This window comes from Aminobacter sp. BE322, from assembly GCF_050433525.1.
Classification (GTDB): domain Bacteria; phylum Pseudomonadota; class Alphaproteobacteria; order Rhizobiales; family Rhizobiaceae; genus Aminobacter.
Genome location: NZ_JBNPXB010000010.1, coordinates 113437 through 171107 on the forward strand (window position 1 = coordinate 113437; position 57671 = coordinate 171107).

Sequence of the window (57671 nt, forward strand, 5' to 3'; positions counted from 1 at the left end):
CCCACCACGACGCGGCCGAAGCCGTTGGCCACCGCCATGGCGATCACCTTCTGGATCACCTCGCGATTGTAGAAGCGGCCGTCGCCGCCAACGACCAGCGTCTTGCCGGCAAAGCCCTCGAGCGCGTCGAACACCGACTGCACGAAGTTCTCGACGTAGTTCGGCTGCTGGAAGACGGGCACCTTCTTGCGTAGGCCCGACGTGCCGGGCTTCTGGTCGCTGAAGGGCGTGGTGGCAACGGTACGAATCATTCAGGCATCCCTTTTTGAGAGAAGCTTGCCATAAAGTGCGGCGTATTTCCGGGCACTGCGGTCCCATGAAACATCCGCCTTCATCCCCTGCTTCTGGATCGCGGCCCATGTGCTCGGGTCGGCATGGAGCGCATTGGCCCTGAGGATGGCATGGTGGAAGGCGCCGGCATTCTCCGGCGCGAAGTGGAACCCCGTCGCAACCCCTGCCGCGACCGCTGCCTCGTTGGCGTCGATGACGGTGTCGGCCAGCCCGCCGGTGCGCGCAACCAGCGGCACGCAGCCATAGCGCAGGCCGTAGAGCTGGGTCAGGCCGCAAGGCTCGAAGCGCGACGGGATCAGGATGCCGTCGGCGCCGCCCTGCAGCAGATGCGACAGCGCCTCGTCATAGCCGATGACGACGCCGACGCGCCCGCGATGGCGGGCGGCGGCGGCCAGCAGCGCGCCTTCGAGGCCCGCATCGCCCGAACCGAGGATCGCAAGCCGGGCTCCGGAGGCCACGACCGCATCGACGATCGCGGCAAGGATGTCGATGCCCTTCTGCCAGGTCAGGCGGCTGACCACGCAATAGATCGGCCCCTCCTCGCGGTCGAGCTGCATGCGCTCCTCGATCGCCCGCTTGTTGGCCTTGCGCCCCTTCAGGCTCTTGGCCGAATAGGTCGCAGCCAGATGCGTGTCGGTCTCGGGGTTCCAGATGTCGTCATCGATGCCGTTGACGATGCCGAGCAGGTCGGCCGAGCGCAGGTTGATGAGCCCGTCCAGCCCCATGCCAAAAGCGGGCGAGCGGATTTCCTGCGCATAGGTCGGGCTGACCGTCGTGATCGCCCAGGCCGCCTGCAGGCCGGCCTTCAGAAACCCGACGCCGCCGTAATATTCGACGCCATCCAGCGCCATCGCCTGCGGCGGCAGGCCGAGGCCGGAAAAGACGTTGGCGCCGAACTGACCCTGGAAGGCGAGATTATGCACCGTCATCACCGACGGCACGTTCGCCGCCTCGCCGTAGCGCATGTAGGCCAGCGTCATCGCCGATTGCCAGTCATGGGCGTGCACGACATCGGGCTTGTAGCCGGCCACCACCCCGGCAGAGATGTCGGCGCCGACGCGGCCGAGGGCGGCAAAGCGCTTCCAGTTGTCCTGCCAGTCGGCACCGGTGGCGTCGCCATAAGGCCCGCCCGGCCTGTCGAACAGATGCGGCGCGTCCAGCACCAAAAGGTCGAGCCCCGCCACCTGCGCCGCATGGACCGTCGCCTTGCCGCCTTGCAACGCCGTGTACTGGTACACCGCCTTCTTCTTTTTGAGCACCGCCATCACCGCCGGGTAGCCCGGCACGAGGCTGCGCATTTCGACGCCCAGCCCGGCCAAGGCAGGCGGCAGCGCGCCCGTCACGTCGGCCAGCCCGCCCGTCTTGATCAGCGGAAATATCTCGGGCGTGACCGAAAGTACCTGCACCAGCTACAGCTCCAGCCTGTTGATCATGTCCTGGGTGATCAGGCAGATGCCCTTCTCCGAGACGCGGAAGCGCTTGGCGTCCAGTTCGGGATCCTCGCCGACGACCAGCCCTTCGGGGATGTGTACGCCATGATCGATGACAACTCTTTTAAGCTGGGCCTTGCGGCCGACGTGGCAGGCCGGCAGCATCACCACGTCCTCGAGCGTGGCATAGGAGTTGATGCGCGCCCCGGTGAAGATCAGGCTGCGCTTCAGCGATGCGCCCGAGATGATGCAGTCGCCGGAGACCAGCGACGAGATCGCCTGGCCGCGCCTGCCGTCCTCGTCGTGGACGAACTTGGCCGGCGGTGTCAGTTCCGAATAGGTCCAGATCGGCCAGTCGCGGTCGTAGAGGTCGAGTTCCGGCGTCACGTCGGTCAGGTCGATATTCGCCTCCCAATAGGCATCGACCGTTCCCACGTCGCGCCAGTAGGGTTCGGCCTCGGCCGTCGAGCGCACGCAGGACTTGGTGAAGCGGTGCGCCACGGCCTTACCGTGCTGGACGATGTAGGGGATGATGTCCTTGCCGAAGTCGCGGCTCGAATCCGGTTCGGCGGCGTCGCGGCGCAACTGCTCCATCAGGAACTTGGTCTTGAAGACATAGATGCCCATCGAGGCCAGCGCGAAATCCGGGTTGTCGGGGATGCCGGGCGGATCGGCCGGCTTTTCGATGAAGGAGATGATGTTGTCCTTCTTGTCGACATGCATCACGCCGAAGCCGGTCGCCTCCATGCGCGGCACCTCGAGACAGCCCACGGTGACGTCGGCGCCAGCATCGACGTGCTGGCGCAGCATCAGTTCGTAGTCCATCTTGTAGATGTGGTCGCCGGCGAGGATGACCATGTATTCGGGGCCATAGGCCTCGATGATGTCGATGTTCTGGTAAACCGCGTCGGCGGTGCCTTCGTACCACTGCGTTTCCGACACGCGCTGGCTGGCGGGCAGGATGTCGAAGCTCTCGTTTCGCTCCGGCCGAAGGAAGTTCCAGCCGCGCTGCAGGTGCCGGATCAGCGAATGTGCCTTGTACTGCGTGGCGACGCCGAGGCGGCGGATGCCCGAGTTCAGCGCATTGGACAGCGCGAAATCGATGATGCGCGTCTTGCCGCCGAAATAGACCGCCGGCTTGGCGCGCCGGTCGGTCAGTTCCTTGAGCCGGCTGCCGCGGCCACCGGCCAGCACATAGGCCATGGCATCGCGGGCCAGTGGCTGGTTTCTCTTCGGTTCCATGGCATCCTCCCTGCTCAGTCCGCCACAAATTCGAGCATGACCGTCGCCAGCGGCGGCAGAAGCAGCGTCACTGCCGCCCCTCCTCCGTCCGCCTGCCGCGCGGTGACCATGCCGCCGTTACCCTTGCCGGACCCGCCATAATCGAGCGCGTCCGAGTTGAAGACTTCCCGCCACGTGCCCGCCTGGGGCAGCGGCACGCGATAGTTTTCGCGCGGCACCGGGGTGAAATTCGAGATCACGGCGATCGGTGCTGCACCCGGCGCCTTGCGCAGCCAGGCAAAGACCGAGTTCCTGGCGTCGTCGACGATCAGCCACTCGAAGCCTTCCAGTTCGCAGTCGCGCGCGTGCAGCGCCGATCGCGAGCGGTAGAGTTGGTTGAGATCGCGCACGAGCTGCCTGACCCCACGATGCGGGGCGAAGTCGAGCAGGTTCCAGTCGAGCGCCTTGGCCTCGTTCCATTCGGCGCGCTGGGCGAACTCCTGCCCCATGAACAGCAGCTTCTTGCCGGGATAGCCCCACATGAAGGCGTAGTAGGCGCGGAGCGTCGCGAATTTCTGCCAATCGTCGCCGGCCATCTTGCCGAGCAGCGTGCCCTTGCCGTGCACCACCTCGTCATGGGACAGCGGCAGCACGAAGTTCTCGCTGAAGGCGTATAGAAGCCCGAAGGTGATCTCGTTGTGATGGTGCCTGCGATGGATCGGCTCCTTCGACAGGTACTCCAGCGTGTCGTGCATGAAGCCCATGTTCCACTTGAAGCCGAAACCCAGCCCGCCCTCGTGCACCGGCTGCGACACCTTCGGCCACGAGGTCGATTCCTCGGCGATGGTCATCACGCCGGGATGCGCACCATAGACGGCGGCATTCATCTTCTGCAGGAAGTGCACTGCCTCGAGGTTCTCGCGGCCGCCGAACTCGTTGGGGATCCACTCGCCTTCCTTGCGCGAGTAGTCGAGGTAGAGCATCGAGGCCACCGCATCCACGCGCAGGCCATCGACATGGTACTTCTCGGCCCAGTAGAGGGCGTTGTTGACGAGGAACGAAACCACTTCGCGCCGGCCGAAATTGTAGATCGCGGTGTTCCAGTCGGGGTGGAAGCCCTGGCGCGGGTCGGCATGCTCGTAGAGTGCGGTGCCGTCGAAATGCGCCAGGCCGTGTTCGTCGGTCGGGAAGTGCGCCGGTACCCAGTCAAGGATGACGCCGAGGCCGGCGCGATGGGCGCCGTCGACGAAGCGGGCAAAGCCGTCAGGATCGCCGAAGCGCGCCGTCGGCGCATAGAGGCCGGTGGTCTGGTAGCCCCATGACGGGTCGTAGGGGTGCTCGGAGATCGGCAGGAACTCGATATGGGTGAAGCCGGTCTCGACGACATAGGGGATCAGCCGGTCGGCCAGTTCGTCCCAGGGCAGGAAAGTACCGTCGTCGCGGCGCTGCCACGAGCCGGCATGCACCTCGTAGATGCTGATCGGCTCGCGGCGCTGGTCGGCGCTCTTCCAATAGGCGCGGTGCTCGTCGTCGCCCCATTGGTGCCCCGAAGGTGCTGCCGTCACGGAGGCGGTCGCAGGCCTGAGTTCGGAGTGGAAGGCGAACGGGTCGGCCTTGAGCGGCAGGCGCACGCCGCGTGAGCCGATGATCTCGAACTTGTAGGGCCTGCCGGGACCGATGTCGGGAACGAAGATTTCCCAGATGCCGGTATCCTGCCGGTTGCGCATCGGGTGGCGGCGGCCGTCCCAGTCGTTGAAATCGCCGACCACCGAGACGCGATGCGCGTTCGGCGCCCAGACGGCGAAATGCACGCCGCTTGCCCCCTCGTGCGAGATCAGGTGCGCGCCGAGCTTGTCGAACAGCCGGCGGTGCGAGCCCTCGGAGATGAAATAGTCGTCCATCGGCCCGAGCACGGGACCGAAGCTGTAGGCGTCGCTGACCCACCATTCGCCGCCGGCATTGCGGGCATGATACCTGAGCGGCTGGCGCTTGCGGATCGAGAGCTTGCCTTCGAAGAAGCCCGTGTCGTTCACGCGGGCAAGCTCCCCGCAGGCCTTGCCCTGCAGCGTATGCGCAGTCACCGACTCCGCGTGCGGGACGAAGCAGCGGGCGATGAACCCTTTGTCCGTCTCCTGAAGGCCGAGCACCGCGAACGGATCGCCATGGGTGCCGTTGACGATCGCCTCGATATCGCCGTCCGAAGCTCTTGCGAACTCCGGCTTGGTCTCGGCGGCCGCGCGCGGCTTCTTCATGTTGAGGCGTCCCCTCCCAAGGATCGTCGCGAGGTTAGTTCATGCAATCACATCAGGCCGGAACGTTCCAGATTTCTTTCGCATATTGCCGGATGGTGCGATCGGAGGAGAACCAGCCGACGCGCGCGACGTTGCGGATGGCGCGGGCGTACCAGTCGGGACTGTCGCGCCAGACCGCGTCGACCTGCCTTTGGGCTGCCGCGTAGGCGTCGAAGTCGGCCGCGACCATGAACCAGTCATGCTGGTGGAGCCCGTCCATCAGGTCGCGATAGCGGTTCGGGTCGTCGGGCGAGAACACGCCCGACGCAATCGCCGCGACGGCCTGCTTGAGTTCGGCCGAGCCGTCGATCACCGCTTCCGGCCGATAGCCGTTGTTGCGCCGTTCGGCCACTTCCTCGGCGGTCAGGCCGAAGATGAAGATGTTGTCGTCGCCGACGCACTCCTTGATCTCGACATTGGCACCGTCCAGCGTGCCGATGGTCAGCGCGCCGTTGAGCGCGAACTTCATGTTGCCGGTGCCCGACGCCTCCATGCCGGCCGTCGATATCTGCTCGGAGAGATCGGCCGCGGGCATCAGGATTTCGGCCGCGCTGACATTGTAGTTCGGCACAAACACGACCTTCAGCAGGCCACGGACCGAGGGGTCGCGGTTGACGACCTTGGCGACGTCGTTGGCCAGTTTGATGATCAGCTTGGCGTTGTGGTAGCTGGGTGCCGCCTTGCCGCCGAAGAATTTCACCCTCGGCATCCAGTCGCGCTCGGGGTGCGAGCGGATCTGGTCGTACAGCGCCACCGCCTCGATGATGTTGAGCAGCTGGCGCTTGTATTCGTGGATGCGCTTAATCTGGATGTCGAACAGCGCGGAAGGATCGACCCTGATGCCCAGCCGCTCGGCCACCAGGTTCGACAGCCGCTCCTTGTTCGCCCGCTTCACGGCGGCGAACTTCTCCCTGAAGCCGGCGTCGCCGGCCAGCGGATCGAGTTCCCGGATCGCCTCGATATCGTCGAGGAAGCGGTCGCCGATCGCCTCGCGCGCAAGGCCGGTCAGGCCGGGATTGCACTGGATCAGCCAGCGCCGCGGCGTGATCCCGTTGGTCTTGTTGTTGATGCGGTCCGGATAGAGCCGGTGCAGGTCGGCGAACACCGTCTCCTTCATCAGGTCGGTGTGCAGCGCCGAGACGCCGTTGATGCTGTGCGAGCCTACGAAGGCGAGGTTGCCCATGCGCACGCGCCGGCCGCCATCCTCCTGGATCAGCGAGATGCGGCTGATCTGCTCGCCGTCGAAGCGGCCGGTCGCCCGCGCCTCCAGGAGGATCTCGGCATTGATCGCATAGACGATCTGCATGTGGCGCGGCAAAAGCCGCTCGAACAGCGGCACCGGCCAGCTTTCCAGCGCTTCGGGCAGCAGCGTGTGGTTGGTGTAGGCGAAGGTGCGCTTGGTCAGGCCCCAGGCCGTGTCGAAGTCGAGGCCGTGGACGTCCATCAGCAGCCGCATCAGCTCGGGCACGGCGACGGCCGGGTGGGTGTCGTTCAGGTGGATCGCCGCCTTCTCGGGCAGCGACAGCAGGTCGCCATACTGGCTGAGATGGCGCTGGAGGATGTCCTGCAGCGAAGCAGTCGAGAAGAAATACTCCTGCCTGAGCCGGAGCTCCTGCCCCGCCGGCGTCGCATCCGCCGGATAGAGCACGCGCGACAGCGCATCCGCCTTGTTGCTCTCGCGCAGCGCGCCGATGTGGTCGCCGGCGTTGAAGGCGTCGAGCAGGATCGGGTCGATCGGGATCGCCGACCAGAGGCGCAGCGTGTTGACCCGCGATCCGCGCCAGCCGACGACGGGGGTGTCGTAGGCCACCGCGATCATGTGCTCGGTCGGCTTCCAGACATGGCGTTCGAGGCGGCCGTCCTTGGTGGTGACGGATTCCACCGAGCCGCCGAAGCCCACGTCGAAGGCGCGCTCGCGGCGTTCGAATTCCCAGGGGTTGCCGTGCTCCAGCCAGGTCTCGGGCAGTTCGACCTGCCAGCCGTCGTGGATCTCCTGCCGGAACATGCCATTGGCATAGCGGATGCCGTAGCCGTGGGCGGGAATGTCGACGGTTGCCATGCTCTCCATGAAGCAGGCGGCGAGCCGGCCAAGACCGCCATTGCCGAGCGCGGCGTCGGGCTCGAGCTTGGCGATGACGTCGAATTCGACGCCGAGCGAGGCCAGCGCGTCGCGCATCGCCTCCATCAGCCCGAGATTGGAGAAGGCATCCCGCATCAGACGGCCGATCAGGAATTCGAGCGACAGGTAATAAACCCGCTTGGCGCTCTTCTCGTAGGATTCCTTGGTCGACGAGATCCACTCGTCGACGATGCGGTCGCGCACGACCTTGATCGAGGCCGTGAGCCAGTCGTAGTCGGTGGCGACCGTGGCGTCCTTGCCGAGCCGGTACTTCAGCACCTGGAGGATTTCGGCGGCGAGCGCCTCGGGGCTGGTGTTGCCCAGCGACGGCTGGGAGACTTTCGGGGTCTCTGCGCGGGTCATCTTGCCTCTCGCGTAGTTGGCCAGTTCGGCAACCTTGTTACTATCCTCCCGAGCCGACACCTATCCTCCCGCCCCCATGTTAGACGATCCGAAGGCAATTCCAATCGATTTAAATCCCCGCGTCAATATGCATCGAGGCGGAGATTAATGAGGATCAGGCAGCCGCCAGCGCCGCTTCCGGCGGCTTCTTCGCGCCGGTCATGAAGGCCACCGCGTCCGACATCGTGTATTCCTTCGGGTCGATCACCGTGAGGCGACGGCCGAGCCGGTGGATGTGGATGCGGTCCGCCACCTCGAACACATGCGGCATGTTGTGCGAGATGAGCACGATCGGCAGGCCGCGCCGCTTGACGTCGAGGATGAGTTCCAGGACGCGCCGGCTTTCCTTGACGCCAAGTGCTGCGGTCGGCTCGTCCATGATGACCACCTTGGAGCCGAAGGCCGCGGCACGCGCCACCGCCACGCCCTGGCGCTGGCCGCCCGAAAGCGTCTCGACCGCCTGGCCGATGTTCTGGATGGTCATCAGGCCGAGCTCGGTGAGCTTTTCGCGGGCCCGCTTTTCCATCGCCGTGCGATCGAGCATGCGGAACCACTTGCCGAGCACGCCCGGCTTCCTGATCTCGCGGCCGAGGAACATGTTGTCGGCGATCGAAAGCGCCGGCGACAATGCGAGGTTCTGGTAGACGGTCTCGATGCCGGCATCGCGCGCCTCCATCGGCGACTTGAAATGCACCGGCTTGCCGTCGAGCAGTATCTCGCCCTCGTCGGGCGAGACGGCGCCCGAGATCGCCTTGATGAGCGACGACTTGCCGGCGCCGTTGTCGCCGATCACGGCAAGGATTTCGCCCGGATAGAGGTCGAAATCGGCGTGATCGAGGGCGGTGACGCGGCCGTAGCGCTTTACCAGGCCGCGGGCGGTGAGAAGAGGTTCGGTAGACATCAGCCTGCAACCTTTCTGATCCACTGGTCGATGGCGACGGCGATGATGATGAGCAGGCCGATCAAGAGATAGGTCCACTGCGGGTCGGTGCCGATCAGGCGCAGTCCCAGTTGGAAGACGCCGACGATCAGCGCACCGAAGAGCATGCCCAGGATCGAGCCGCGCCCGCCGAAGAGCGAGATGCCGCCGATCACCACCGCGGTGATGGATTCGATGTTGGCGAACTGGCCGGCGGTCGGCGAAACCGAGCCGATGCGGCCGATCAGCAGCCAGCCGCCGAGCGCGCAGATGAGGCCGGAAAGCACGTAGACCGAGATCAGCATCTTGTTGACGCGCACGCCCGAAAGTTCGGCCGCGTCGGGATCGTCGCCGATGGCATAGACATGCCGGCCCCAGGCGGTGTGGTTGAGCACATACCAGAGCACTGCCACCAGCAGCACCATGGCGACGACGCCATAGGTGAAGACGGCGTTGCCCATCCTGAAATTGTTGCCGAAGAACTGCAGGATCGGAGCCTGCGCCTCGATGTCCTGCGAGCGGATGGTCTCGTTGGCCGAATAGAGGAAGTTCGAGGCCAGCACGATCTGCCACATGCCGAGGGTCACGATGAACGGCGGCAGCTTCATGTAGGCGACCAGCGCGCCGTTGATCCAGCCGCAGAATGCTCCGACCGCGAAACCGCAAAGGATGGCGAGCGACGGCGGCAGGCCGTAGCGGAAGGTGAATTGCCCCATCACCACCGACGACAGCACCATGATTGCGCCTACCGACAGGTCGATGCCGGCGGTCAGGATGACCAGCGTCTGAGCTGCACCGATGATGCCGGTGACGGCGACCTGCTGGAGGATCAGGGTCATCGAGAAGGCCGAAAAGAACTTGCCGCCGATGATGACGCCGAAGGCTGCAAGCGACGCCACGAGAACGATCAGCGGCACCGCCGCCGGGTTCTTGTGCAGGAAATGCTGGATCTTCTCGATCGGCGATCGGGTATGGGTATCGAAGCTCGCCACCGACGTGTCGCTGCCCGAGAGCGCCTTCTCGAACTCCTGCGGCCGCCTGGCATCTGCCGAAGCGTCAGACATATCGAATTCCTCCCAATGAGGGACTTTCCATCCCTCTTGCCAGAAGGGCGACCAGGGACTGGCCGCCCTCCGTCTTCAAGAGTGTCACGCCGTAAGGCGGTCAGATCAACCCCAGCACTTGGCTAGGCCGGTCTTGACGTCGATCGATTCGACGCCCTGGGCGGGCTTGTCGGTCACCAGCGAAACGCCGGTGTCAAAGAAGTCCTTGCCCTCGGTCGGCTTGGGCTTCTCGCCGCTGTCGGCGAACTTCTTGATCGCCTCGATGCCGAGCGATGCCATAAGCAGCGGATACTGCTGCGAAGTGGCGCCGATGACGCCGGCCTCGACGTTCTTGACGCCCGGGCAGCCGCCGTCGACGGAGACGATGAGCACGTTCTTCTCCATGCCGACAGCCTTCAGCGCTTCGTAGGCGCCGGCGGCGGCCGGCTCGTTGATGGTGTGGACGACGTTGATGCCCGGGTCCTTCTGGAGAAGGTTCTCCATGGCCTTGCGGCCGCCCTCTTCGTTGCCGTTGGTGACGTCGTGGCCAACGATGCGCGCATCGTCCTCGTCGCCGATCTTGTTGGCGTCCTTCACGTCGATGCCGAAGCCCATCATGAAGCCCTGGTCGCGCAGCACGTCGACCGTCGGCTGCGACGGGGTCAGGTCGAGGAAGGCAACCTTGGCGTCCTTGGCCTTGTCGCCGAGCGTGGCCGCGGCCCACTGGCCGATCAGCTTGCCGGCCAGCAGATTGTCGGTGGCGAAGGTGGCGTCGGCCGAGTCTGCCGGCTCGAGCGGAGTGTCGAGCGCGATCACCAGGATGCCGGCGTCGCGGGCCTTCTTGACCGCGGGCACGATGCCCTTGGTGTCGGAAGCAGTGATCAGGATGCCCTTGGCGCCGTCGGCGATGCAGGATTCGATGGCCGCAACCTGGCTCTCGCTGTCGCCGTCGATCTTGCCGGCATAGCTCTTCAGGTTGACGCCGAGTTCCTTGGCCTTGGCGGTCGCACCTTCCTTCATCTTGACGAAAAACGGGTTGGTGTCGGTCTTGGTGATAAGGCACGCGCCCACTTCGTCTGCCGAAGCGGGAGCGGAAAGTGCGGCAAGGCCGGCAACCGCGGCGCCGAACACGGTCGTCTTCAGAACGGAAAATTTCATCGGGTACTCCTCCCAGATCCAAACAATGGCCCCATCGGTCGGTGGCCGGGGACGCTCGTTTACTCTTCCCAGTCGAGCATCCGGCAACGACGAAACACCAAACGTGTCGACGAGTCAATAAATAAATCACTCTTATTTATTATTGACAGGATTGCAGGCCAGCCGCATTCTGGACCAAAACGAAAGAACGAAAATGACGGGAGGAGTCCGGTGGAGGCCGGGAGCGTGAGACACGGTTCGCCGGAAGCTGAAAGCCAGCGCCTGCGGGGAACGAACCAGAGCGGCATGCGCGACCACAACGAGCGGCTGGTGCTGTCGCTGGTGCGGCAGAGCGGCGCCCTCGCCAAGTCCGACATCGCGCGCATGACCGGCCTTTCGGCCCAGACGGTTTCCGTGATCATGCGCGAGCTCGAGTACGAGGGCCTGCTGCTCAGGCAGGAACCCATCCGCGGCAAGATCGGCCAGCCGTCCATCCCCATGGCGCTGAATCCCGAGGGCGCCTTCTTCATCGGCCTCAAGATCGGCCGCCGCAGCGCCGAGCTCGTGCTCATCGACTTCCTCGGCAACACGCGCGCCATGCTGCAGAATTCCTACCGCTACCCTGCCCCGCGCGACACTGTCGACTTCGTGAAATCAGGCATCGCGCAGATGCGTGCGGGCCTGACGCGCGACCAGGACAAGCGGATCGCCGGCCTCGGCGTCGCCATGCCGTTCGAACTGTGGAACTGGGTCGACACGGCAGGCGCACCGCGCGAGGTGATGGAGGAGTGGCGCAACCGCGACATGCGCTCCGACCTGCAGGCGCTGTTCCCCTTTCCCGTCTACCTGCAGAACGACGCCACGTCGGCCTGCGGCGCCGAGCTCGTCTTCGGCGACATCGGCACCTTGCGCGACTTCGTCTATTTCTACATCGGCGCCTTCGCCGGCGGCGGAGTGGTGCTCAACGGCCGGCTCTACAGCGGACCGACCGGCAATGCCGGCGCGCTCGGCTCGATGCCGGTACCCGGCCCGGCAGGCAAGCCGACGCAGCTCATCGACGTCGCCTCGATCGCCATGCTGGAGAAAGCGCTCAACGCACGCGGTATGGATGCCGCCCATCTGTGGACGTCGCCGGAAGACTGGGGCGACCTCGGTCAGGATCTCGACGACTGGCTTTCCAAGGCGGGCGATGCCCTGGCATACGCCATCGTTGCCTCCGCCTCCGTCATCGACTTCGAGAGTGCCGTCATCGACGGCTGGATGCCCGGGAAGATCCGCGCCCGGCTCGTCGAGGCCGTCCAGGCTTCGATCGGCAAGATCGACGTCGAGGGCTTGCGCCTGCCCTCGGTGCGCGAGGGAACCGTAGGCATCCACGCACGCGCTTTGGGCGGGGCGAGCCTGCCCCTGTCGGAGCGCTTCCTCGTCGGCGCGACCGCACTTTCGCGAGGTCCATGAACGTGTTGATCGGAATTCCCCCAGTGCTCGGACCGGAGCTGCTGTTCACTCTGCGCTCCATGGGCCACGGCGACGAGATCGCCATCGTCGACGGCAATTATCCGGCGCAGGAGCATGGCCGCCGCGTGGTCCGCGCCGACGGCCTCGACCTGATCCCCATGCTCGACGCCGTGCTGCAGGTCCTGCCGGTCGACGATTTCGTGCCCCAGGCGATCTTCCGCTCGTCGGTGAAGGGCGATCCGGCCCGGTCCGATCCGGTGCACGGCGAGATCGAGGCCGTGTGCGCCCGGCGAGCGCCTGGATTCGCCGTCGTGCCGCTGCCGGGTGGGGCATTCTATGATCGCGTGAAAGCGGCCCACACCATCATTGCGACCACCGAGCCCAGGCTCTACGCCAACGTCATCATCCGCAAGGGTGTCATCTATCCAAAGGGGACGGACAAGCCATGATCCTGTGCTGCGGCGAAGCGCTGATCGACATGCTGCCGCGGCAGAGCACTCAGGGCGAACCGTCCTTCGCGCCCTATGCCGGCGGCGCGATCTTCAACTCGGCAATCGCGCTCGGCAGGCTCGGCGTGCCGACCGAATTCTTCTCCGGCCTCTCCTCCGACCTGTTCGGCCAACAGATTCGCGATGTGCTGGCGGCCAGCGACGTCGGTTCGCGCTATGCCAACCTCTCTGGCCGTCCGACGACGCTGGCCTTCGTCCGCCTCACGGACGGCCACGCGACCTATACCTTCTACGACGAGAATACCGCCGGCCGAATGCTCACCGATGCCGACCTGCCCGCGCTCGGCGACGACATCGACGCCATACTGTTCGGCGCCATCAGCCTGATCCCCGAGCCTTGCGGCGCGGCCTACGAAGCGCTGATGCGGCGCGAGTACGCCAAGCGCGTCACCATGCTCGATCCGAACATCCGCCCCGGCTTCATCCAGGACAAGAAGCATCATCTTGCGCGCATGGAGCGGATGATCGCCATGGCCGACATCGTCAAGCTGTCGGACGAGGACCTCGGCTGGTTCGGCGAGGTCGGCAGCCAGGAGGACGTGGCCGCACGCTGGCTCGGCAAGGGGCCCAGGCTCGTCATCGTCACCGCCGGCAGCAAGGGAGCGACCGCCTACAGCGCCAACCACAAGGTATCCGTGACTCCGGAAAAAGTGACGGTCGTCGACACCGTCGGCGCCGGCGACACCTTCAACGCCGGGGTGCTCGCGTCTCTGCATGAGCAAAAGGCGCTCTCCAAGCAGGCGATCTCCGAGCTATCCGAAACAGCTATCCGTGAGGCCCTCAGCCTTGGTGCGCGAGCCGCCGCGATCACCGTCTCGCGCGCCGGCGCAAACCCGCCCTGGCGACGCGAACTGGCCTGAATCGGACGCAAGAAGCCGTTATTGCCGATCACTTTATGTTTCGGTTCGCCGAGCCCGGGCAGCAGCCGGCTCGTGCAAAACCCAGCTTTTCCGCCATTTTCGGGCCGCTGGCATCGCAAGCGAAAGTAACAAGAACCCAATCCGCGCACGGGATGCCGCAGGCAGCTCTGCTTTTTCGACTTCGGCAACTCTGCTATCAGCAGCCGAACAAAATCAAAGGGTTTGGGGCAATGCAGTTCATCGATCTCGGCGCGCAGCGCGAAAGAATCCGCGACCGCCTGAAGGCGGCCATCGACAAGGTCGTCGACGACGGCCGCTACATCCTGGGGCCCGAAGTCACCGAATTCGAGAACCAGTTGGCCAAGTATGTCGGCGTCAAGCATGTCGTTGCCTGCGCCAACGGCACCGATGCGCTGCTGCTGCCGCTGCTCGCCTCCGGCATCGGCCCGGGCGATGCGGTGTTCGTGCCGAGCTTCACCTTCGCCGCCACGGCCGAAGTCGTTGCGCTCGCCAAGGCCGAGCCGGTCTTCGTCGACATCGAGCCCGACACCTACAACATCTCCATCGAAAGCCTCGAAGCCGCAATCGCCATGATCAAGGCCGAAGGCCGCCTCAAGCCCAAGGCGATCATTCCGGTCGACCTGTTCGGCATCGCCGCCGACTATGCGGCGATCGACGCCATCGCCAAGCGTGAGAACCTGCTGGTCATCGAGGACGCCGCCCAGTCCATCGGCGGCAAGCTGGACGGCAAGATGTGCGGTTCGTTCGGCCATGTCGGCGCCACCAGCTTCTATCCGGCCAAGCCGCTCGGCTGCTATGGCGACGGCGGCGCGATGTTCACCAACGACGACGCCTTCGCCGCCAAGCTCCGCTCGTTCGCCTTCCACGGCAAGGGCGAGACCCAGTACGACAACATCCATGTCGGCCTGAACTCGCGCCTCGACACGCTCCAGGCCGCGATCCTGATCGAGAAGCTCGCCATCCTCGAAGACGAGATGGAAGCGCGCGCGCGCGTCGCCCAGCGCTATGCCGACGGCCTCGGCGACGTGGTCAAGGCTTCGCGGGCTCCCGCTGCCGGTCGCTCGGCCTGGGCGCAATACGCCATCGAGACCGCCGACCGCGACGGGCTCAAGAAGCACCTGCAGGAGCAGGGAATTCCGTCGGTCATCTACTACGTGAAGCCGCTGCACAGCCAGGTCGCCTACAGCCACTATCCGCGCACGCCGGGCGGACTGCCGGTTTCGGAGGCCGTGCCTGGCACCATCCTCTGCCTGCCGATGCACCCCTATCTCAGCGAAGCCGACCAGGACCGGATCATCTCCACGATCCGCAACTATGTCGGCTCGAACTCGGCCAAGATCGCGGCCGAGTAAGCGCGGTGTAAAATCAGAACATGAAGGCCGGGTCGACGATCCGGCCGCTCGAGACGAAGTGCGGATTGGCGAAATCCGCGTCGTCCTTCTGGTTGCGCTTGCCGTAGACCAGCGGCGCGCCATCCAGCGTATGCGTGGTGCCGCCGGCGGCGCGCAGCACCGCATCTCCGGCGGCCGTGTCCCACTCCATCGTCCGGCCGAAGCGCGGATAGATGTCGGCCTCCCCCGCGGCGACAAGGCAGAATTTCAGCGACGAGCCGACCGAGACGATCTCGGCGGCCGAAACCTTCCTGATGAAGGCTTCGGTTTCCGGCGTGCGGTGCGAACGGCTGGCGACGATGGTCAGCGGCTCGCGCCCCTCGCGCACATGGATGCGACGGCGCTGCGAAACGGCCTTGCCGTCCCGTGCCTCGAAGGCCTCGGCCCTGCCCGGCCTGCCGGCAAAGAACCTGCCGGTGCAAGGCGCGTAGACCACGCCGATCTCGGGCGCGCCGTCCCTGACCAGCGCGATGTTGACGGTGAAATCGGTATGGCGCCTGACGAATTCCTTTGTGCCGTCGAGCGGATCGACCAAGAAGAAGGCCCGGCCGAGCGAGGGTGGCACCACGCCCGCGGCGATCTCTTCCTCGGCAACGCACGGCACGTCGGGAAACGCCGCGCGCAAACCCTCGAGGATCACGCGTTCGGCGGCGCGATCGGCCTGGGTGACGGGCGAGGCATCCGGCTTGTCCGTCACCGCGATGTCGGAATGGAAAACTTCCATGACGGACCGCCCGGCTTCCAGCGCCAGGCGCTCGAACAGTTCGAGGATGGCCTCGTCAGATGCCGCCGCCGTCGTCGTATTGATGCTCTGCGATGTCACGCTCATTCAGCCAGTTCTCGACAATTTCGACCATCTCCTCAGGCGTCTTGCCGAGAGTCTGCAGATGAATCTCAGGATTCTCCGGCGTTTCATAGGGTGAATCGACGCCGGTGAAATTCTTGATCGCGCCGGAGAGCGCGCGTGCATAGAGGCCCTTCGGATCGCGCCGCGCGCATTCCTCGAACGGCGTGTCGATGAACACTTCGACGAACTCGCCCTGCCCCATCAGCTCGCGCGCCATGCGCCGCTCGGCCCGGAACGGCGAGATGAAGGAAACGATGACGACGAGCCCGGCATCGGCCATCAGCTTGGCCACTTCGGCGACGCGCCGGATGTTCTCGACCCTGTCCTCGTCGGTGAAGCCGAGGTCTCGGTTGAGGCCGTGGCGGACGTTGTCGCCGTCGAGGATGTAGGTGTGCCGGCCGGCCGCATGCAGCTTCTTTTCGAGCAGGTTCGCGACCGTCGACTTGCCCGATCCCGAAAGGCCGGTGAACCACAGCACGGCGGGACGCTGGTTCTTGAGCTCGGCGCGCGCCTTGCGGGTGACGTCAAGCGACTGCCAGTGGATGTTCTCGGCGCGGCGCAGCGGATGCAGGATCATGCCGGCGCCGACCGTCGCATTGCTGATGCGGTCGATGAGGATGAATGCGCCCGTCGTGCGGTTGTCGGCGAAGCCGTCGAACGCCACCGGCGACTGGCTGGAAATGTTGCAGACCCCGACCTCGTTCATCTCCAGCGACTTCGCCGCCTCGTGGGCGAAGTCGTTGACGTTGATCCTGTATTTGAGATCGGTGACGGTGGCGCTCGCCTGGTCCGTCTCGGTGCGTAGTATGTATGACCGGCCGGGAAGCAGCGCCTTCTCGTCGAACCAGACGACGTTGGCGGCGAACTGGTCGGCGACATGCGGCCGGGCATCGGGCGTCACCAGCACGTTGCCGCGCGACACCTCGACCTCGTCGTCGAGCACGAGCGTGATCGCCTGCCCCGCGACGGCCGTCTGCAGGTCGCCACCATGGGCGACGATGCGCTTGACCCTGGCGGCCTTGCCGGACTTCGCCACCACGACTTCGTCGCCCTGCGAGATCGCGCCCGAGGCGACGGTTCCGGCAAAGCCGCGGAAATCGAGATTGGGCCTGTTGACGTATTGCACCGGGAAGCGGAAGGGCTTCGCGGCCGCCTCCTCCTCCACGACCACCGTTTCGAGATGGTCGATCAGCGTCGGGCCGGCATACCAGGCCATCTTGTCGGAACGACGGGTGACGTTGTCGCCGTAGCGCGCCGACATCGGGACCGGCACGATGGAGTTGAAGCCGAGGCTTTCGGCGAAGGCCAGGTAGTCGGCGGAGATGCGCTCGAACACGGCCCGGTCGAAACCGACGAGGTCGATCTTGTTGATCGCGACCACGATGTTCCTGATGCCGAGCAGCGAGGCGATGATCGAGTGCCGGCGCGTCTGGCGCAGTACGCCCTGGCGTGCGTCGACCAGCACGATGGCGAGGTCGGCGGTCGAGGCGCCGGTCGCCATGTTGCGCGTGTACTGCTCGTGACCCGGCGTGTCGGCGACGATGAACTTGCGCTTCGGCGTGGCGAAGAAGCGGTAGGCGACGTCGATGGTGATGCCCTGCTCGCGCTCGGCCTCGAGCCCATCGACCAGGAGCGCGAAATCGACGTCCTCGCCGGTCGTGCCGTGCTTGCGCGAATCGCGCTCGAGCGCCGCGAGCTGGTCCTCGAAAATCTGCTTGGTATCGGAAAGCAGCCGGCCGATCAGCGTCGACTTTCCATCATCGACCGAGCCGCAGGTCAGGAAGCGCAGCAGCGACTTCTGCTCCTGGGCGGCGAGGTAGTCGCGGACGCTTTCCACGGTCTCGATCTTGGTGGCGACGGCCTGGCGCATCAGAAGTACCCCTCGCGCTTCTTCTTTTCCATCGAACCGGCTTCGTCGCGGTCGATGAGGCGTCCCTGCCGTTCGGACGTGCGGGCCGTCAGCATCTCGCCGACGATCGCCTCGAGACTGTCGGCGTCGGATTCGATGGCACCCGTCAGCGGGTAGCAGCCGAGCGTGCGGAAGCGCACCAGCCGGTTCTCCACCACCTCGCCGGGGCGCAGCCTCATGCGGTCGTCGTCGCGCAGGATCAGCATGCCGTCGCGCTCGACCACCGGCCGGTGCTTGGCGAAATAGAGCGGCACGATCGGGATGTTCTCCTGCAGGATGTACTGCCAGATATCGAGCTCGGTCCAATTCGACAGCGGGAACACGCGGATCGACTCGCCGGCCGCAACCCGCGTGTTGTAGATCTTCCACATCTCCGGCCGCTGGTTCTTGGGGTCCCAGGCATGCTGGGCGTTGCGGAACGAGAAGATGCGCTCCTTGGCGCGCGACTTCTCCTCGTCACGGCGCGCCCCGCCGAAGGCCGCGTCGAAGCCATACTTGTCGAGCGCCTGGCGCAGCCCGACCGTCTTCATCACATGGGTGTGGGTATTCGACCCGTGGTCGAACGGATTGATGTTGTCGCGGATGCCGTCCGGATTGACGTGCACCAGAAGGTCGAAGCCGAGTTCGCGCGCCATCTGGTCGCGAAACGCGATCATCTCGCGGAACTTCCAGGTCGTGTCGACGTGGAGGAACGGGAACGGCGGCTTGGCGGGATAGAAGGCCTTCATCGCCAGATGCAGCAGGACCGAGGAATCTTTCCCAACGGAATAGAGCATCACCGGCTTCGAGAATGTCGCCGCGACCTCGCGGAAGATGTGGATTGCCTCGGCTTCGAGACGATCCAGGTGCGTCAGTCTGGCAAGCATTAGGGGGCCTTCGGTGCGTGTCGGTGGACGCGCGCCTGTGACCAACACGTCCTTTCGCGCGCAGTTTCTCATAATTCAGCATCGTCTCAAGCAGCCAACGACCAAAAAGCACCGGACCGCCGGTCAGATTTTGCCCCTTGCCCACCGGAGTCGGAATGCGATTTCACGCGCACCCGCCGCAAGTCGTCTCGCCGGTGCCAACATACCGGCAAAAGTGGAAAGAATTTGGCGTTTTTCCACCCCCTTCGGCCCGGCCGTATCATTGCCGGCCTCAACCGAAGGAGACGGCCTTGGAACAAACGACAAATCTGAAGATGCCCTTCATCATGCCATCGCAGGCACAGAAGCACGTCACCCACAACGAGGCGCTGCTGGCACTCGACGCGCTGGTGCAGCTCGGCATCCTCGACCGACACCTGGGCACGCCGCCGGCCACCCCCGCCGAAGGCGACCGCTACATCGTCGCTGCGGCCGCCACCGGCGCCTGGGCGGGCAAATCTGGCCAGGTCGCCGCCTGGCAGGACGGCGCCTGGAGCTTCCACCTGCCCGTGAAAGGCTGGCTCGCCTGGCTCGCCGACGAACAGCGCATCCTTGCCCATGACGGCGGCAGCTGGGTCGATACGGCCGCGCTGGGGGTCAACCCGGTGGGGCTGGTCGGCGTCAATACCACCGCCGACAACACCAACCGGCTCGCGGTCAGAAGCCCGGCTGTGCTGTTCGACAACCAGGGTGCCGGCCACCAGGTCAAGGTCAACAAGGCCGCCGCAGGGGACAATGCCTCGCTGCTGTTCCAGACCGGCTATTCCGGCCGTGCCGAGTTCGGCCTCGCCGGCGACGACGACTGGCACGTCAAGGTGTCGTCCGACGGCGGTGCCTGGACCGAGGCGCTCAAGGTGAGCCGCATGGATGGGCGCGTGCTGCTGCCGGCGGGCCTGGCCCTGAGCGACCAGAACCAGGTCGTCGCCAGGCGCCACGTCCGCGAACTTCTGACGGCCGACAGAACCTACTTTGTCCGGACCGACGGTGCGGACGCCAACAGCGGCCTCGCGAATTCCGCCGCCGGCGCCTTCAAGACCATCCAAAAGGCGCTCGGCACGGTGGCCGGCCTCGACATGGCCGGCTTTACCGTCACCGTCCAGATCGCCGACGGCACCTACTCGGCCGCCGTCCGCGTCCCGCCCGCCGTCGGACAGGCCGGCGCGTCGGCACTGGTGATCGCCGGCAATGGCGGCAACCCGGGCAATGTCGTCATTGCCGCCGACGGCACCAGTGCCGTCAGCGTCGCAGCGGGCGGGCGCTGCCTCGTCCGTGATCTCGAAGTCCGTGTCACGGGTGCCGGTTTCGGCCTCAATGCCGACGGCGGGTCGCTGGAGTTCACCAATGTGAGCTTCGGGGGCTGCGCCGATGGACATGTCTCCAGCGGCAACCACGGCACGGTGCGCGCCGTCGGCGACTACGCCGTCACCGGTGCCGCCCCCGTCCACTGGTCGGCACGTGCGGGCGGCATCATCGACGCGGCACTGCGCACGGTGGCGCTGTCGACGACGCCCGCTTTCGCCACCGCCTTCGCGTCGTGCGACAGTGGCGACATTTCGTGCGGCGGCATGAGCTTCACCGGAGCCGCCACCGGCCCGCGCTACGCGGTTGCCCGGAACGGGGTCATCGATACCGGCTCGGGCGGAGCCAACTACCTGCCGGGCGACACTGCCGGCAGTTCGGCGAGCGGAGGCCAGTATGTCTGAAGGATCCCCCTACTGGACGCGGTGGTAGCGGCCGTACCAGTCGACGAAGCGGACCAGCCCCTCCTCGATCGGCGTGTGCGGAAGCTCGCCGATCAATGCCTCGAGGTCGCTGACGTCGGCCCAGGTGCTGAGCACGTCGCCCGGCTGCAGCGGCATGAAGTTCTTGACCGCTTCGCGGCCGGTCGCCCGCTCGAGGATGCGGACCATCTCCATGAGATGCTCCTTGCGGCGGTTGCCGATGTTCATCACCCGGTGCGGCGCCCAGCTTCCCGAGGCGCCGCCTGCGGCGATGTCGTAGCCGGGGTCGGCCACCGGGGGATGGTCGATCAGCCGGACGATGCCTTCGACGATGTCGTCGACATAGGTGAAGTCCCGGTACATGTCGCCGTCGTTGTAGATGTCGATCCCCTCGCCGGCGAAGATCGCCTTGGTGAACTTGTAGTAGGCCATGTCCGGCCGCCCCCACGGACCGTAGACGGTGAAGAAGCGAAGGCCGGTCGCGGGCACACCGAACAGATGGCTGTAGGTATGCGCCATCAGTTCGTTGGCCTTCTTGGTCGCGGCATAGAGGCTGACGGGATGGTCGACGCCGTCGCGCGGCGAGTAGGGCTGCTTCTTGTTGCCGCCATAGACCGAGCTCGACGAGGCATAGATGAGATGCTTCGGCAGCGACGAGCGGCAGTTCTCCAGGATGTTGAGGAAGCCGGTGATATTGGCGTCGACATAGGCCTGCGGATGGTCGAGCGAATAGCGCACGCCGGCCTGTGCCGCGAGGTTGATGACGATCTCGGGCTTGGCCGCGAAGGCCGCCTTGACCGCCGCGGCGTCGGCCAGATCGGCCCGGACGAAGCGGAAGTCGCCATATTCGGCAAGCATGTCCAGCCGCGCCCGCTTGAGCGAGGTGTCGTAGTAATCGGTCACGCTGTCGAAGCCCACGACCTCATATCCGTCGGCCAGCAGCCGGCGGGCGAGGTGAAAACCGATGAAACCGGCGGTTCCGGTGACGAGAACGGTCATGGGTACGCTCCAGCGTGACCTCGAAATGCAAGACGCCCCGGCTTTTTAGTGCCGGGGCGCCTGCAAAACCAGTGGGTTGAGGCCGATCAGCCCTTCTTGGGCACGAGCGCCCAGATTGCCGGTACGGCTGCGGCGGCGAGCGCGACCTTGATGAGATCGGGAACGATGAACGGCACCACGCCGAACTGCCAGGCCTTGTCGGCGCCGATCAGCAGCGACAGCCACGAGAAGCCCATGGCCATCATGACCACCTCGGCGACCAGCATGGCGCCCAGCATCTTGACCAGACTGCGGCCCCAGCCACGGTCGACGGCCCAGCCGACGATCGCCACCATGGCGACGAAGCCGGCGAGATAACCGCCGGTAGAGCCGAGCATGTAGGCGATGCCGATGCCCTTCTCAGGCGTGCTCTGGAATACCGGGTAGCCCATGGCGCCCTGCGCCATGTAAAGCACCACCGTCGCGAGACCCAGGCGCAGTCCGAAGGCGGCGCCGATGCCGAGTACGGCCAGCGTCTGCAGCGACATGTCGACCGGGCCGAGCACGACCTTGGTCTTGGCCGAGGCGACCAGCAGCAACGAACCGGCGACCGCCAGCAAAACCTGGGTGGCCAGGCGCATGGCGCCCTTGGCAGGAAGCGCGCCGGAAACGAGCGCGGTGGATGTGCTGGATGCGGCGGCCATGTGGAATCCCCTTGCGTTGCACGCGCCATGGCGTGCCGAACATGGTTTTCCCTATATTGCCTTCCATGCTAAGCGGCAAACGAATTTGCCGCCCCGCACAGCAACGCACAAGCATCGGCACGCCATGTCCCTCGATTTCGATTCCCGCTTCGAGCCCGCCTATGGCAACGCCGTGCCAATCTCCAAGGGCGTGCTCCGGCTGACCGTCAACAACCCGAGCCCGTTCACCTTTCACGGCACCAACAGCTACGTCGTCGGCTCCGATACGCTTGCGGTGATCGATCCGGGACCTGAAGACGAGGCCCATCTGGAGGCGCTGATCCGGACCATAGCCGGACGCCCGGTGAGCCACATCTTCGTCAGCCACACCCATCGCGACCACTCGCCGCTGGCGGCCAGGCTGAAGGCGCTGACCGGCGCCAGGACGGTGGCCGAAGGGCCGCATCGACCTGCCCGGCCGCTGCACCTGGGCGAGGTCCCGGCACTGGATGCCAGCAGCGACACGGACTTCGTTCCCGACCTCGTCGTCGCCGACGGCCAGGTAGTCGAGGGCGAGGGCTGGCGCATCGGGACCGTGCTCACGCCCGGGCATGCGGCCAATCACGCCGCCTTCTCGCTCGAAGGCACCGGCATCCTGTTCTCCGCCGACCACGTCATGGCGTGGTCCACCTCGATCGTCGCGCCGCCCGATGGCGCCATGTCGGACTACATGGCCTCGCTCGACCGCCTGATCGAGCGCGACGACCGCATCTACCTGCCGGGACATGGCGGTCCCGTGACGTCACCGAAACGATTCGTTCGCGGGCTGAAGGCGCACCGCAAGATGCGCGAGCGGGCGATCCTCGAACGCCTCAGGGCCGGCGACCGCTCGATCGCGGAAATCGTCCGCGCGATCTACCGCGACACCGACCCCCGCCTGCATGGCGCCGCGGGGCTGTCGGTGTTCGCCCATCTGGAAGATCTGGTGGGCCGCGGCGAGGTCGTCTGCGCCGGAGTTCCCGCGCTCGACGGAACTTACGCGCCCGCGAGCTAGAGCAACTCCAGGAAAGGCGCGAAGCGGTTTTCCGTCTGGAAAAGCGGAAACGCTCTGGCGACGCTATTCCTGCTTCGTGGAGGTCGCGGTGCCTGCCTGGGTGGCGATCTCCTGGTCCAGCTCGGTCAGGAAGCCGACGATGAGTTCGGCGTTCACGGACAGGTCATGCCGCCCGTAGCGCGAGGCCGAGCGCATGTCGACGAACACCGAATTGCCGTCGTCCACGACGCGAATGCCCACGTCGGACGGCAAGGCGAGGATCATCGTGCGGGCCACGGCCTCGATGTCGACCTCGCCGCTGGCCTGCTCCGGCGCCGGCGGCGGCACGATAACTTCCCAGTCGCGGCGAGAAAGTACCGCCGTCACGCTCTCCAGCACGCGGTCGAGTGAAAGGTCGTAGCGCCGGCCGGCGACCAGCGGGTAGGCCTCGGCCTGCAGGCTGCGTTCGCCGGGCGATGTCGGCTCGAGCCCATTCATGCCTGGCGTTCGCATCAACGCCGCGACGTTGATGTCCGGCGGGTTCTCGAGATCGGTCGAGATGTCGCGAAGCATGGGCAGGGTGGCGACCTGGTAGGCCGTATAGGCGAAGGGGGAAAGCACCAGCAGCGCCACGAGCGCGCCAAAGGTCAGGTCATGCCCGCCCTCGTCGCCGAACTTCCAGAGCCGGGAGAATGCGAATCCCGAAAGCAGCAGCGCAAGTGCCGCCAGCAACGCGACGATGCCCATCACCCAGAAGAAGGCAGGCGTTTCGACCAGGCCGCGGCGATGACCTAGAACAGCCGTGACCAGCAAGACCATGGCGAAGGACGCCATGCCTCGGGAAAGACCTGCCGCGCGCGTCGTCCGCGGCTCAAGATACCTCGTGTGAAACTCGACCATCGAACCCCGTCACCTGCTGCGGATGGCAGCACGCCGCCCCAAACGGCATAGATCGCTGCCGCGACAGATTAAAGGGAATTGTTCGGCCATTGAAGTGGAAAGGGACGCCCCGTCCGCTTCATCCTCAGGCAGAAGGATCCGTCGGAAGGCGATAGTCCTTGAGCCGCTCGCGCAACACCGACTTCTGGATCTTGCCGGTGGCGGTGTGCGGGATCTCGTCGACGAAGACGACGTCGTCGGGCACCCACCATTTGGCCACCTTGCCGTCGAAGAGCGCCAACAGGTCGGCCTTGTCGGGGTTCCTGCCCTGCTTGGGCACGACGACCAGCAAGGGACGCTCGTCCCAGCGCGAGTGCTTCACGCCGATCGCTGCCGCCTCCTGGACGTCGGGATGTCCGACGGCCAGGTTTTCCAGCTCGATGCTCGAAATCCACTCGCCGCCCGACTTGATGACATCCTTGGAACGGTCGGTGATCTGCATGTAGCCGTGCTCGTCGACATGGGCGACGTCGCCCGTGTCGAACCAGCCGTCGGCGTCGAACTGCTCGGCGCTCGCGCCGCCGTAATAGGACGCCGACACGGCCGGGCCGCGCACCTTCAGCCGCCCGAAGGTCCTGCCGTCCCACGGCAGTTCTTTGTTGTCGTCGTCCGTGACCTTCATCTCGACGCCGAACGGCGTGTACCCCTGCTTCTGCTGGAGATTGAGCCGTTCGGTTCCTTCGAGGTCCTGATATTCGGGCTTGATCGTGCAAAGTGTCCCGAGCGGCGACATTTCCGTCATGCCCCAGGCGTGGACGACCTCCACGCCATAGTTGCGTTCGAATTTTTCGGTCACGGTGCGCGGGCAAGCCGAGCCTCCGATCACCACCCGGTTGAGGTGGGGCAACTTCTTGCCGGTTTCCTCGAGATGCTGCAGCAGCATGAGCCACACGGTAGGCACCGCCGCGGTGAAGGTGACGCGCTCGGTGTCGAGCAGTTCGTAGATCGAGGCCCCGTCCATCTTGCCGCCCGGCATGACCAGCTTGGCGCCCACCATCGGCGCGCTCTGGGCAAGACCCCAGGCATTGGCGTGGAACATCGGCACCACCGGCAGGACGACGTCGCGGACGGAAACGCCCATGGCGTCCGGCATGACGGCGATCATCGCGTGCAGCACGTTCGAGCGATGGCTGTAGACGACGCCCTTCGGGTCGCCGGTCGTGCCCGACGTGTAGCACATGCCGGCCGCGGCATGCTCGTCGAGCTGCTTCCAGGCGTAGTCCCCGTCGGCCTCGGCCAGCCAGTCTTCATAGGCCAGGACGTTGGCCAGGCCGCTCGGCGGGAGATGCGCCGAATCGGTCAGGACGATGACCTGCCGGAGCGACGGCACCTGCGGCGCGATCTTCTCGACCAGCGGCAGGAAGGTCAGGTCGACGAACAACGCCTGGTCCTCAGCGTGGTTCATGATCCACGCCAGTTGCTCGGGGAAAAGCCGCGGGTTGAGCGTGTGGTAGACGCCGCCCATGCCCATGATGCCGTACCACGCCTCCATGTGGCGCGCGCTGTTCCAGGCGAGTGTGGCGATGCGGTCGCCGTCCTTGAAGCCGTCCCGCTCGAGGCGCTGGGCCACCTGGAGGGATCGCGCCCGCAGTTCGGCATAGTTGGTGCGGACGATCGGCCCCTCGACCGAGCGCGACACGATCTCCCTATGCGGGTGCTGCAGTGCTGCGTGATCCAAGATCTTGTGGCACAGCAGCGGCCACTCCTGCATCAGACCGAGCATTCGGATCCTCCCAAATCCTTTTGCCGCATCTTTGGTCTCAATCCGGGGATTGTCCAGCCCGGCCAGGGTCCGGCCGCAAACCTCGTGCGGCCATATTGCGGCCACGGTCCCGGTTAACCTTTATTACCGGCTGGCGTGGTGGGTAGACTAATGTGAGGGATCACATGGATACGCAGCCCCGCGCGGAGGACGAGCAGTCCCCGCAGCACGAGATGCTCTCGGAGGAGCAGACGGCTCCGGAAGAGTCGCAGGCCATCGAACAGGACCTGGCTGCCGCCGAGGCGAAACTCGATACCGCCGAGGATGGCGCAGTTGCGCTCCCGGAGGAGGTCGGCGACGTCGCTGTCTCGGGCCCCGGCGCGAGCGAAGGCGAGCTTGAGGCCACCGCCACGGAAGACGAAGAGCCGATCGCCGTATCGACGGCCGACGAGGATACCGCCGACACCGACGAGGTTCCCATCATGGAACTCGACGAACCGCTCTTGGAAGCTTCAGTTCAGCCGGAACTGTCGCCGTCCGAAATCACCGCCATCGAGCAGCCCGTCGAGACTGCGGTACTTGAACAGGAAGCCGCAGTTCCGGCTGATGCGCCTCCGGCCATCGCCGAAGGCATCTCCGAGACGGAGTTTGCCCAGATGGTCGACGATGCGCTCGAAACGGTGGGCGGCATCCTGCTGTTCAAGATGCGCGTCGACGAGGACGGCGAGGAAAAGCACGTCGCCGCAGCCTCCATCGGCGACGGCGCGCGGCGGCAATACCTGCTGCTCTCGCTCCCCGTCGCGGGCGGCAAGCTCAAGGTCGAATCGGCCGCGCGCAGCAACAGCCACGTGGCGAAGCTGGCCGAAGCCTATGTCGGTGTCGTCGAGGCTTTCTGCGCCGCGGCTTGAGAGACGCGTCGGGCCGTTCGAGTCCACGGAACCGCCTTGGCAGGATCGTGATACCCTACGCCAGCTGTTTGCGTAGGGTATCGATTCGATATACCCTACGCGAAATCTTGACGTAGGGTATATCGATGCGCCTGCCTCTCTCGGCCCATACCGCTTATCAGGATCTTCTCGAGGCGCACCGCATGCGCAACGTCAGCGAAATCGCCGGCGCGCCCTTTCTCAAGCAGCTGCCGCAAGGCAAGTACTGGTATGCTCGCCAGAAGATCGGCGACAAGCCGGTCGATCGTTACATCGGCCCCGACAGCGAGGACCTTCGCCAGCGCATCGCGCGCATGCAGGAGGCTGTCGAATATGAGAAGCAGTTCGAACGAAACTGCGCGATCCTTGTGGCACAGCTGCGAGCCGCGGGATTGGCCACGGTGGATCGCCAGACCGGCAGCATCCTGAACGCGATGGCAAGGGTGGGCGTGTTCCGGTTGGGAGGAACCCTGGTCGGCACGCACGCATTCCGGCTCTACGGGGCGGAACTCGGGTTCACCTTCGCAGGCTCGCTTGCCGTCACGCACGACGTCGACATCGCCGCCTTCGAGAACCTGAAGCTGGCGATCGACGATCGGGTCGATCCATCACTGGCCGAAACCTTCAAGAGCCTGTCCCTTGAACCGGCCCCCGGCCTCGACCCAAGGGGAAGGTCGACGCGATGGCGCCTCAAAGGCGGTGGTGCGACGGTCGATTTCCTGGCTCCGCGGATGCAAAGCAAGGATGAGATCGTCCGCCTCGAACCGCTCGACGTCTATGCGCAGACCCTGCCGTTCCTGAACTTCCTGATCGCGGATCCGATACCGGCCGTGGCGCTCTACAGAAGCGGCGTCCTGGTGCAGATACCGAGGCCCGAGCGCTACGCCATCCACAAGCTGATCGTCGCGCAGCGACGATCAGGGCCGGGTCTGGCAAAGATCCCGAAGGATCTCGCACAAGCCGAAGCATTGATCCGGATACTGCTCGAAGACCGGCCCCAGGAACTGGCCATTGCCTACGAAACCGCGCTGGATGGCGGGCCAAAGTGGCGCGAGGCAATCAGCGCCTCGCTGAAGCAGAGGCCAGCAATCGACGGGCTGGTCAGCGAACTCGCCTGAGACCGACAGTTATACCCAAAACGCATTTTGGGTATAACCAAGTAAGATCAGACGCTTGCAGCGTTACTGCCGCGCCTTCACCGCGGCCTGCGCGGCTGCAAGCCGTGCAATCGGAACGCGGAAGGGCGAGCACGAAACGTAATCCAGCCCGACGCTCTCGCAGAAGCGGATGGAGGCAGGGTCGCCGCCATGTTCGCCGCAGATGCCGAGCTTGATCTCGGGCCGCGTCGCCCTGCCCTTCTCGGCCGCGATCTTCACCAGTTCGCCGACGCCGTCGACGTCGAGCGACACGAACGGGTCCTGCTCGATGATGCCCTTCTGGCGATAGGTCTCGAGGAACGACGCCGCGTCGTCGCGCGAGATGCCGAAGGTGGTCTGCGTCAAGTCGTTGGTGCCGAAGGAGAAGAACTCGGCCGCCTCGGCGATCACATGCGCACGGATCGCCGCGCGCGGCAGCTCGATCATCGTGCCGGTCAGGTAGTCGATCTTCGTGTCGCTCTCCTGCATCACGCTCTGGGCGACCTGGTCGATGCGCGCCTTGACGTAGTCGAGCTCCTTCATCAGGCCGACCAGCGGCACCATGATTTCGGGCACCACCGGGCTGCCGGTCTTCTTGCCGGCCTCGACGGCGGCCTCGAAGATGGCGCGCGCCTGCATCTCGGCGATCTCGGGATAGGAGACGGCGAGGCGGCAGCCGCGATGGCCGAGCATCGGGTTGAACTCGTGCAGGGTCTCGGTGCGCTGGCGCAGCTTGTCGGCCGGCACGTTCATCGCCTCGGCGACCTCTGCGATCTCTTCCTCGGTCTTCGGCAGGAATTCATGCAGCGGCGGGTCGAGCAGTCGGATCGTCACCGGCAGCCCGGCCATGATCTCGAACAGCTCGAGGAAGTCCGAACGCTGCATCGGCAACAGCTTGTCGAGCGCCTTGCGGCGGTCCTTCTCGGTGTCGGCAAGGATCATCTCGCGCATGGCAACGATGCGGTCGCCGTCGAAGAACATGTGCTCGGTGCGGCACAGCCCGATGCCCTCGGCACCAAACGAGCGCGCCATGCGCGCATCGGCCGGCGTCTCGGCATTGGTGCGCACCTTCATGCGCCGCGCCGCATCGGCCCATTCCATGATGGCGGCGAAATCGCCCGACAATTCCGGCTGCAGCATCGGCACGGCACCCTTCAGCACCTGGCCGTTGGCACCGTCGATGGTGATGATGTCGCCTTTGCGTAAGGTCTTGCCCATCACCGTCAGCGTGCCCGTGCGATAGTCGACACGCAGCGAACCGGCACCGGAAACACAGGGCTTGCCCATGCCGCGGGCGACCACCGCCGCGTGGCTGGTCATGCCGCCGCGCGTCGTCAGGATGCCTTCCGAGGCATGCATGCCGTGGATGTCCTCGGGGCTGGTCTCGATGCGGACGAGGATGACCTTGCGGCCGGCCGACTTCATCTCCTCAGCTTCGTCGGACGAGAACACGATCTCCCCGGTGGCCGCTCCCGGCGACGCCGGCAGGCCGACCGCGATCACCTCGCGCTGGGCCTTCGGGTCGATGGTCGGGTGCAGCAGCTGGTCGAGCGAGCCCGGATCGATGCGGCCGATCGCCTCTTCCTTTGAGATCAGCCCCTCGGCCGCCATCTCGACGGCGATCCTGAGCGCCGCCCTGGCGGTGCGCTTGCCCGATCGCGTCTGCAGCATCCAGAGCTTGCCGCGCTCGATGGTGAACTCGAGGTCCTGCATGTCGCGGTAGTGCTTTTCGAGGCGATCGGAGATCGACACGAAGGCGGCGAAAGCCTCCGGCATCAGCTTCTGCAGCGAGGGCTTGTCGGAGCCGGCGGCGATGCGCGCGGCCTCGGTGATGTTCTGCGGCGTGCGGATGCCGGCAACGACGTCCTCGCCCTGCGCGTTCACCAGGAACTCGCCGTAGAGCATCTTCTCGCCCGTCGAGGGGTTGCGCGTGAAGGCGACGCCGGTCGCCGAGGTGTCGCCCATGTTGCCGAACACCATGGCCTGGACGTTGACCGCCGTGCCCCAGCTTTCGGGGATGTCGTGCAGGCGGCGGTAGGTGATGGCGCGGTGGTTCATCCAGCTCGAGAACACCGCGCCGATCGCGCCCCACAGCTGCTCATGCGGATCCTGAGGGAAGGAGCGGCCGAGTTCCTCCTCCACCTTGGCCTTGTAGAGGCCGATCACATGCTGCCACTCGGTGGCCGAAAAATCGGTGTCCAGCTCGTGGCCGAGCCGCGCCTTCTCGTCTTCCAGGATCTCCTCGAACACCTCGTGGTCGAGGCCCAGCACCACGTCGGAATACATGGTGATGAAGCGGCGGTAGCTGTCATAGGCAAAGCGCGCGTCGCCTGCGTCCCTGGCCAGCGCCTCGACGGTGACGTCGTTGAGGCCGAGATTGAGGACGGTGTCCATCATGCCGGGCATCGACGCGCGGGCGCCCGAGCGCACCGAAACGAGCAGGAGCCTTTCCGGATCGCCGAAGCTGCGGCCGGTCAGCGCGCCGACATGATCGAGCGCGGCACGGACATCCGCCTCCAGTGTCTCTGGATAATTGCGGCCGTTGGCGTAATACCAGTTGCAGGCCTCGGTGGTGATGGTGAAACCGGGCGGCACCGGCAGGCCGAGACTGCACATCTCGGCGAGATTCGCCCCCTTGCCGCCGAGCAGGTTGCGATCGCCCGCACGCCCTTCCGCCGCACCGTCGCCAAACCTGTAGACCCACTTGGTCATGCCCTCTCCTCGCCGACTGAGTGTGCAGCGCACGGTGGCTGCCATACGCTTCACGGGGAGCGATAGGATGCTGCGTTGCGAAAGGCAAGGCGCAGTTCCGACACGCGGCGTTCTACAATCGATTAATGGCCGCGGCAGCCGCGGTGCTTGCGGCGGCGCCCCGGCTCCTATAGAACATTTCAAGAACACATTGGGGAGATCGCTATGAGGAAAACGGGTAAGCTCGACTACATCGAGATGTCGGCAACCGGCGGCACGATCGATCACGTCAAGGCATTCTACAGCTCGGCGTTCGGCTGGAGCTTCACCGATTACGGCCCCGACTATTCGGCCTTCGACGAGGGGCTCGAGGGCGGCTTCCAGGCGGAGGTTCAGGCCAAGCCGTTGCCCATCCTCTATTCCGAGGCGCTGGAGGAGACCCTGCGCGCCGTCGAGGAAGCGGGCGGCACCATCGTCAAGCCGATCTTCTCGTTCCCCGGCGGCAGGCGGTTCCACTTCACCGATCCGGCCGGCAACGAACTGGCCGTCTGGGGCGAATGATCCGGCCAGCCGGCTTGGGATAAGCGGCAAAAGGCGCGTTGTGCTTTTGCCGCGCACTGCCTATAAGGCGGCGGTCGATTGACTCGCACGCGGCGCTGTTCTTGTCCCGCCTGCGGCTTGTTGATGGGGCGTCGCCAAGCGGTAAGGCATCGGTTTTTGGTACCGACATTCCCAGGTTCGAATCCTGGCGCCCCAGCCATCCTTCAAGAAGTTTCTGAAGTCGTTCGCAGAACGGATTTCCGTGACCTGCCGCGTCGCCTCGATCAATGCCAGGACAATTGCGAAGCGGTTTTCCGTCCGGAATTGCGTCAAACCAAGGAGCGTTTTCGCGATTCGAAGAAAAGCGGAACGCTCTAAGCGCGGGATTCGGCGAACGTCACCAGCCGCCGGCGCTTCTCGTCCCACAGCGCCAGATTGATGCAGGCCACGCTCTTCCAGAAGGTCAGCTTCACGTTCTGGCTGGCCTCGCGAAGTTCCGCGCTGCCGTCGAAGCAGGCCTGCAGCCGGTAGAACGGAACCCGGCTGCACAGGTGATGGATGTGGTGCAGTCCGATCGACCCGGTGATCCACTGGGCCACGGCGGGCAAGGCATACCAGGAACTCCCGCCGAAAGCCGCGACATGCAGGTCCCACGCCTCGCCCGCGTCCCAGCGCGTCTCCTCGAACTGGTGCTGGACATAGAACAGCCAGCCGCCGACCCAGGCGCCCATCACGACGACGGGCAGGATCGCCAGCATCACAGCCCAGCCGGCCAGGAAGACGAGCCCGCCATAGACGACCAGCAGCGCCAGGTTGAGGCCGCCGGCGCTCCGCCAGGCCTCGACCCGTGGTATCGCGTCGTTGTAGGGCAATCGGTGCATGACCAGGAAATACACGGGCACGCCGATCACGATCAGCGCCACCGGATTGCGATAGATGCGGTACATCAGCCGCTGGCCGGTGGTCATCGCCTCGTATTCGGCGACCGTCCGCGTATCGATGTCGCCGATGCCGCGCTTGTCGAGATTGCCCGACGAGCCATGGTGCACGGCGTGCGCCTTTTGCCAGAGCGTGTAGGGCGTGAAGGTGAACACGCTCAGCACGCGCCCGATCAGGCGGTTTGCCGGCCGCGAACTGGTGAAGGAGCCATGGCCACAATCGTGCTGGATCGCAAACAGCCTTACCAGAAACGCCGCGCAGACCGGCGCCAGCAGCCCGACGACACCCCAGCGCCAGTTGCCGAGCAGCGGATCGGCATAGGCGGCCAGCCAGACCAGCACTGCCAGCATCGCCAGGAACGGTATCAGCGTCACCGCCAGTTCGAAGGCGGCACGCCGGTCGTCGGGATCGCGGAAACGGTTGCAATGCGAAGCAAGCCGGCGAACGAGCGCCTTTTCGGCCGCGGGATCGACGATCGGGGCCAATCCGGCTGTCAGAATTCGGCCGTCCGCGTCGGACGGCATCAACTGTGTCATTCAGTCCCCGAAATCTCGCTGCCAACCTGTTTCTAGCGCGCCATTGCCCATAATGCGCCGCAAGCGCCGTGACTAGTGGACCTGCCGTGGCAAATTGGCTCTGCTGCCTCGATATTGCAAAAGTGAGGCGGGGCCAGCCACGCGCAATGAACGCTTAACCAAGGCTCCGGCCAGCGACGGCAACGCGAACGACGCATGTTGACGAATATTAGCGATTCTCTAATGCTCGACGCGGGGCTTGCCAAGATCGACACCATGCAAAGGAAATCCCGATGCGTTCGAAATCTCTCGTCCACGTCAGCCTGCTCATGCTGCGGGCCTCGGCGGCGCTGGCGCTGACCGTCGCGCCCTTTCATCTGAGCTTCGACGGCGCCCTGCCCAAGCTGGCTGCCGCCGTTGCCATGGCCGACGGCGATGATGACGGCTCGGGTTCGGATGGCGGCGATAGCGGCGGCTCTGACGGCCATGACGGCGACAGTGGCGACGACGACGACGGCGATCATGACGGCGGCGATGACGACGGTGGCGACGACGACCACGGCGGCGACGACGACCACGGCGACAGCGCCGAAGACGATGACGGCGACGACAGCACCGTCGCGGCTGCAATCATGAAGCTGTTCAAATAGCCCGAGGGGGCCTATTGCGGGCGACCGCCGCGCCTGGAGTACGGCGGGCAATCGGCCCGCACACCCTCCCACACACCGTGCGAACCCAAGTCGCCAGCATCCTGCAGCCTCGTGGCTGGACCTAGATCATGCATGGGCAATCCGGGCATGGCGCGCGGCATCGGCCAGAAGGCAGGCCGCGCGGCCGCCATGGGTGACGGCGCGGAGCGCCGGCTCCTCGGTCCGGCAGGCGGGCTCGGCCACCGGACAGCGGGTCGAAAAGCGGCACCCCGGCGGCGGGTTGCGCGGGCTGGGCGGGTCGCCTGCGAGCAGCACGCGAGGGCGCACCGCCTCGATGCGCGGATCGGGCGAAGGCACGGCCGAAAGCAGCGCCTGCGAATAGGGATGGGCGGGATCGGCGAACAGCGGCTTCGTCGCGCCCTCCTCGGCCACGCGGCCGAGATACATCACCGTCACGTCCGAACACACCTCGCGCACGATGGCGAGGTCGTGGGCAACGATCACGATGGTCAGGCCTAGCTGGTCGCGCAGCCGCGCGAAGAGGTTGACGATCTGTGCCCTGACCGACACGTCGAGCGCCGACAGGGGTTCGTCCGCGATCAGAAGTTGCGGTCCGAGCGCCAGCGCCCGTGCGATGGCTACGCGCTGCCGCTGTCCGCCCGAGAGCGAGCGCGGCAGGCGATCGAGCACGCTCGCGGGCAGTGCCACGAGATCGAGAAGCTCGGCGATGCGGGCGCGACGTTGCACAGCGTTGCCCGAGCCGTGGATCAGCAACGGCTCTTCCAGCGTCTGGCCCACTGTCTGCCGCCGGCTCATCGAGCCTAGAGGGTCCTGGAACACGAACTGGACGGCGCGGGCAAAGCCCAGCCGGTCGGTTCGCTGCCATTCGGCGCGGTCGCGCCCGGCGATGCGTACTTCGCCCGACGTCGCGGGCTGGAGCCCGATCAGCGCCCGGGCGAGCGTGGTCTTGCCGCAGCCCGATTCCCCTACGATGCCATGGAACGCACCTGCGGGAACCGTCAGGTCGACCCCGTCGACGGCACGCACCAGACCCGCCGCGGTGCGGAAATGCACCTTGACGTCGCGGGCTGCAATGACGGGCGTGTCAGCCATGGGCGATCCCCTCTTCTTCCAGAACCACCGGGCAGGCGACTCGCCGTGGCGCAGTGCCGCGCCGGACGGCGGTCAGTTCCGGCCGCCGCGTGCGGCAGCCGGGGCGCGCCCTGTCGCAGCGGTCGACAAAGCGGCAGCCCGCCTCGAGCGAGGCCTGGTTGGGCGGCAGGCCCGGGATCTCGCGCGTGCCCACGGCCGATTCGGAGCGAAAATCGGGCACCGAGGCGAGAAGCCCGCGTGTATAGGGGTGTATCGGGTCGGTCAGCACGTCGACCGCGCCCCCCTCCTCGGCGACCTGCCCGGCGTAGAGCACCATTACCCGGTCGGCCAGGACCGACACCGCGCCGATGTCGTGGGTGATGAGGATGACGGCGATGCCGTCCTCCTTCTGGATTTGGCGGATCAGCGACAGGATCTGCGCCTGCACGGTGGCGTCGAGCGCCGTCGTCGGCTCGTCGGCGATCAGCACGCGCGGCCGCGCGGCGAGCGCCAGCGCGATCATCGCGCGCTGCAGCATGCCGCCCGACAATTCGTGCGGATAGCGGTTGAACCGGTCCTCGGGATCGGGAATGCCGGAGCGCGCCAAAAGCGAGACCGCCTCCTTGCGCGCGGCCTCGGGCGAGAGGCCCTGGTAGAGTTCGGCCTGCCGGGCGAGTTGCGGGCCGATCCTCAGCATCGGGTTCAGCGCGCTGATCGGATCCTGGAAGATCACCCCGAAATAGCCGCCGCGCAGCGCCGACAGGTCTTTCGTGGACATCGTCAGCAGGTCGCGCCCGTCGGCGCGCGCAGCACCACGAAGATCGACCGCGACGCCCTCGGGCAGCAGCCCGAGCGGCCCGAGCGTCATCACCGTCTTGCCAGAGCCGCTTTCGCCGACCACCGCCAGCGTCTCGCCCGGGGCGACGTGAAAGCTCGCGCCGTCCACCGCGCGCACCGAAAGCGTCGGGGTGTAGAGATCGATGACCAGGGACTCGACCGCATAGACGGGCGGGGCTCCGGCCGATGTCGAAGTGGAACCGCTCATGCCCTCGCCTCCGCAGCTTCGGCAGCCTTGCGCGCCGCTTCTTCCGTCGCCCGCGCCGCCCGTTTGCGCCGCAGCAATCCGCCGCGCACGGCGCGCGGCACCTTTTGCAGCGCAAAGGCTTCTCCGAGCAGGTTGAAGCTGACCACCACGGCGGTGAGCGCCAACCCCGGGATGATGACCAGGCTCGGATATTCCTCGATGTAGCTCATGCCATCGACCAGTATCTGGCCCCACTCCGGCGTCGGGGGAGCCACCCCGAGGCCGAGGAAGGAAAGCGTGGCGATGGCGAGCACCAGCGCACCTGCGTCCGCGCTGGCATAGACGACGACGAGGCCCAGCACATGCGGCAGGATATGGCGCGCGAATATCCAAAGGTGGCTCGCGCCCATCACCCGCGCAGCCTCGATGTAGGGCTGCTGCAGTTCGGCCACCACGACGGCGCGGCTCATGCGCGCATAGTTCGCCCACCAGGCGAGCGTCAGCGCGATGACCATCTTCCAGAAGTCCGAGAGCCAGGTCCAGGCGTCACCCGAAAAGACGCCGATCAGGGCCAGCGCGATGATCAGGCTGGGCAGCGCCAGGGCGATGTCGATGAGCGAGATCAACACCAGTTCCGTGCGTCCGCCGACGTAGCCCGCGAACGAGCCGATGACGACGCCGATCGCCAGCGCCGCCGCCAGCACCACTGTCATCGCGGTGAGCGAGGTGCGCGCGCCGCCGATGATGCGGCTGAACATGTCACGGCCGAGATAGTCGGTGCCGAGGAAATGCGTCGCCGACGGCCCCTGAAGGATCGCGCCGTAGTCCTGCGCCGCGGGATCCTGGGTCATGAGCAGCGGCGCGAACAGGCCGACGAGGACAAAGAGGACGGCTGGGGTCAGGACCGCCCAGGGCCAGGAGCGCATGTTCATCTCAGGCCCTCTTCGGACGGCGCAGCCGCGGATCGGCGAGCATCGCCGCGATGTCGACGATCAGGTTGACGGTGACGAAGAAGACCACAAACAGCAGCAGCACCGCCTGCATGCCGATGAAGTCGCGGAACCGGATCGCCTCGATGAAGAAGGCGCCGATGCCGTTCAGCCCGAATACGCGTTCGACCACGATCGCGCCGATCATCATCAGCGTGAACTGGGCGCCGAAGGTGGTCATGAACGGAATCAGGATGTTGGGCAGCGCCTCGCGCACGAGCACCGCGCGTCGGGTCAGTCCCTTGGCGAAGCCGGTCGTCGCGAAGGGCCGCGACATCGCCTCCTGCAGGTTCACCCGCACGACCCGGGCCAGCACCGAGCCCGGGAACAGCGAGATCGTCAACCACGGCATGAGCCATGAGCGGATGCCGGACACGCCGAAGCTGGGAAGCCAGCCGAGCCCGACGGAAAAGGCGATGACGAGCAGCGCCGCAACGAAGAAATTCGGAGTGGAGGCACCAAGCAGCGCCAGCCCGTGCAGCAGCCGGTCGACCACGCCGCCGTTCGAGACGGCCCCGGCGATCCCAAACGCCAGCGACAGCACCAGCGCCAGGACCCCGCCCCCGGCGAGAAGCGTCGCCGTAACCGGGATGCGGGTCGCGAACTCCTCGGCCATCGGCTTGCCCGAGCGGAGCGAGACGCCGAAATCGCCTTTCGCCGCGTCGCCAAGCCAGCGCAGATAGCGTACCGGCAGCGGGTCGTTCAGGCCCAGTTCCTGCTCGATCCGGCGGATAATCGCGCCATCGGCACCGGCGCCGACCGAACGTTCGGCGATCAGTGCTGCGACATTTCCGGGAGCGGCCGTGATCAGCACGAAGGTCAGCGCGCTGGCGGCAACCATCAGCAACAGGGCAAGCCCCGTCCTTCGCATGAACATGCGTTGCATGGGACTTGCCCTTTCTGTTCGGTTCAGGCCAGCGTCAGACCCTTGAACGGCAGGTCGTAGTCGGTCGCCGGTAGCGCGAAGCCCTTGACGCGCGACGACACCGCCCAGAGCCGCTGGGTCACCACCAGCGGGCAGGCCGCGGTATTGTCGTAGATCCAGTCATAGACCGACTGCATCGCCGCCTCGCGGGCATCGCCCGCGGTCTCCAGCGCCGCAAGCACAAGCTTGTCCAGGTCGTCCGACACATAGATCTTGCCGTCCGGCCCGGTATCGACCGCGGTGACGAAGGAGGCGCCGAGCGACCCGTGCGGGTCGTAGGGCGCGCCGTAGTTGCCGAAGAAGGTCAGGTCGTATTCGAAGTCCGGCCGGCGCTGGTGCATCACGGCGGTGTCCACCGACGAGATGTTGACCTTGAAACCGACCTCGGTCAGCTGTGCCTGCAGCATCTCGGCGATCCGGCGCGAGCCGGGGAATGACTCGTCCGACACCAGGAAGTCGATCGCGAGCGGTTTGCCGTCCTTGGAGAACCCGGCGCCTTGCGCGGTCCAGCCGCCGGCGGTCAGCGCCGCCTTGGCCGCCGCCAGATCTCGCTTCGGCACGTCGTGACGCTTGCCCGCCGTCGGCACCGTGGTCGGGAAGATGTCCACCGTCGGATCGGCGTAGCCCTCGAACAGCACCGCGGCAACCGCGGCGCGGTCGATGCCGACGAAGATCGCGTCGCGCACGGCCTTGTCCTGCATCATCGGCGATTTCGGCGAATAGCCCAGGATTGTCGTCGCGGTGCCGGGTTCGGCCACCACGGTGACACCGTCGCTGGCCAACGCGCGGGCGCGGCGCGGCGACAGCGGCGCGACCCACTCGCCGCCGATGATGTCGAGTTCGCCGGCGCGCAGGCCGTTCGCCCGCGCCAGTTCGTCGGGCACCACCTTCAGTTCCATCCGCGAGAACGCCGGCTTTTCGCCCCAATAGCCGTCGTTGCGCACAAGGGTCGTGCCCGTGGAGGAGTAGCTTTCGACGATCCATGGTCCGGTGCCGATCGGGGCCGTCTGCTTGCCGTTGGCATCCACCGCCTTGGGCGACAGGAAACGCACCGGCCGCACGATGGTCAGTTCCAGCAGCGCGGCGGGCACGGGGCGCTTGAGTTTCACCGTGATCTTGTTGGGCGCGTCCACCACGATGCTGTCATAGGCGTCGGCGATGCCGATCCAGGAAAAATCGGCGACGCCCAGCCAGCGCTTCAGGTTCCACTCCGCCGCCGCCGCATCGAAGGGCGTGCCGTCGGAGAAGGTCACGCCTTCGCGCAGGTCGAAGCTGATCGAAAGCCCATCCTCGGCAACCTTCCATGCAGTGGCCAGCCCCGGCTGCAGGGTGCCCCCGGGCCCGTAGTGGATCAGGCCGTCAAAAACCACCGTGTAGGAGGACAGCGTGGACACGTTCTGGAGCAGGTCGAGATCCCCGGTCTCGCCGGCGATGCCGATGCGAAGGACATCGTGCCCGTCTGCCAGGGCGATGCGCGGCAGCATCGCCAAGAAGGGAGCGGCGGTAGCGACCGAAAGAAGGGCGCGTCGAGAGATCTTGGGCATTGATCAATCCTTCTTTTAATACCAAGTAACCAAAAAATTATTCAAACATTACCGCGTTGGTAATCTTATTAAATACTATACCACCTGCGTATTTTGTCTATACATTAATTTTGTCCCGAGCAGCACTTTGGCGGATGCGGCCCGATGAACGGCAGCTGGGCGGCTCGGACCGTGCGCCGCCCGCCTGCCAGTGATTTCACGCCTGCTCGCGTTTGGGCCAACTCCGCGCCATCCAGGCCGCCGCCATCTGCGGATCGACGCCGGCGACGTCCATCAGCTTGTCCGGGTTGAGGATGCGGAGCCGCCGGTAGTGGAACTCGGCTATGCGTTCCTTGCGCAGCGCGCTGAGCACACGGTTGACATGCACGAAGGTGAGCCCCGTGGCATCGCCGATCTGCTCCTGCGTCAGTGGCAGGCACATCTCCTCGATCCGGTTTCCGGGCCACTGCGCGCGAAACCGTATGAAGAGCTCCAGAAGTAGATGCGCCACCCGTTCGCGCGCCGACCGCCGGCCGATGCTGGTCAGGTGACTGAATGCCAGGCTGCAGTCGCGGGCAAACAGCCGCGCCAGGCGAAGGCCCATTGCCGGATCGTCGCGGCTGTATGAAACGAGGGAGGAGTACGGGATCACCGAAACGACGACGTCGGTCAGGGCCTGGACGCCGAAGGTCGACTGCTCGCCTTCGCAGGGCAGGATGCCGAGGACCGCCCCCGGCAGGCCGAACTGCACGATCTGCCGCCGCCCATCCTCCAGCAGCGTGTAGAGCGCAACCCAGCCGTCCAGCAGATTGTAGATGGTGTGTCCGTCAAAGCCGATTTCGAACAGGTCGCGGCCCGCCTCGAACTTGCGGTCGCCGGTGCGAAACTGGGGGATCAGGCGGTGCCGCTCCGGATCCGGGCGCACCACGGACAGGAGCGCGGACGCCTCCGCCTTGCCTTCGCTGTTTGCGGTGCTCGGATGCCGATCGATCTGGCCCGCGGCGGCTTTCTTGGGGTCGCCGGTCCCGGCGCCAGAAAGCGCACGAATATTCGGCTCGCTCCATCCGCGTGCGACATGATCCCAATCGCCACGGAACGATCGGACATCCGGATATCTCAATGCTTGATTCAAGCTCATAGTACACCTCCCGGGCCCAGGCCCGTTTCGGCGGCTGCTCCACAGCCAAGGATGAGGATGCTTGGTTCCGACCGCTCGCGTTCGAGACGATCGGTTCGACCGCGCGGTCCATCGGCGGGCGGCGGCACCTATGCAATGCAGCGATGCGCAGCCTGTGTCCGACGGCCTAGATGGAGCGGCTTCGAGGTACCGGTGGATCGCGGCCGAGGATGTGGGAGCGCAGGCAATCGTTGCGCATGGAGGTCACGCGGGACGAATTCGACCGGGGTTGCGGTCCTTCCCACCGATCGTTGAAATAGGACGCCTGGCAGGGGGCATGCATGGCCATGCAGCATGCCCGCTCGGAAGCACAACGGGTCTCGTCGCCTGCCGGCGCCATGGCCAGCGCTAGGACGACCGCAGGTCCATTGGACATCTCGTCCAGATGGTTGCCGCTGGCCGACGCCGGCTCCGTTGATAGCAACGTCGCCGCGTACAAGAACAAAAGAGCTAGAAGCCGAAGCATTCGCTCACGCCCACCGCAGTATTCGCCCGTCTTGTCGACACCGAGCGCGTCAGAATCAACCTGGTGCACGCGCCCGTCGTGTGAACCTCACCATCGCAATCAACGACAAGTCGACCTTCGCCGCATTGATCCTGATCAAACGCGCGACGCGGGCAGAAATGCCGCGCGAACGGATCGCCCGGCGGCGGCCACAGGCCGCCTTGCTATTTGATTGATTGAGGTTAAAGCCCGACAAGGAGTTCGCTGCTCCAATCGTATTTGGGTTCCATTCATCCGGGTCAGGCATGGCATCCTCGATTTCACCCCCGCGGCAGCCGCCGCCCATAGCCATCCTTGTCGTTGTAAGCGGCAATCTGGTGATGCTGAGCCCGTTCTTTGCGAAGAGCGACGGCCTGCTGGTGTTGGATCTGGCCGCGGCGACCCGGTCGTTTCAACCCAACACCCAACGTACCGGACAAGCGACATGCGACCTGGTGCTGCGCAGCGGGGTCAACAGGTTCATCTGCGGCTTCGTCGCGGCGCCCGAAAGAGACAGGCTCCTGGACGCCGGCCTGGACGTGCGCATAGGCTCCTGCTCATGCCCGGTCGTCGACCTCGCGCGCGACTTCGACGGGCTCCCCACGGCTTGAGGGGCGCTTGTCGGGCCGCCCCTGCCCGATCGCCATGCCGTCGCAGCATCCACCAAAGGACTTTAACCGAGATCAAGGAATCGGCGCCCGGCCCCGGCGCATTGTGCGTCCATGACTTCCGAGCGTGCGCGCTCCTGCCTGGGGATTGACCATGGAAACGAGATCACCGAACCAACATCAGGGCGAGAAGCCGCGGCAATTTTCGCTCACTGCCAAAATCGCATTCGCCGGCCTGCTCGCCGCTGCGGGTGTCTATGTCGTGGCCGACCGGGCGAACCTCCTCGCATGGCTGCCGTTCCTGGTCATCCTCGCCTGCCCGCTGCTGCACATGTTCATGCATCGCGGCCATGGCAAGCATGGGAGCCAGCCACGGCAACCATCGTCTCCAGCGGACAGGGAATCATCCCACACGCATTGAGGGGGAAGGCCTCTTCGAGGGGCCTCGACGACGGTCCCGACCGGCAGGACGCAACCAGCGCCGCCGTCCTCCACCGGGACGCGTCGCGCCCGTCGGATCTCCATAGATTGCTGCGGGTCGACCTGGTCAGCGCAGATGTTCGTCGGTGAAATCGAGGCGTACGGGCTTGTCCCGGCCCGGGACGCTCACCTCGACAGCGATCTGGTAGCGGTCGGCGCCAGCGAAATCGACGAAGCCGCCATAGGTCACCGTCCCTGCAATCGCCATCGGTTCAAACGAGACCCGCTTGCGGCCGACATGGCCCAGGCCCGAGATCGTGGCCGCCACGGTCGCGTTCTCGACGCGGTCCCCGCTCTTGGCGTCGAACACGGCGACCACGACATGCCGCACATGAGCGCCTGCGGGCGCCCCGCCATGCATGTCGGCTTCGGGATGCCCCGCCGGGTGCCCCTTGACCACGGCTGCGGGGATGATGCCCAGGTATACGGCCAGTCCGTCGGCAGTCTGGTAGCCATCGGCGGCCCCTGCCCCACCCACCGACAGCACCAGGCCGATCGCGGCTCCGGCGAGCGCTAAGATCGCGCCACGCCGTGTAAATGCGGATTGCGCACCCATACTGGTCAAAACCTCCGGTTCATTGGCTTTGGATGTGTTCTCGAGGGCAGGCGCGAGCGGTACTCGCGCCTGCCCAACCCGACGGTCAGGCCGCGTAGGCGAAGGTCGTCATCATGCCCGTAGCCATGTGGTAGAGATGGTGGCAGTGGAACGCCCATTGACCGGGATTGTCCGCATCGACCGCGATCGTCACCGAGCGGCCGGGAGGCAACAGGACCGTATCACGTATCGCGCCGGAGAAACGCGCCCCGTCGATGGCGACGACCTGGAAATGATGCCCGTGCAGATGCATCGGATGGGCCATCATCGACTTGTTCGCCATGGTGACCTCCACCCGCTCTCCGGGCGCGACCGTGATTGCGGGGTCCGCTGCGAGGCTCCATTGGTATGGCGTCATCGAACCGCCCAGGGCCAGGTCGAAACGCCGGTCGGCGGTACGCTTGGCCAGCGGCGAAACTGCGCGGAGCCGGGCCTCCAGATCGAGGTCCAGGACAGGCCCGGCCTGATCGCCGGCCGGGGACAGTTTCGCGACCGGAGCGTCGCCGACCCTCAAGATGAAGCCCGTGCGCTGGACAGCGCCTTCGCGCAACGCCAGCACCGGGAACGAGCGCTTGTCGGCCGGCAGTTCCAGCCTCACGTCGACCCTCTGGCCCATGGACACCGGGAAGCGCTGGCCCGTGACCGGTTCGACCGGCTGGCCGTCCACGGCGACGAGAGTTCCCTGCAATTCGCCGAGATCCAGCGTGAAGGCCGTTGCGGTGGCGCCGTTGATGAGCCGCAATCTTACGCGGCCGCCCTTCTCCACTGCAATGATCTCTGGATCGTCGAGGGTACGGTCGTTGGCGAGATAGGCGTCGTACTCGATGTCGTTGAGATCCATGGCGCCGCCGCCCGGCATCTGCATGCCATCCATCTGCATGCCGTCCATCTTCATGCCGCCCGTAGCCTGGCTCTGATCGCCATGGCCGCCGCCTTTCAGCTTCTCGAGTATCTCGCCCGCCGGGGTGAACGAGAAATCATGCAGGAGGACAACCACCTCCTGTTCGTCTCGGCCGTCGTCGCGCGGATCGGCGACGACCAGGGGAGCCGCGAGAAGCTGCTGCTCCTGCAGGGTGTGGGCGTGCATCCAGTTGGTGCCGGGCAGAGCGACCGGAAAGTCGAACGCCCGCTCGGCGCCGGCGTCGAGCAGCGGCATCGGCGCGCCGGCAACGCCGTCGCTCGGCCAGGGCGGCGTCAAGCCGTGCCAGTGGACGATCGTGGGCTCGGCCGCCTCGTTCGCCAGGAGCACGTTGAATCGCTCGCCGGCGCGGATGCGAATGCCGTGGCTGCCGTCCTTCTGCTGCAGCCCGAAGACAGTAGCGGCGCGACCATTGACCTCGATCGTTCGCTTGACGACCCGCAGCAAGGTGGGCTGGCCAGCGCTCGTCGATGATGCAGGATTCGCCGCGGCAGCCCTCATCAGGAGCGTCGGAGCCGAAGCCGCGATCGACGCGGCGAACGATGCCTTCAAGAATGACCGGCGGTCCATTGCCATATCCTCTCCTCGACGGACTATTTGGCGCCGCGCGCGGCATCGCCCGAGCAGCAGCCGCCGCCGTGCTCGTGGGCAGGCTTCCGTTCGGAGCCTCCGCAACAGCCGCCTGACGCCTTCGGCGCAGCCTGCGCCTTGTCGCCGCAATGCCCGGCTGCCGCAGCGTGGTCGTGCGCATGCTCTTCACACCCGCCGTGGACGTGATTGGCTTTCGTTTCGGTGGTCATGGTCATTTCCCTTTGCTGGTGTTGCCTTGGCGCCGTTCCGGCGCAAACGTCTTGGTTTTACTGGCCGCGCTCGCGCAGCCACTTCTGCATTTCGTCGATTTCGCCCTGCTGGGCCTTGATGATGTCGTTCGCCCAGCCACGCACCCGCTCGTCGCGGCCGTGCTGCAGAGCTGCCTTCGCCATCCCGATCGCCGCCTGATGGTGGGCGACCATCCCCTTGACGAAGGCGACATCGGGGTCGGCCGCGACCATCGCTTCCATCATCTGTGCATTCATGCCGCTCATGGCGGCCATGTAGGCCTTCGATGCTTCGGGCAGGCTGTTCATGCAGGCAGTCATCTGCTGGGCGATGTCGCCACCCATCATCTGCTGGCCCATATTGCCGCCCGTCATCTGCTGCCCCATGCCACTCATCATCTGCATCATCTGCATCATCGGGGCGCATGGTCCGGTCATGGCATCCTGTTGCGGTGCCGGCTGGGCGCCGCTGCCGGCCTTGGGATGGTGGGCGTCGCTTTGCGCCAAGGCCAGGCCCGGCGACATCGCCAGGCCGATCGCAAGAGCCACACGTGCTGCGTATCTCATCGGAGCATCCTTTCCATGGTCATCGGCGCTCGACCTGGGCGACGCACGCGAGGCCTTCCTCGCCGTGGCCATCGCCCGAACGGCTTCGAGCCGGATGATTTGCCATCATGAAGGAACGATAGGCGGAGATGCGACCGCGGGATTTAATCTAGATCAAAGATAAACAGCCCCCCGGCGCACATTGTCGCGACCACGGCACGAAGAGCGGGCGGCAAGAACCGCAGCGCAGTTCGAAGGAGCGGATCCCAATCAGCGGTCCAGCTCGCCGCAGGGATTTGGGGGACATCGCTGCTCCCCGAACGCACAGGGGAACTTGTCATGACCTCTATTTCAGACACGTCGCAGAAGCGGCGATTCCGATTTCCGACCGCCTTCACGATCCTTTTCGGCCTGATCATCGTCGTCGCCGCGCTGACATGGATCATCCCGGCCGGCCAGTACCAGCGCACCCTCAATGCGGCACTCGGCCGCGAGGTCCCGGTTGCCGGCACCTATGCGCTCACCGATCCCAACCCCCAGGGCGTGTTCGATGTGATCATGGCCCCCATCGCCGGCCTCTACAATCCGGCGACCAACCAGGCCAACGCCATCGACGTCGCCTTGTTCGTGCTGGTCATCGGCGGATTCATCGGGGTGGTCGCCTCGACCGGCGCCATCAACGCCGGCATCGTCCGCGCCATGACGGCGCTCCGGGGCCGGGAGAAGTGGATGATCCCGGTGCTGATGGCGCTGTTTGCCATCGGCGGCACCACCTACGGCATGGCGGAGGAGACGCTTGCCTTCTATGTCCTGCTGATCCCGATCATGATCGCCGCCGGCTACGACGCCGTGACCGCCGTCGCAATCATCCTGCTCGGGGCAGGAGTCGGCGTGCTGGGCTCGACCGTCAATGCGTTCGCGACGGTCATCGCCTCCGACGCCGCCGGCATTCCCTTCACCCAGGGCATCGTGCTGCGCTTCGCCATACTGGGTCTCAGCTGGCTTGCCGCGGTCGTCTACGTCATGCGCTACGCCGAACGGGTACGCCTCGACCCCTCGAAGTCGCTCGTCTACGACCGCAAGGCCGAAAACGAGGCGCATTTCCTCTCGACCCAGGTGGCGACGCTGGAGTTCACCGGCCGGCACAAGCTGATCCTCGCCGTCTTCGCGCTGACCTTCGCCGTGATGATCTGGGGCGTGCTGCTCGGCGGCTGGTGGATGGGCGAGATGAGCGGCCTGTTCCTGGCATCGAGCGTCCTTGTCGGCCTGATCGCCCATCCGGGCGAAGCGAAGTTCGTCGATGCCTTCCTCAGCGGCGCGCGCGACCTGCTCGGCGTTGCCCTCATCATTGGCCTGGCGCGCGGCATCGTCGTGGTGATGGATGCCGGAAAGATCACCGACACGATCCTGAACTGGGCCGAGCTTTCCGTCGCCGGGCTGCCGCAGGTCGCTTTCATCAACGTGATGTACTGGATCGAGGTACTGCTTTCCTTCTTCGTGCCCTCGTCCTCGGGGCTGGCGGTGCTGACCATGCCGATCATGGCACCCGTGGCGGATTTCGCCGGTGTCGGCCGCGAGCTGGTCGTCACCGCCTATCAGTCCGCCAACGGCCTGGTGAACCTGATCAACCCGACCTTCGCGGTGGTGATGGGCGCACTGGCCATCGGGCGCGTCCCCTACGAACGCTGGCTGCGCTTCATGTGGCCGCTGCTTCTCATTCTGACCGTCATCATTGCCGCGAGCCTCAGCCTCGCAGCCCTGCTGAGCTAATTTCAAAGGAGCCTTCCATGTCCATCACCTATGGCGTCCACTCCGAAGTGGGCAAACTGCGCCGCGTGCTCGTCGACCGCCCAGGTGCCGCGCTGTCGCGACTGACACCGTCGAACTGCCGGGAGCTGCTGTTCGACGACGTCATCTGGGTCAAACAGGCGCGCGTCGAGCACATGACTTTCGTCGACGCCATCCGTCATCGCGGCGCCGAGGTCGTGTTTTTGCGTGAACTCCTGGCCGACACGATGAGGATCCCGGAGGCACGCCGCTGGCTGCTCGAACGTCGCGTCAACGAGGATACCGTCGGCGTCGGGCTGGCCGACGACCTGAAGGCGCATCTGATGGAGGTCGACGCGGATGCCCTGTCCATGATCCTGATGGGCGGCATGAGCCGGGCCGAGCTGCCGATGCAGCCCGGCGGCCTACTGGCGCCCGTGCTGCGGCCGGAGGATTTCGTCCTGCCCCCGCTGCCCAACCACCTCTTCACCCGCGACACCACCTGCTGGATCTATGGCGGCGTGACGCTCAATCCGATGCGCTGGAACGCACGCAAGCTGGAGACCGTCAACATCGCCGCAGTCTACCGGTTCCATCCGGATTTCCGCGACGCCGGCTTCCCCGTCTGGTGGGGAGACCCCGACCAGGATCATGGCCTGGCGACGCTCGAGGGCGGCGACGTCATGCCGCTCGGCAACGGGCTCGTGCTCGTCGGGATGGGCGAGCGCACCACCCCGCAGGCCATTGGCCAGCTGGCTCGGTCGCTCTTCGCCCAGGGCGGCGCCAGCCACGTGGTCGCCTGCAAGCTGCCGATCGAGCGCGCCTCCATGCATCTCGACACGGTCTTCACCTTCTGCGACCGCGACCTCGTCACCGTGTTTGCCGAGGTGGCCGAGAGGATCGAGCCCTATTCGATCCGGCCCGGCGAGAAGGCCGGCACCCTCGATGTCCGCGCCGAAAACCGGCGGCTGGTCGAGGTGGTGGCCGAGGCGCTCGGCCTGCAGAAGCTCCGCGTCGTCGAGACCGCCGGCGACGCCTACATCGCCGAGCGCGAACAATGGGACGACGGCAACAATGTCGTCGCTCTCGAGCCCGGCGTCGTCGTCGCCTACGACCGCAACACCTACACCAACACCCAGTTGCGCAAGGCGGGCGTCGAGGTCATCACCGTGCCCGGCGCCGAGCTGGGCCGCGGCCGCGGCGGCGGCCATTGCATGACCTGCCCGCTGGTGCGCGACCCGGTCTGAGGAGGACGACATGCCAGTCAATCTGCAGGGCCGCAGCGTCCTCAAGCTGCTCGACTTCACACCCGACGAGATCCGCTTCCTGCTTCGCCTGTCAGCGTCGCTCAAGCAGGCCAAATATGGTGGCTACGAAAGCCAGCGCCTGAAGGGCAAGAACATCGCCCTGATCTTCGAGAAGGATTCGACGCGAACCCGGACGGGCTTCGAGGTCGCCGCCTATGATCAGGGTGCCCATGTCACCTATCTCGGGCCGACTGGCACCCAGATAGGCAAGAAGGAGTCGATGAAGGACACCGCCCGCGTGCTCGGCCGCATGTATGATGCCATCGAGTACCGTGGCTTCGGGCAGCAGCAGGCCGAGACCCTGGCCGCCTATGCCGGGGTTCCGGTCTATAACGGCCTGACCGACGAGTTTCATCCGACGCAGATACTCGCCGATTTCCTGACCATGCGCGAGTTTACCCGCAAGCACCTGTCGCAGATCGCCTTCTGCTTCCTCGGCGACGCGGGCAACAACGTGGGCAATTCGCTGCTGGCCGGAGCCGCCCAGATCGGCATGGACGTCAGGCTCGGCGCGCCCAGGGCATGCTGGCCGGACGAGGCACTCGTCGAACAGTGCCGTGCCATCGCCGGCAAGACCGGCGCAAAGATCACCTTGACGGAAGACCCGGTCGAGGCCGCGCGCGGCTGCGACTATGTCTACACCGACGTCTGGGTGTCGATGGGCGAGCCGGATTCGGTCTGGGCAGAAAGGATCAAGCTCCTGACGCCCTACCGCGTCACCACCGGGATCATGGCGGCGACCGGCAATCCCCATGCCAAGTTCATGCATTGCCTGCCGGCCTTCCATAACCGCGAGACCGAGATCGGCGAGAAGATCTTCCGGCAGTTCGGCATAGACTGCATGGAAGTCGCCGAAGCGGTGTTCGAATCGGAAGCATCGGTCGTCTTCGACCAGGCCGAGAACCGCATGCACACGATCAAGGCCATCCTGGTCGCGACACTGGGTGCGTGAGATGCTGATCGTGGTAGCCTTGGGCGGCAATGCCCTCCTCAAACGCGGCGAGCCGATGACCGCCGAGGTGCAGCGCGCCAATGTCCGCAAGGCGGCACTTGCCCTGGCCGACCTCGCCAGGGACCATAGGATCGTCGTCGCCCATGGCAACGGCCCGCAGGTCGGGCTGCTTGCCCTGCAGGCCGCCGCCTACACCGACGTCGCGCCCTACCCGCTCGACATACTCGGCGCCGAAAGCGTCGGCATGATCGGCTATCTGGTCGAGCAGGAGATGGCGAACGCGCTGCCGCAAGGCGCCCGGCTCGCCACGCTCCTCACCCAGATCAAGGTCGAGCGCAGCGACCCCGCCTTCGACAAGCCCGAGAAGCCCATCGGCCCGTCCTACGACGCCGCCGAGGCCAAGGAGGTCTCGCGCCTCCACGGCTGGCCGCTCGTCGAGGAAGGCAAGGGGCGCTGGCGCCGGGTGGTGCCCTCGCCGCTGCCGCGCAAGATCACCCAGATCGGCACGATCCGGCTCCTGGTCGAAAACGGCGTCACCGTAATCTGCGCCGGCGGCGGCGGCATTCCGGTCATCGAGAACGGGGCCGGCGACCTGGTCGGCATAGAGGCCGTCATCGACAAGGACCGCGCGGCGGGCCTGCTTGCGAACGAGCTCGCGGCCGACGCATTCCTGATGCTCACCGACGTCGAGGCCGTCTACCAGCACTGGGGAACGCCGCGGCAGGCTCGTATCAGCGGCGTCCGGCCCGGCGACCTCGATCCCGCTTCCTTCCCGCCCGGCTCGATGGGCCCCAAGGTCGAAGCCGCGATGGCGTTCGCGGCCAAGGACGGCCGGATTGCCGGCATCGGCCGGCTCGAAGATGCCCGCGCCATCCTCGAAGGCAGGAAGGGCACGCTCTTCGCCAGGTGACGGTCGCCGCCGGCCAGCTCGGCGGTTCGGCTGGACAGCCCTCCCCCTGCATCCGGCGCGTCGATCGCGCCGGATTTAACCTGGATCAAGGACTGCCGGCCGGAGAGCGGCAAAGGTCGGTCACGATAGAGCCCAACCGCATTCGCGGGTGGGCAGGCACCAGACCGAGTAGGTGATTTCCAGATGCGCCTCATCCTGCCGATGCCGGGCAACGAGACCTTCGCCAGCGATCTGGCGACGACCGGGGGGTGGGAGCTCGGCCGCCTTGAGACGCGCCGCTTTCCCGACGGCGAAAGTTATGTGCGCATCCTTTCGGACGTCGCAGATCGCCCCGTCGATTTCGTCTGCACCCTGGCGCGGCCCGACGAGGGCTTCCTTGGCCTCGCCTTCGCGGCCGATGCTGCCCGCAGCCTCGGCGCGACGCAGGTAACGCTGATCGCCCCCTACCTGGCCTATATGCGCCAGGACCGCCGGTTCCAGCCGGGCGAGGCCGTCACGTCGAAGACTTTCGCACGGCTCGTATCCTCCACCTTCGACCGGCTCGTCACGGTCGACCCGCACCTTCACCGCTATCCGACGCTGTCCTCGCTCTACGGGATTGCTGCCGTTGCGCTGCATGCCGCACCCCTTCTGGCCGCCTGGATCGCCGCCGAGGTCGCAAGCCCGCTGGTTATCGGCCCGGACGAGGAGAGCGAGCAGTGGGTTGCGGCCATCGCGGCACGCATCGGCGCGCCATATGCGGTGCTGCGCAAGATCCGGCACGGCGACCGCAATGTCGAGGTCGCCGTGCCCGACCTCACGCAATGGCGCGGGCGCCAGCCGGTTCTCGTCGACGACATCGCCTCGTCCGGCCACACGCTGATCGACGCCGCGCGCCAGCTGCCGCTCCAGGGCTTCCCACGGCCGGTCTGTGCGGTCGTCCACGGCATCTTCGCCGAGCAGTCCTATCGCAATCTCCTCCAGGTGGCCGACCGCATCGTGTCGACGGATTCGGTCCGGCACGAAAGCAACGCCATCCGTCTCGCGCCGCTGATTGCGGGGACCATCGATGCGCTGGGCGCAGCCGATGGCGATCTCGTGCGCCACAGGCGCCCGCCCGAGCCGATGGACGAAGTCGAGGGTGCCGGCTTCGACTCCTTTCCGGCAAGCGACCCGCCGCCATGGACGAGCGGCGTCTCCAGGCCCGGCGAATAGACCCGACACCGAAACGAGGTGGCATCATGACCGACAGACCTTCATCCGCATTCGAAACCTGGCGCAGGGGATACGGCCCCATCATCCACTCCGATCAGACGGTGGAGCGCATTGTCCGATTGGCATCGGACAGACGGTTCGACCCTGAAAAGCTCTACGGGCTGCTTGCGGCCGCCGACAGGCTGGCCTGCGCGGCGATGTGGACCGTCGTCCACATGACCTATGCGCGCCGCGTCGACCTGTCCGGTGCGCCTCTCGCGCCAGAGGATTTCAAACCTTCTCCGGAAGGCCATACCGGCGGCTCGCTCAACATGGTCCCGGCCTTCGTCGGCTATCTCGCCGCCAACACGCTGAGCGCCAAGACCAGATCCTGGGTGATGGGCCAGGGCCACTGCGTCGCAGCGATCGAGGCGGTCAATGCGCTGACAGGCGATGTCTCACCGGCACAGAAGGGTCGCTACGACCGTACGGAAAAGGGATTGTCGCAGCTCGCCGCCGACTTCTACTCCTACGCGATCGACGCCGAGGGCCGGCCGGCCGTTCCGATCGGCAGCCATGCGGGACCGAACACCGCCGGCGCGATATCCGAGGGAGGTTATCTCGGCTTCGCCGAGGTGCAGTACGCCCACATGGCGCTGCCCGGCGAGAGCCTCGTCGCGTTCCTGAGCGACGGCGCCTTCGAGGAGCAGCGGGGCTCGGACTGGACACCGCGCTGGTGGCGCGCCGAGGATTGTGGACTGGCCATACCGGTGATGATCCTCAACGGACGGCGGATCGAGGAACGCGCCCAGATCGCCCAGCAGGGCGGCACCGGCTGGCTCGAGGCCCATCTGCGCCTCAACGGCTTCGATCCGATCGTGATCGACGGCAGGGATCCGGCGGCATTCGTATGGGCGATCCTCACCGGCGAGGGCCGGCTGGAGCAGTTCCGCGACGGCCCCGATCGCCGCTATCCGGCACCTGTCCCCTATGCGATCGCCGAAACGGTCAAGGGCTTCGGCTTTCCAGGAGCCGGCACCAACGCCGCGCACAACCTGCCCCTCGGCGGCAATCCGTCCCGCGACGAGGCCGCCCGACATGCGTTCAACGAGGCGGCCAGGGCGCTCTACGTATCTCCCCAGGACATCGAACGTTCCGTCGCGGCGCTGGCGACCCACCGGTCCCAGGGCCGGCCGCGCGAAAGCGGTCACCCACTGGCTGTCCGGCATCCCGCGGCGCCGAGCCTGCCCGAGCCCAAATGGGCGATGCCGGACGCGCCCGCGGATTGCGCCATGCACGCGCTGGACCGCTGGTTCGTCCGCGTCGTCGACGCCAATCCGCAGTTGCGGCCACGCGTGGGCAATCCCGACGAATTGAGCTCGAACCACATGGGTGCGACGCTCGAGAGGCTGCGGCACCGGGTCAACATCGCCGAACCGGGCGTCGCCGAGGCCAAGGACGGCGCGGTGATCACGGCCCTCAACGAGGAAGCCGTCGCCGGGGCGGCGGTCGCCAACAAAGGCGGCATCAACCTGATCGTCAGCTACGAAGCCTTCGCCATGAAGATGCTCGGCGGCTTGCGCCAGGAGATCATCTTCGCGCGGCGGCAGCGCGAGGTCGGGCACAAACCCGGCTGGATTTCGGTTCCGGTCGTGGTGACCTCGCACACCTGGGAAAACTCCAAGAACGAGCAGTCCCACCAGGATCCGACCATCGGCGAGGCACTGCTCGGCGAGATGTCGGACACCGCACGCGTGTTGTTCCCGGTCGACGCCAACAGCGCGATGGCGTCGCTGCAGTCGGTCTACCAGGGCCGTGGCCAGGTCGCTTGCATCATCGTGTCTAAGCGCGACATGCCAAACCGTCTCGACGGCGCGGCGGCGCAGCGCTTCGTCGCCACGGGCGCGGCCCATGTCGAAGGCGATCCCGCAGCCGCCGACTTCCAGTTCGTCGCCATCGGCGCCTACCAGCTCGAGGAAGCGCTCAAGGCGGCCGAGAGGCTCAAGGCGCGCGGCCGGAGGGTGGCGGTGACGGCGGTTGGCGAGCCGGGACGCTTCCGCATCCCGCGCGACCCGCTCGAAGCGGCCTTCACCGCAACCGACGAAGAGCTCGCGAAGCTCTTCCCGCCGCACCTGCCGCGCCTCATCATCACCCACACCCGGCCCGAGCCGATGATCGGCCTCCTGCGCCGCCTCGATGGCGGACCGCAGCGGACCGAGGCGCGCGGCTACATCAGCCGCGGGGGAACGCTCGACGTGGCGGGGCTTCTGTTCGCCAACCGCTGCTCATGGGCGCATCTCGTCGACGGCGCGGCAACACTCGCGGGCTGGCCGCGCGACGGCCTGCTCACGCCGGCCGAGCGCGCCGCCGTTGATGGAAGCGGCAATCCCGCCGACCTCAAGACACCAGGGAAATGAGATCAGAGATGCTCACCTTAAGCAGCCTCGGCGGCGCCGGCACGGTCACGGGTTCGAAACACCTCCTCAGTCACCAGGGCAGCCGCATCCTGGTCGATTGCGGCCTGTTCCAGGGCCTGAAGAACCTGCGCGAACTCAACTGGGCGCAGCTTCCCGTCGAGGCGTCGAGCATCGACGCCGTCGTCCTGACCCACGCCCACCTGGACCATTCGGGCTATCTGCCCAAGCTGGTGCGGGATGGCTTCCGCGGGCCGATCTTCGCCACGGCGGCAACGAAGGACGTCAGTGAACTCATCCTGATGGACAGTGCGCATCTCCAGGAAAAGGACGCCGAATACGCCAACCGGAAGGGCTATTCGAAGCACAAGCCGGCGCTGGCGCTCTATGGCGTCGCCGATGCCGAGCGCGCCTTGTCGCAGTTCAGGCCCGTGTCCTTCGACAAACCCGTCAAGCTTCCGGGCGGAGCCACCGCAACCTATCGTCACGCGGGGCACATTTTGGGCGCGGCCACGGTGGATATCGAATGGGCAGGCCGCCGCGTCGTCTTCTCGGGCGATCTCGGACGCTACGACGATCCGATGCTGCCCGACCCGGTGGCGGTGCCGGAAGCGGACTACGTCATCGTCGAATCCACATATGGCAATCGGGTGCACGAGGCGGGCGACCCGTCCGAGTTGCTCGGCGCGATCATCGAGCGGACCGTCCGCCGTGGCGGCACCCTCTTGATACCGGCATTCGCGGTCGGCCGCGCCCAGTCGATGCTCTATCATCTGTGGAAACTCAAGACGGCCGGCCGGCTTCCCGACGTTCCCGTCTTCCTCGACAGTCCGATGGCCATCGATGCGACGGAACTGCTTCATACGCACAGCGCCGATCACCGCCTGCCGCCCGAGGTCTGCGACGCCATCTGCGCCGTCGCGACCTATACGAGGGATGTCGAGGCGTCCAAGGCGATCACCGCGAGCCGCTACCCGAAGATCGTCATCTCGGCGAGCGGCATGGCGACCGGCGGCCGCGTGCTGCACCACCTGAAGGCCAACGCCCCGTCGCCCAAGAACACCATCCTGTTCGGCGGCTTCCAGGCCGCGGGAACGCGCGGCCGCGCCTTGGTTCAGGGCGCACAGGAAATCAAGATCCATGGCGAGTGGATTCCGGTCCGCGCCGAGATCGCGGAGCTGCCGATGCTGTCGGCCCACGCCGACTCCAACGAACTGGTGCGGTGGCTTTCGGGCTTCCGCAAGCGGCCCAACCGCGTCTTCATCGTTCACGGCGAGGACGAGGCATCGGAAGCGCTGCGCGTGCGGATCGACCGTGAGCTCGGGTGGGAGGCCACCACGCCGCGGCAGGATCAGGTCTTCGAGCTATGACCCAGTCGCACGGTTCCGCCGCTCCCTTCGCGCAGCCCGCACTGCACGCCAGGCGGCTCGGCCTGCACACCCAGCACCAGCCCGTCGTGGTGATGCGCACCGATTGCCACGTCTGCCGGGCCGAGGGGCTTTCGGCCCGCTCGCAGGTGCTCGTTTCCGCCGGCGGGCGCCAGGTACAGGCGACCCTGTTCCAGGTCGAGGGCGACGCGATGCTCGGGATCGACGACGCCGGACTGTCGGAAACCGCCTGGACGGCCCTTGGGGTCCGGGAAGGCGAGGAAGTGCGCGTGACCCATGCGCCTGCCATCGAGTCCCTCGCCAATGTGCGCCGGCGCATCTATGGCAACCGCCTCGACGCACGCGCCCTCACCGACATCGTCCGGGACGTGACCGCCGGTCGCTACACCGACGTGCATCTCGCCGCCTTCCTCACCGCGAGTGCAGCCCTGCCCCTCGACGAAGCCGAAACGGCCGACCTCACCGCCGCCATGGTGGGCGTTGGCGACCGCCTCGGCTGGGATGCCCCTATCGTCGTCGACAAGCATTGCATCGGCGGCCTGCCGGGCAACCGTACCACGCCCATCGTGGTGGCGATCGTCGCCGCGAACGGGCTGCTCATGCCCAAGACCTCGTCGCGCGCCATCACCTCGCCGGCCGGCACGGCCGACACGATGGAGACGCTGGCTCCGGTGGACCTCGACGTCGCGACCCTCAAACGCGTCGTCGAAGCCGAGGGCGGCTGCGTCGCATGGGGCGGTGCCGTGCATCTGAGCCCGGCCGACGACATCTTCGTCCGCGTCGAGCGTGAACTCGACGTCGACACTGAGGGGCAGCTCATCGCATCCGTGCTTTCCAAGAAGATCTCCGCCGGCTCCACCCATGTCGTGATCGACATTCCCGTGGGTTCGACGGCCAAGGTGCGCAGCGAGGAGGCCGCCGACGGCCTTGCAACGCGGATGCGCGCGGTCGGATCGCGCTTCGGCCTCGAGGTCACCTGCATCCGCACCGACGGCTCGCAACCCGTCGGGCGCGGGATCGGACCTGCGCTCGAGGCATTCGACGTCCTTGCCGTCCTGCAGAATGCGCCGGGTGCGCCCGAGGACCTGCGCCGCCGCGCCGCCATGCTTGCAGGTGCCGCCCTGGAGATCGGGGGCAAGGCGGAGCGCGGAACCGGCGCCGCACTGGCGCTCGAAACGCTGAGCAACGGCCGTGCCTGGGCGAAATTCGCGGCGATCTGCGAGGCGCAGGGCGGCCTGCGCACGCCGCCGAAGGCAGCCATGGTCCACGCGCTCGTCTCACCGCGCGCCGGACGCGTGGTCCACATCAACAACCGCAAGCTTGCCCGATTGGCCAAGCTCGCAGGCGCGCCCGACACAAAGGCAGCCGGCATCCACATGGAGATTCGCCTCGGCGACGAGATCGACCGGGGCCAGCCCTATTTGCATGTCCACGCCGAGACCTCCGGCGAGCTTGCCTACGCGCTCGACTACGCCGGATCGGCCGGCGACATTATCGAGGTCGAGTCGTAAGGCCGTTCAGCCCGTTCCGCTCACAGGAGCGGGCTTGCCAGCCGCGCGATGTTCTCGCCGATCTTCCTGAAGACCGAACGCGCCTCCCAGATGTCGAGCTTGAGGTCGGTGCTTGTGGCGAAGTAGCGGTCCTGCACCCGTCGCAACTGGTCGACGACCTGCGGAGCAAAGGCGACGAGGCTGATTTCGGCGTTCAGCACGAACGACCGGATGTCGAGGTTGCTGGAGCCGACAAGCGCGATGTCATCGTCGAACGTGACGTGCTTGGCGTGCAGGAAGCGCCCCTCATAGAGGTGAATGCGCGCCCCGGCGGTGAGAAGCTCCGCATAATAGGATCTCTGGGCCCAGCTTACCAGGACCTGGTCTACGAGCGAGGAGACGACAAGGTGCACCTCGACCCCGCGCAGCGCCGCGATCTTCAACGCCTGCAGAAGGGCCTCGTCGGGCACGAAATAGGGGGTCGTCAGCACGATCCGCTCGTTGGCGCCGTGCACGAGCGCGACCATGAGGTGACCGATGCCGGCGTCTGGATGGTCTGGTCCGCTCGCCAGCACCTGGGCGACCACCTTGGCGCCGGGAGCGTTGTGGGGGAACAGGGCGGGTGCGTCGAGCTTCTCGCCCGTTTCCATGTACCAGTCGGCGACGAAGACGGCCTGGAGTTCGGCGATGACCGGTCCGACGACCCTTGCGACGAGTTCCTCGTTTATCAGGCCGCTGCGAAACTCCGCATTGGTGATGTTCTGCGAGCCGACATATCCGATGCGGCTGTCGACGACGGCGATCTTGCGGTGGTTCCTGAGGTCGGCGCGTGCCGACCTGCGGCGGAATATCCCCACTTCCAGCGCCAGCTGGACCTGCACGCCGGCGGCCGCGAGTTGAGCGGACACCGGCCCCGCCCATCGCCGCGAGCCGATTGCATCGATAAGCACACGACACTTGACCCCGCGCCGGGCGGCGCGGTCGAGCGCATCGATGACCCGGCGGCCGGTTTCGTCGTCGACGAAGATGTAGAACATCAGATGGACGGTCTCGCGCGCGCCGTCGATGTCCGCGATCAGCCGGTCGATCGCCTCGCCATAGTCGGAGACGAACTCGATCTCGTTCCCCGACAGGGCCGGAAAATGGCCGAGCTTCTCGATCAGGGCGGCCGGACCCTCCAGATTGGCGGGCAGGTCCGGACGCCGGCAGAACTGCGAGTGCCTTATCTCCTTCGAGGCCGCCGAAAGGACAGCGTTCAACCTGCCAAACCGCCTGCGGCGCCAGGCAGGATAGGTCGGCCTTCCGATCAGAAGGTAGATGAGCAGCGCCGGAATGGGCAGGAAGAACACCAGAAGCAGCCAGCTGCGCGATGCCTCCGCCGAACGCCGCAAGGGCACCACCACCACCATCACGAGGCGGATTGCCCACTCCACCGACAGATATGCAATCGCCCAGACATCGCCATTTCCAATCATAGTGTCCTCGAGCGACTCCCGCCTGGCTGGGCTGCGTCCCGGCTGCCTGTTGCGCGTCCCTTGTGCCAGACCATGTAGATCAGGTGGAGGGAGACGATGGCCGCACCGAAGCAGAATACCGAGATGTAGGCGTAGGAAAAGAAGACATAGGTGACGACCACCACCGCCATGACAAGCAATCCGAAAATCTTGACGTCGCGGTCACGCACCAGAAGGAACGGCACGATGACGAGCGTCAAATAGATCGCGTATGTCACCGTGCGAGGAATGAGATAATCGAGCAGGTTGATATCCTGATACCGCACCGACCATTGGAAGAACGATGTCGTCAGCCAGCCCTGATGGGCGAAATAGGGCAAATATTGCAGGCCGCCCAGCATCGCGCCTGCGATGATGAAGGGGATGAGGATGC

Annotated in this window: 50 protein-coding genes and 1 tRNA gene (2 of these 51 only partly in view); 22 read left to right on the forward strand and 29 right to left on the reverse strand. The window is 66.0% G+C overall.

The window, feature by feature from the left end:
• The 8 genes from J2X50_RS15595 to J2X50_RS15630 form a co-directional block, all read right to left on the reverse strand.
• Positions 1–251: the 5' portion of an alpha-D-glucose phosphate-specific phosphoglucomutase gene (locus J2X50_RS15595; protein WP_429096340.1), read on the reverse strand. The gene continues 1378 nt to the left of window position 1, outside the view; the window shows 251 of its 1629 coding nt (coding positions 1–251); its start codon is at positions 249–251; the stop codon falls past the left edge of the window.
• Complete coding sequence (glgA, locus tag J2X50_RS15600) at positions 252–1697, reverse strand: glycogen synthase GlgA (RefSeq protein ID WP_429096341.1); 1446 nt, start codon at positions 1695–1697, stop codon at positions 252–254. It lies immediately after the preceding gene.
• Positions 1698–1700: 3 nt separating this feature from the next.
• Complete coding sequence (gene glgC, locus J2X50_RS15605; RefSeq protein WP_429096343.1) at positions 1701–2963, reverse strand: glucose-1-phosphate adenylyltransferase; 1263 nt, start codon at positions 2961–2963, stop codon at positions 1701–1703.
• Positions 2964–2977: 14 nt separating this feature from the next.
• Complete coding sequence (glgB, locus tag J2X50_RS15610; RefSeq protein WP_429096345.1) at positions 2978–5194, reverse strand: 1,4-alpha-glucan branching protein GlgB; 2217 nt, start codon at positions 5192–5194, stop codon at positions 2978–2980.
• A 52-nt stretch (positions 5195–5246) separates the two neighbouring features.
• Positions 5247–7715: a glycogen/starch/alpha-glucan phosphorylase gene (locus J2X50_RS15615; RefSeq protein ID WP_429096347.1), complete on the reverse strand. Its 2469-nt coding sequence runs from the start codon at positions 7713–7715 to the stop codon at positions 5247–5249.
• A 154-nt stretch (positions 7716–7869) separates the two neighbouring features.
• Complete coding sequence (locus J2X50_RS15620) at positions 7870–8655, reverse strand: ATP-binding cassette domain-containing protein (protein ID WP_340035554.1); 786 nt, start codon at positions 8653–8655, stop codon at positions 7870–7872.
• Positions 8655–9737 carry an ABC transporter permease gene (locus J2X50_RS15625; protein ID WP_429096349.1) on the reverse strand — a complete coding sequence of 361 codons (1083 nt, stop codon included), beginning with the start codon at positions 9735–9737 and terminating at the stop codon, positions 8655–8657. Before J2X50_RS15625 ends, J2X50_RS15620 begins: the two co-directional genes overlap by 1 nt.
• Positions 9738–9842: 105 nt before the next feature.
• Positions 9843–10874 carry a sugar ABC transporter substrate-binding protein gene (locus J2X50_RS15630; RefSeq protein ID WP_429096351.1) on the reverse strand — a complete coding sequence of 344 codons (1032 nt, stop codon included), beginning with the start codon at positions 10872–10874 and terminating at the stop codon, positions 9843–9845.
• Positions 10875–11084: 210 nt separating this feature from the next.
• On the opposite strand from J2X50_RS15630, the gene J2X50_RS15635 reads away from it, so the two are divergent.
• The 4 genes from J2X50_RS15635 to J2X50_RS15650 all read left to right on the forward strand — a co-directional run bounded on the left by J2X50_RS15635 (position 11085) and on the right by J2X50_RS15650 (position 15050).
• Complete coding sequence (locus tag J2X50_RS15635) at positions 11085–12308, forward strand: ROK family transcriptional regulator (RefSeq protein ID WP_429096353.1); 1224 nt, start codon at positions 11085–11087, stop codon at positions 12306–12308.
• A gap of 2 nt (positions 12309–12310) precedes the next feature.
• Entirely contained in the window at positions 12311–12757 is a 447-nt protein-coding gene (locus tag J2X50_RS15640; protein ID WP_429096449.1) for an RbsD/FucU family protein, read from the forward strand.
• On the forward strand, positions 12754–13677 hold the full coding sequence (locus J2X50_RS15645) for a carbohydrate kinase family protein (RefSeq protein WP_429096355.1): 924 nt from the start codon (positions 12754–12756) through the stop codon (positions 13675–13677). Before J2X50_RS15640 ends, J2X50_RS15645 begins: the two co-directional genes overlap by 4 nt.
• Before the next feature lie 230 nt (positions 13678–13907).
• Positions 13908–15050, forward strand: coding sequence for a DegT/DnrJ/EryC1/StrS family aminotransferase (locus tag J2X50_RS15650; protein ID WP_429096357.1), 1143 nt, complete (start codon positions 13908–13910; stop codon positions 15048–15050).
• 13 nt (positions 15051–15063) lie between these two features.
• On the opposite strand, the gene cysQ is transcribed toward J2X50_RS15650, so the two are convergent.
• Genes cysQ through cysD form a run of 3 tightly spaced genes read right to left on the reverse strand, consistent with a single transcriptional unit; the run spans position 15064 to position 18711 of the window.
• On the reverse strand, positions 15064–15918 hold the full coding sequence (gene cysQ, locus J2X50_RS15655; protein WP_429096359.1) for a 3'(2'),5'-bisphosphate nucleotidase CysQ: 855 nt from the start codon (positions 15916–15918) through the stop codon (positions 15064–15066).
• Complete coding sequence (cysN, locus tag J2X50_RS15660; RefSeq protein WP_429096361.1) at positions 15869–17806, reverse strand: sulfate adenylyltransferase subunit CysN; 1938 nt, start codon at positions 17804–17806, stop codon at positions 15869–15871. The genes cysQ and cysN overlap by 50 nt, the downstream gene beginning before the upstream one ends.
• On the reverse strand, positions 17806–18711 hold the full coding sequence (gene cysD / locus J2X50_RS15665) for a sulfate adenylyltransferase subunit CysD (protein WP_429096362.1): 906 nt from the start codon (positions 18709–18711) through the stop codon (positions 17806–17808). The genes cysN and cysD overlap by 1 nt, the downstream gene beginning before the upstream one ends.
• A gap of 290 nt (positions 18712–19001) precedes the next feature.
• On the opposite strand from cysD, the gene J2X50_RS15670 reads away from it, so the two are divergent.
• Positions 19002–20453 (forward strand): DUF2793 domain-containing protein, encoded by a 1452-nt coding sequence (locus tag J2X50_RS15670; protein WP_429096364.1) that lies wholly within the window; start codon positions 19002–19004, stop codon positions 20451–20453.
• 9 nt (positions 20454–20462) lie between these two features.
• Here the strand turns inward: J2X50_RS15670 and J2X50_RS15675 are convergent, their stop codons facing one another.
• Both J2X50_RS15675 and J2X50_RS15680 read right to left on the reverse strand, forming a co-directional pair.
• Positions 20463–21470, reverse strand: coding sequence for an SDR family NAD(P)-dependent oxidoreductase (locus J2X50_RS15675; protein WP_429096365.1), 1008 nt, complete (start codon positions 21468–21470; stop codon positions 20463–20465).
• 86 nt (positions 21471–21556) lie between these two features.
• Positions 21557–22153 (reverse strand): biotin transporter BioY, encoded by a 597-nt coding sequence (locus J2X50_RS15680; RefSeq protein ID WP_429096367.1) that lies wholly within the window; start codon positions 22151–22153, stop codon positions 21557–21559.
• A 124-nt stretch (positions 22154–22277) separates the two neighbouring features.
• Here J2X50_RS15680 and J2X50_RS15685 point away from each other — a divergent pair, with 124 nt between their 5' ends.
• Positions 22278–23186, forward strand: coding sequence for an MBL fold metallo-hydrolase (locus J2X50_RS15685; RefSeq protein WP_429096368.1), 909 nt, complete (start codon positions 22278–22280; stop codon positions 23184–23186).
• A 63-nt stretch (positions 23187–23249) separates the two neighbouring features.
• Here J2X50_RS15685 and J2X50_RS15690 read toward each other — a convergent pair whose 3' ends face one another.
• Positions 23250–24065, reverse strand: coding sequence for a DUF1499 domain-containing protein (locus J2X50_RS15690; protein ID WP_429096369.1), 816 nt, complete (start codon positions 24063–24065; stop codon positions 23250–23252).
• A gap of 124 nt (positions 24066–24189) precedes the next feature.
• Entirely contained in the window at positions 24190–25827 is a 1638-nt protein-coding gene (locus tag J2X50_RS15695; protein WP_429096370.1) for a long-chain-fatty-acid--CoA ligase, read from the reverse strand.
• 164 nt (positions 25828–25991) lie between these two features.
• Between J2X50_RS15695 and J2X50_RS15700 the strand changes: the two genes are divergently transcribed.
• Complete coding sequence (locus tag J2X50_RS15700; protein WP_429096372.1) at positions 25992–26714, forward strand: hypothetical protein; 723 nt, start codon at positions 25992–25994, stop codon at positions 26712–26714.
• Positions 26715–26839: 125 nt separating this feature from the next.
• Positions 26840–27850 (forward strand): nucleotidyltransferase family protein, encoded by a 1011-nt coding sequence (locus tag J2X50_RS15705; RefSeq protein WP_429096373.1) that lies wholly within the window; start codon positions 26840–26842, stop codon positions 27848–27850.
• Between the two features lie 63 nt (positions 27851–27913).
• On the opposite strand, the gene ppdK is transcribed toward J2X50_RS15705, so the two are convergent.
• On the reverse strand, positions 27914–30580 hold the full coding sequence (ppdK, locus tag J2X50_RS15710) for a pyruvate, phosphate dikinase (RefSeq protein ID WP_429096375.1): 2667 nt from the start codon (positions 30578–30580) through the stop codon (positions 27914–27916).
• A gap of 204 nt (positions 30581–30784) precedes the next feature.
• Here ppdK and J2X50_RS15715 point away from each other — a divergent pair, with 204 nt between their 5' ends.
• Both J2X50_RS15715 and J2X50_RS15720 read left to right on the forward strand, forming a co-directional pair.
• A complete protein-coding gene (locus J2X50_RS15715) occupies positions 30785–31120 on the forward strand; it encodes a VOC family protein (RefSeq protein ID WP_429096376.1) in 336 nt (111 codons plus the stop codon).
• Between the two features lie 124 nt (positions 31121–31244).
• Positions 31245–31319 (forward strand) — tRNA-Gln (locus J2X50_RS15720).
• Positions 31320–31473: 154 nt separating this feature from the next.
• Here J2X50_RS15720 and J2X50_RS15725 read toward each other — a convergent pair.
• A complete protein-coding gene (locus J2X50_RS15725) occupies positions 31474–32574 on the reverse strand; it encodes a fatty acid desaturase (protein WP_429096377.1) in 1101 nt (366 codons plus the stop codon).
• A gap of 272 nt (positions 32575–32846) precedes the next feature.
• On the opposite strand from J2X50_RS15725, the gene J2X50_RS15730 reads away from it, so the two are divergent.
• Positions 32847–33203 carry a hypothetical protein gene (locus J2X50_RS15730; RefSeq protein ID WP_429096378.1) on the forward strand — a complete coding sequence of 119 codons (357 nt, stop codon included), beginning with the start codon at positions 32847–32849 and terminating at the stop codon, positions 33201–33203.
• Positions 33204–33329: 126 nt separating this feature from the next.
• Here the strand turns inward: J2X50_RS15730 and J2X50_RS15735 are convergent, their stop codons facing one another.
• The 6 genes from J2X50_RS15735 to J2X50_RS15760 all read right to left on the reverse strand — a co-directional run bounded on the left by J2X50_RS15735 (position 33330) and on the right by J2X50_RS15760 (position 39888).
• Positions 33330–34316, reverse strand: a complete 987-nt coding sequence (locus tag J2X50_RS15735; RefSeq protein ID WP_429096379.1) for an oligopeptide/dipeptide ABC transporter ATP-binding protein — start codon at positions 34314–34316, stop codon at positions 33330–33332.
• On the reverse strand, positions 34309–35340 hold the full coding sequence (locus J2X50_RS15740) for an ABC transporter ATP-binding protein (RefSeq protein ID WP_429096381.1): 1032 nt from the start codon (positions 35338–35340) through the stop codon (positions 34309–34311). Before J2X50_RS15740 ends, J2X50_RS15735 begins: the two co-directional genes overlap by 8 nt.
• Positions 35337–36251, reverse strand: coding sequence for an ABC transporter permease (locus J2X50_RS15745; protein ID WP_429096383.1), 915 nt, complete (start codon positions 36249–36251; stop codon positions 35337–35339). The genes J2X50_RS15740 and J2X50_RS15745 overlap by 4 nt, the downstream gene beginning before the upstream one ends.
• A 1-nt stretch (position 36252) precedes the next feature.
• Positions 36253–37194, reverse strand: coding sequence for an ABC transporter permease (locus J2X50_RS15750; RefSeq protein ID WP_429096384.1), 942 nt, complete (start codon positions 37192–37194; stop codon positions 36253–36255).
• A gap of 23 nt (positions 37195–37217) precedes the next feature.
• Positions 37218–38777 carry an ABC transporter substrate-binding protein gene (locus J2X50_RS15755; RefSeq protein WP_429096386.1) on the reverse strand — a complete coding sequence of 520 codons (1560 nt, stop codon included), beginning with the start codon at positions 38775–38777 and terminating at the stop codon, positions 37218–37220.
• Positions 38778–38973: 196 nt separating this feature from the next.
• Complete coding sequence (locus tag J2X50_RS15760; RefSeq protein ID WP_429096387.1) at positions 38974–39888, reverse strand: Crp/Fnr family transcriptional regulator; 915 nt, start codon at positions 39886–39888, stop codon at positions 38974–38976.
• 591 nt (positions 39889–40479) lie between these two features.
• Here J2X50_RS15760 and J2X50_RS15765 point away from each other — a divergent pair.
• From J2X50_RS15765 to J2X50_RS15775, 3 genes are all read left to right on the forward strand, one after another.
• Positions 40480–40614: a hypothetical protein gene (locus tag J2X50_RS15765; RefSeq protein WP_429096389.1), complete on the forward strand. Its 135-nt coding sequence runs from the start codon at positions 40480–40482 to the stop codon at positions 40612–40614.
• 69 nt (positions 40615–40683) lie between these two features.
• A complete protein-coding gene (locus tag J2X50_RS15770; protein WP_347965579.1) occupies positions 40684–41028 on the forward strand; it encodes a hypothetical protein in 345 nt (114 codons plus the stop codon).
• A 289-nt stretch (positions 41029–41317) separates the two neighbouring features.
• Complete coding sequence (locus tag J2X50_RS15775; protein WP_429096451.1) at positions 41318–41446, forward strand: DUF2933 domain-containing protein; 129 nt, start codon at positions 41318–41320, stop codon at positions 41444–41446.
• Between the two features lie 126 nt (positions 41447–41572).
• Here the strand turns inward: J2X50_RS15775 and J2X50_RS15780 are convergent, their stop codons facing one another.
• From J2X50_RS15780 to copM, 4 genes are all read right to left on the reverse strand, one after another.
• Complete coding sequence (locus J2X50_RS15780; protein ID WP_347965581.1) at positions 41573–42061, reverse strand: hypothetical protein; 489 nt, start codon at positions 42059–42061, stop codon at positions 41573–41575.
• Positions 42062–42146: 85 nt separating this feature from the next.
• Entirely contained in the window at positions 42147–43589 is a 1443-nt protein-coding gene (locus J2X50_RS15785) for a multicopper oxidase family protein (RefSeq protein ID WP_429096391.1), read from the reverse strand.
• 23 nt (positions 43590–43612) lie between these two features.
• On the reverse strand, positions 43613–43825 hold the full coding sequence (locus J2X50_RS15790) for a hypothetical protein (protein WP_429096393.1): 213 nt from the start codon (positions 43823–43825) through the stop codon (positions 43613–43615).
• A 51-nt stretch (positions 43826–43876) separates the two neighbouring features.
• The gene (gene copM, locus J2X50_RS15795) at positions 43877–44404 is read right to left on the reverse strand and encodes a CopM family metallochaperone (protein WP_429096394.1); all 528 of its coding nucleotides are present in this window, start codon (positions 44402–44404) and stop codon (positions 43877–43879) included.
• A gap of 318 nt (positions 44405–44722) precedes the next feature.
• Here copM and J2X50_RS15800 point away from each other — a divergent pair, with 318 nt between their 5' ends.
• From J2X50_RS15800 to J2X50_RS15835, 8 genes are all read left to right on the forward strand, one after another.
• Positions 44723–46153 (forward strand): YfcC family protein, encoded by a 1431-nt coding sequence (locus tag J2X50_RS15800; RefSeq protein WP_429096396.1) that lies wholly within the window; start codon positions 44723–44725, stop codon positions 46151–46153.
• Positions 46154–46170: 17 nt separating this feature from the next.
• The gene (arcA, locus tag J2X50_RS15805) at positions 46171–47397 is read left to right on the forward strand and encodes an arginine deiminase (RefSeq protein ID WP_429096398.1); all 1227 of its coding nucleotides are present in this window, start codon (positions 46171–46173) and stop codon (positions 47395–47397) included.
• 10 nt (positions 47398–47407) lie between these two features.
• The gene (gene argF / locus J2X50_RS15810; protein ID WP_347965587.1) at positions 47408–48409 is read left to right on the forward strand and encodes an ornithine carbamoyltransferase; all 1002 of its coding nucleotides are present in this window, start codon (positions 47408–47410) and stop codon (positions 48407–48409) included.
• 1 nt (position 48410) lies between these two features.
• Positions 48411–49319: a carbamate kinase gene (gene arcC / locus J2X50_RS15815; RefSeq protein WP_429096400.1), complete on the forward strand. Its 909-nt coding sequence runs from the start codon at positions 48411–48413 to the stop codon at positions 49317–49319.
• Between the two features lie 183 nt (positions 49320–49502).
• Entirely contained in the window at positions 49503–50513 is a 1011-nt protein-coding gene (locus J2X50_RS15820; RefSeq protein ID WP_429096402.1) for a ribose-phosphate pyrophosphokinase, read from the forward strand.
• A 26-nt stretch (positions 50514–50539) separates the two neighbouring features.
• The gene (locus tag J2X50_RS15825; protein WP_429096404.1) at positions 50540–52909 is read left to right on the forward strand and encodes a xylulose 5-phosphate 3-epimerase; all 2370 of its coding nucleotides are present in this window, start codon (positions 50540–50542) and stop codon (positions 52907–52909) included.
• Positions 52910–52917: 8 nt separating this feature from the next.
• A complete protein-coding gene (locus tag J2X50_RS15830) occupies positions 52918–54276 on the forward strand; it encodes an MBL fold metallo-hydrolase RNA specificity domain-containing protein (protein ID WP_429096406.1) in 1359 nt (452 codons plus the stop codon).
• The gene (locus J2X50_RS15835; RefSeq protein ID WP_429096408.1) at positions 54273–55805 is read left to right on the forward strand and encodes a thymidine phosphorylase family protein; all 1533 of its coding nucleotides are present in this window, start codon (positions 54273–54275) and stop codon (positions 55803–55805) included. The genes J2X50_RS15830 and J2X50_RS15835 overlap by 4 nt, the downstream gene beginning before the upstream one ends.
• 20 nt (positions 55806–55825) lie before the next feature.
• On the opposite strand, the gene cls is transcribed toward J2X50_RS15835, so the two are convergent.
• Both cls and J2X50_RS15845 read right to left on the reverse strand, forming a co-directional pair.
• The gene (gene cls / locus J2X50_RS15840) at positions 55826–57259 is read right to left on the reverse strand and encodes a cardiolipin synthase (protein ID WP_429096409.1); all 1434 of its coding nucleotides are present in this window, start codon (positions 57257–57259) and stop codon (positions 55826–55828) included.
• Positions 57256–57671, reverse strand: partial view of a DUF6629 family protein gene (locus J2X50_RS15845; RefSeq protein ID WP_429096411.1) — the 3' portion only. Its footprint extends 292 nt past the window's final position; only the last 416 of its 708 coding nucleotides appear in the window; its start codon lies beyond the right edge, outside the window; its stop codon occupies positions 57256–57258. The genes cls and J2X50_RS15845 overlap by 4 nt, the downstream gene beginning before the upstream one ends.

Bases quoted from the DNA above. Each gene is read 5' to 3' on its own strand.
- cysQ (WP_429096359.1), bottom strand. From the start codon at position 15,918: ATGAGCGTGACATCGCAGAGCATCAATACGACGACGGCGGCGGCATCT.
- J2X50_RS15820 (WP_429096402.1), top strand. From the start codon at position 49,503: ATGCGCCTCATCCTGCCGATGCCGGGCAACGAGACCTTCGCCAGCGAT.
- J2X50_RS15700 (WP_429096372.1), top strand. From the start codon at position 25,992: ATGGATACGCAGCCCCGCGCGGAGGACGAGCAGTCCCCGCAGCACGAG.
- argF (WP_347965587.1), top strand. From the start codon at position 47,408: ATGCCAGTCAATCTGCAGGGCCGCAGCGTCCTCAAGCTGCTCGACTTC.
- J2X50_RS15695 (WP_429096370.1), bottom strand. From the start codon at position 25,827: ATGCTCGGTCTGATGCAGGAGTGGCCGCTGCTGTGCCACAAGATCTTG.
- J2X50_RS15780 (WP_347965581.1), bottom strand. From the start codon at position 42,061: ATGGGTGCGCAATCCGCATTTACACGGCGTGGCGCGATCTTAGCGCTC.
- J2X50_RS15830 (WP_429096406.1), top strand. From the start codon at position 52,918: ATGCTCACCTTAAGCAGCCTCGGCGGCGCCGGCACGGTCACGGGTTCG.
- J2X50_RS15790 (WP_429096393.1), bottom strand. From the start codon at position 43,825: ATGACCATGACCACCGAAACGAAAGCCAATCACGTCCACGGCGGGTGT.
- J2X50_RS15705 (WP_429096373.1), top strand. From the start codon at position 26,840: ATGCGCCTGCCTCTCTCGGCCCATACCGCTTATCAGGATCTTCTCGAG.
- arcC (WP_429096400.1), top strand. From the start codon at position 48,411: ATGCTGATCGTGGTAGCCTTGGGCGGCAATGCCCTCCTCAAACGCGGC.
- J2X50_RS15690 (WP_429096369.1), bottom strand. From the start codon at position 24,065: ATGGTCGAGTTTCACACGAGGTATCTTGAGCCGCGGACGACGCGCGCG.
- J2X50_RS15825 (WP_429096404.1), top strand. From the start codon at position 50,540: ATGACCGACAGACCTTCATCCGCATTCGAAACCTGGCGCAGGGGATAC.
- J2X50_RS15835 (WP_429096408.1), top strand. From the start codon at position 54,273: ATGACCCAGTCGCACGGTTCCGCCGCTCCCTTCGCGCAGCCCGCACTG.
- J2X50_RS15725 (WP_429096377.1), bottom strand. From the start codon at position 32,574: ATGACACAGTTGATGCCGTCCGACGCGGACGGCCGAATTCTGACAGCC.
- glgC (WP_429096343.1), bottom strand. From the start codon at position 2,963: ATGGAACCGAAGAGAAACCAGCCACTGGCCCGCGATGCCATGGCCTAT.
- J2X50_RS15785 (WP_429096391.1), bottom strand. From the start codon at position 43,589: ATGGACCGCCGGTCATTCTTGAAGGCATCGTTCGCCGCGTCGATCGCG.
- glgB (WP_429096345.1), bottom strand. From the start codon at position 5,194: ATGAAGAAGCCGCGCGCGGCCGCCGAGACCAAGCCGGAGTTCGCAAGA.
- cysN (WP_429096361.1), bottom strand. From the start codon at position 17,806: ATGCGCCAGGCCGTCGCCACCAAGATCGAGACCGTGGAAAGCGTCCGC.
- J2X50_RS15770 (WP_347965579.1), top strand. From the start codon at position 40,684: ATGGCATCCTCGATTTCACCCCCGCGGCAGCCGCCGCCCATAGCCATC.
- J2X50_RS15625 (WP_429096349.1), bottom strand. From the start codon at position 9,737: ATGTCTGACGCTTCGGCAGATGCCAGGCGGCCGCAGGAGTTCGAGAAG.
- J2X50_RS15685 (WP_429096368.1), top strand. From the start codon at position 22,278: ATGTCCCTCGATTTCGATTCCCGCTTCGAGCCCGCCTATGGCAACGCC.
- J2X50_RS15800 (WP_429096396.1), top strand. From the start codon at position 44,723: ATGACCTCTATTTCAGACACGTCGCAGAAGCGGCGATTCCGATTTCCG.
- J2X50_RS15630 (WP_429096351.1), bottom strand. From the start codon at position 10,874: ATGAAATTTTCCGTTCTGAAGACGACCGTGTTCGGCGCCGCGGTTGCC.
- J2X50_RS15620 (WP_340035554.1), bottom strand. From the start codon at position 8,655: ATGTCTACCGAACCTCTTCTCACCGCCCGCGGCCTGGTAAAGCGCTAC.
- J2X50_RS15735 (WP_429096379.1), bottom strand. From the start codon at position 34,316: ATGGCTGACACGCCCGTCATTGCAGCCCGCGACGTCAAGGTGCATTTC.
- J2X50_RS15680 (WP_429096367.1), bottom strand. From the start codon at position 22,153: ATGGCCGCCGCATCCAGCACATCCACCGCGCTCGTTTCCGGCGCGCTT.
- copM (WP_429096394.1), bottom strand. From the start codon at position 44,404: ATGAGATACGCAGCACGTGTGGCTCTTGCGATCGGCCTGGCGATGTCG.
- cysD (WP_429096362.1), bottom strand. From the start codon at position 18,711: ATGCTTGCCAGACTGACGCACCTGGATCGTCTCGAAGCCGAGGCAATC.
- J2X50_RS15730 (WP_429096378.1), top strand. From the start codon at position 32,847: ATGCGTTCGAAATCTCTCGTCCACGTCAGCCTGCTCATGCTGCGGGCC.
- J2X50_RS15650 (WP_429096357.1), top strand. From the start codon at position 13,908: ATGCAGTTCATCGATCTCGGCGCGCAGCGCGAAAGAATCCGCGACCGC.
- J2X50_RS15675 (WP_429096365.1), bottom strand. From the start codon at position 21,470: ATGACCGTTCTCGTCACCGGAACCGCCGGTTTCATCGGTTTTCACCTC.
- arcA (WP_429096398.1), top strand. From the start codon at position 46,171: ATGTCCATCACCTATGGCGTCCACTCCGAAGTGGGCAAACTGCGCCGC.
- J2X50_RS15615 (WP_429096347.1), bottom strand. From the start codon at position 7,715: ATGACCCGCGCAGAGACCCCGAAAGTCTCCCAGCCGTCGCTGGGCAAC.
- J2X50_RS15750 (WP_429096384.1), bottom strand. From the start codon at position 37,194: ATGCAACGCATGTTCATGCGAAGGACGGGGCTTGCCCTGTTGCTGATG.
- J2X50_RS15645 (WP_429096355.1), top strand. From the start codon at position 12,754: ATGATCCTGTGCTGCGGCGAAGCGCTGATCGACATGCTGCCGCGGCAG.
- J2X50_RS15745 (WP_429096383.1), bottom strand. From the start codon at position 36,251: ATGAACATGCGCTCCTGGCCCTGGGCGGTCCTGACCCCAGCCGTCCTC.
- ppdK (WP_429096375.1), bottom strand. From the start codon at position 30,580: ATGACCAAGTGGGTCTACAGGTTTGGCGACGGTGCGGCGGAAGGGCGT.
- J2X50_RS15715 (WP_429096376.1), top strand. From the start codon at position 30,785: ATGAGGAAAACGGGTAAGCTCGACTACATCGAGATGTCGGCAACCGGC.
- J2X50_RS15740 (WP_429096381.1), bottom strand. From the start codon at position 35,340: ATGAGCGGTTCCACTTCGACATCGGCCGGAGCCCCGCCCGTCTATGCG.
- cls (WP_429096409.1), bottom strand. From the start codon at position 57,259: ATGATTGGAAATGGCGATGTCTGGGCGATTGCATATCTGTCGGTGGAG.
- J2X50_RS15755 (WP_429096386.1), bottom strand. From the start codon at position 38,777: ATGCCCAAGATCTCTCGACGCGCCCTTCTTTCGGTCGCTACCGCCGCT.